The organism is Rahnella inusitata, from assembly GCF_018288855.1.
In the GTDB taxonomy this organism is placed as follows: Bacteria; Pseudomonadota; Gammaproteobacteria; order Enterobacterales; family Enterobacteriaceae; genus Rahnella; species Rahnella inusitata.
Genome location: NZ_CP065024.1, coordinates 1 through 57,671, shown reverse-complemented (window position 1 = coordinate 57,671; position 57,671 = coordinate 1). Strand labels below are relative to the sequence as shown.

The 57,671-nt window shown below is 53.7% G+C and carries 45 protein-coding genes, 1 tRNA gene, 3 rRNA genes and 1 riboswitch (1 of these 50 running past the window's edge); of the genes, 36 read left to right on the top strand and 13 right to left on the bottom strand.

Annotation, left to right across the window (positions count from 1 at the left end; all coding sequences use genetic code 11):
• Positions 1 to 554 carry the start of a bifunctional phosphoribosylaminoimidazolecarboxamide formyltransferase/IMP cyclohydrolase gene (gene purH / locus I2123_RS00245; protein ID WP_213051550.1) on the bottom strand. The gene continues 1,036 nt to the left of window position 1, outside the view, so 554 of the gene's 1,590 nt are visible here — the first part of the coding sequence; its start codon is at positions 552 to 554; its stop codon lies off the left edge, out of view.
• Positions 555 to 1,233: 679 nt separating this feature from the next.
• Between purH and I2123_RS00240 the strand changes: the two genes are divergently transcribed.
• From I2123_RS00240 to aceK, 8 genes are all read left to right on the top strand, one after another.
• Positions 1,234 to 2,776: ribosomal RNA gene (locus I2123_RS00240) — 16S ribosomal RNA — on the top strand.
• Between the two features lie 143 nt (positions 2,777 to 2,919).
• A tRNA-Glu gene (locus I2123_RS00235) sits at positions 2,920 to 2,995 on the top strand.
• Between the two features lie 224 nt (positions 2,996 to 3,219).
• A 23S ribosomal RNA gene (locus I2123_RS00230) occupies positions 3,220 to 6,129 on the top strand.
• A 146-nt stretch (positions 6,130 to 6,275) separates the two neighbouring features.
• Positions 6,276 to 6,391, top strand: a 5S ribosomal RNA gene (gene rrf, locus I2123_RS00225).
• The 16S, 23S and 5S rRNA genes sit together here with 1 tRNA gene alongside, the layout of an rRNA operon.
• Positions 6,392 to 6,705: 314 nt before the next feature.
• Positions 6,706 to 7,635 (top strand): homoserine O-acetyltransferase MetA, encoded by a 930-nt coding sequence (metA, locus tag I2123_RS00220; protein WP_213051549.1) that lies wholly within the window; start codon positions 6,706 to 6,708, stop codon positions 7,633 to 7,635.
• A 372-nt stretch (positions 7,636 to 8,007) separates the two neighbouring features.
• Positions 8,008 to 9,606: a malate synthase A gene (gene aceB, locus I2123_RS00215; protein WP_213051548.1), complete on the top strand. Its 1,599-nt coding sequence runs from the start codon at positions 8,008 to 8,010 to the stop codon at positions 9,604 to 9,606.
• A gap of 42 nt (positions 9,607 to 9,648) precedes the next feature.
• Positions 9,649 to 10,971, top strand: coding sequence for an isocitrate lyase (gene aceA / locus I2123_RS00210; RefSeq protein ID WP_213051547.1), 1,323 nt, complete (start codon positions 9,649 to 9,651; stop codon positions 10,969 to 10,971).
• A gap of 51 nt (positions 10,972 to 11,022) precedes the next feature.
• The gene (gene aceK, locus I2123_RS00205) at positions 11,023 to 12,753 is read left to right on the top strand and encodes a bifunctional isocitrate dehydrogenase kinase/phosphatase (RefSeq protein WP_213051546.1); all 1,731 of its coding nucleotides are present in this window, start codon (positions 11,023 to 11,025) and stop codon (positions 12,751 to 12,753) included.
• A 75-nt stretch (positions 12,754 to 12,828) separates the two neighbouring features.
• Here aceK and iclR read toward each other — a convergent pair whose 3' ends face one another.
• A complete protein-coding gene (iclR, locus tag I2123_RS00200; protein ID WP_213051545.1) occupies positions 12,829 to 13,671 on the bottom strand; it encodes a glyoxylate bypass operon transcriptional repressor IclR in 843 nt (280 codons plus the stop codon).
• Between the two features lie 247 nt (positions 13,672 to 13,918).
• Between iclR and metH the strand changes: the two genes are divergently transcribed.
• Positions 13,919 to 17,620: a methionine synthase gene (gene metH / locus I2123_RS00195; protein WP_213051544.1), complete on the top strand. Its 3,702-nt coding sequence runs from the start codon at positions 13,919 to 13,921 to the stop codon at positions 17,618 to 17,620.
• A 50-nt stretch (positions 17,621 to 17,670) separates the two neighbouring features.
• Here metH and I2123_RS00190 read toward each other — a convergent pair whose 3' ends face one another.
• A complete protein-coding gene (locus I2123_RS00190) occupies positions 17,671 to 18,381 on the bottom strand; it encodes a UTRA domain-containing protein (RefSeq protein ID WP_112168470.1) in 711 nt (236 codons plus the stop codon).
• Positions 18,382 to 18,583: 202 nt separating this feature from the next.
• Between I2123_RS00190 and I2123_RS00185 the strand changes: the two genes are divergently transcribed.
• From I2123_RS00185 to I2123_RS00155, 7 genes are all read left to right on the top strand, one after another.
• Positions 18,584 to 19,642 carry an ABC transporter substrate-binding protein gene (locus I2123_RS00185; RefSeq protein ID WP_213051543.1) on the top strand — a complete coding sequence of 353 codons (1,059 nt, stop codon included), beginning with the start codon at positions 18,584 to 18,586 and terminating at the stop codon, positions 19,640 to 19,642.
• Between the two features lie 92 nt (positions 19,643 to 19,734).
• Positions 19,735 to 20,532 carry an alkaline phosphatase family protein gene (locus I2123_RS00180; protein ID WP_213051542.1) on the top strand — a complete coding sequence of 266 codons (798 nt, stop codon included), beginning with the start codon at positions 19,735 to 19,737 and terminating at the stop codon, positions 20,530 to 20,532.
• A gap of 26 nt (positions 20,533 to 20,558) precedes the next feature.
• Positions 20,559 to 21,401: an ABC transporter permease gene (locus I2123_RS00175; protein ID WP_112168467.1), complete on the top strand. Its 843-nt coding sequence runs from the start codon at positions 20,559 to 20,561 to the stop codon at positions 21,399 to 21,401.
• Positions 21,402 to 21,424: 23 nt separating this feature from the next.
• Positions 21,425 to 22,210 (top strand): ABC transporter permease, encoded by a 786-nt coding sequence (locus I2123_RS00170; protein ID WP_112168466.1) that lies wholly within the window; start codon positions 21,425 to 21,427, stop codon positions 22,208 to 22,210.
• Position 22,211: 1 nt separating this feature from the next.
• A complete protein-coding gene (locus tag I2123_RS00165) occupies positions 22,212 to 23,204 on the top strand; it encodes an ABC transporter ATP-binding protein (protein WP_213051541.1) in 993 nt (330 codons plus the stop codon).
• Positions 23,201 to 23,857 carry an HAD family hydrolase gene (locus tag I2123_RS00160; RefSeq protein ID WP_112168464.1) on the top strand — a complete coding sequence of 219 codons (657 nt, stop codon included), beginning with the start codon at positions 23,201 to 23,203 and terminating at the stop codon, positions 23,855 to 23,857. Before I2123_RS00165 ends, I2123_RS00160 begins: the two co-directional genes overlap by 4 nt.
• A gap of 15 nt (positions 23,858 to 23,872) precedes the next feature.
• Entirely contained in the window at positions 23,873 to 25,525 is a 1,653-nt protein-coding gene (locus I2123_RS00155; protein ID WP_213051540.1) for a Na/Pi cotransporter family protein, read from the top strand.
• A 56-nt stretch (positions 25,526 to 25,581) separates the two neighbouring features.
• Here I2123_RS00155 and panS read toward each other — a convergent pair whose 3' ends face one another.
• A complete protein-coding gene (gene panS / locus I2123_RS00150) occupies positions 25,582 to 26,499 on the bottom strand; it encodes a ketopantoate/pantoate/pantothenate transporter PanS (protein WP_112168462.1) in 918 nt (305 codons plus the stop codon).
• Between the two features lie 90 nt (positions 26,500 to 26,589).
• Entirely contained in the window at positions 26,590 to 27,981 is a 1,392-nt protein-coding gene (gene lysC / locus I2123_RS00145; RefSeq protein ID WP_213051539.1) for a lysine-sensitive aspartokinase 3, read from the bottom strand.
• 106 nt (positions 27,982 to 28,087) lie between these two features.
• Positions 28,088 to 28,279, bottom strand: a riboswitch (Lysine riboswitch).
• A 240-nt stretch (positions 28,280 to 28,519) separates the two neighbouring features.
• Between lysC and pgi the strand changes: the two genes are divergently transcribed.
• The 4 genes from pgi to ubiA all read left to right on the top strand — a co-directional run bounded on the left by pgi (position 28,520) and on the right by ubiA (position 32,293).
• A complete protein-coding gene (gene pgi / locus I2123_RS00140; protein WP_112168460.1) occupies positions 28,520 to 30,166 on the top strand; it encodes a glucose-6-phosphate isomerase in 1,647 nt (548 codons plus the stop codon).
• A gap of 181 nt (positions 30,167 to 30,347) precedes the next feature.
• A complete protein-coding gene (gene psiE / locus I2123_RS00135) occupies positions 30,348 to 30,755 on the top strand; it encodes a phosphate-starvation-inducible protein PsiE (RefSeq protein WP_112168459.1) in 408 nt (135 codons plus the stop codon).
• 90 nt (positions 30,756 to 30,845) lie between these two features.
• Positions 30,846 to 31,385 (top strand): chorismate lyase, encoded by a 540-nt coding sequence (gene ubiC, locus I2123_RS00130; protein ID WP_213051538.1) that lies wholly within the window; start codon positions 30,846 to 30,848, stop codon positions 31,383 to 31,385.
• Positions 31,386 to 31,426: 41 nt separating this feature from the next.
• Complete coding sequence (gene ubiA, locus I2123_RS00125; protein WP_213052446.1) at positions 31,427 to 32,293, top strand: 4-hydroxybenzoate octaprenyltransferase; 867 nt, start codon at positions 31,427 to 31,429, stop codon at positions 32,291 to 32,293.
• Between the two features lie 98 nt (positions 32,294 to 32,391).
• On the opposite strand, the gene plsB is transcribed toward ubiA, so the two are convergent.
• Positions 32,392 to 34,872 (bottom strand): glycerol-3-phosphate 1-O-acyltransferase PlsB, encoded by a 2,481-nt coding sequence (plsB, locus tag I2123_RS00120; RefSeq protein WP_213051537.1) that lies wholly within the window; start codon positions 34,870 to 34,872, stop codon positions 32,392 to 32,394.
• A gap of 140 nt (positions 34,873 to 35,012) precedes the next feature.
• Here plsB and I2123_RS00115 point away from each other — a divergent pair, with 140 nt between their 5' ends.
• From I2123_RS00115 to I2123_RS00100, 4 genes are all read left to right on the top strand, one after another.
• Positions 35,013 to 35,381, top strand: coding sequence for a diacylglycerol kinase (locus I2123_RS00115; protein WP_112168455.1), 369 nt, complete (start codon positions 35,013 to 35,015; stop codon positions 35,379 to 35,381).
• 119 nt (positions 35,382 to 35,500) lie between these two features.
• The gene (gene lexA / locus I2123_RS00110; protein ID WP_112168454.1) at positions 35,501 to 36,109 is read left to right on the top strand and encodes a transcriptional repressor LexA; all 609 of its coding nucleotides are present in this window, start codon (positions 35,501 to 35,503) and stop codon (positions 36,107 to 36,109) included.
• Positions 36,110 to 36,373: 264 nt separating this feature from the next.
• Positions 36,374 to 37,738 (top strand): MATE family efflux transporter DinF, encoded by a 1,365-nt coding sequence (gene dinF, locus I2123_RS00105; protein WP_213051536.1) that lies wholly within the window; start codon positions 36,374 to 36,376, stop codon positions 37,736 to 37,738.
• A 192-nt stretch (positions 37,739 to 37,930) separates the two neighbouring features.
• Positions 37,931 to 38,140, top strand: a complete 210-nt coding sequence (locus I2123_RS00100; protein ID WP_056776037.1) for a CsbD family protein — start codon at positions 37,931 to 37,933, stop codon at positions 38,138 to 38,140.
• A 178-nt stretch (positions 38,141 to 38,318) separates the two neighbouring features.
• Here the strand turns inward: I2123_RS00100 and zur are convergent, their stop codons facing one another.
• Positions 38,319 to 38,828, bottom strand: a complete 510-nt coding sequence (zur, locus tag I2123_RS00095) for a zinc uptake transcriptional repressor Zur (RefSeq protein ID WP_112168478.1) — start codon at positions 38,826 to 38,828, stop codon at positions 38,319 to 38,321.
• Positions 38,829 to 39,086: 258 nt separating this feature from the next.
• Between zur and dusA the strand changes: the two genes are divergently transcribed.
• Positions 39,087 to 40,094: a tRNA dihydrouridine(20/20a) synthase DusA gene (gene dusA / locus I2123_RS00090; protein WP_213051535.1), complete on the top strand. Its 1,008-nt coding sequence runs from the start codon at positions 39,087 to 39,089 to the stop codon at positions 40,092 to 40,094.
• A gap of 188 nt (positions 40,095 to 40,282) precedes the next feature.
• Complete coding sequence (gene pspG, locus I2123_RS00085; RefSeq protein WP_112168451.1) at positions 40,283 to 40,519, top strand: envelope stress response protein PspG; 237 nt, start codon at positions 40,283 to 40,285, stop codon at positions 40,517 to 40,519.
• Positions 40,520 to 40,923: 404 nt separating this feature from the next.
• On the opposite strand, the gene I2123_RS00080 is transcribed toward pspG, so the two are convergent.
• Positions 40,924 to 41,913: a quinone oxidoreductase gene (locus I2123_RS00080; protein WP_112168450.1), complete on the bottom strand. Its 990-nt coding sequence runs from the start codon at positions 41,911 to 41,913 to the stop codon at positions 40,924 to 40,926.
• Between the two features lie 193 nt (positions 41,914 to 42,106).
• On the opposite strand from I2123_RS00080, the gene dnaB reads away from it, so the two are divergent.
• Both dnaB and alr read left to right on the top strand, forming a co-directional pair.
• Positions 42,107 to 43,513: a replicative DNA helicase gene (gene dnaB, locus I2123_RS00075; RefSeq protein WP_112168449.1), complete on the top strand. Its 1,407-nt coding sequence runs from the start codon at positions 42,107 to 42,109 to the stop codon at positions 43,511 to 43,513.
• Positions 43,514 to 43,712: 199 nt separating this feature from the next.
• Positions 43,713 to 44,792, top strand: a complete 1,080-nt coding sequence (alr, locus tag I2123_RS00070; protein WP_213051534.1) for an alanine racemase — start codon at positions 43,713 to 43,715, stop codon at positions 44,790 to 44,792.
• Positions 44,793 to 44,797: 5 nt separating this feature from the next.
• Here the strand turns inward: alr and I2123_RS00065 are convergent, their stop codons facing one another.
• Positions 44,798 to 45,577: a transporter substrate-binding domain-containing protein gene (locus I2123_RS00065; protein ID WP_213051533.1), complete on the bottom strand. Its 780-nt coding sequence runs from the start codon at positions 45,575 to 45,577 to the stop codon at positions 44,798 to 44,800.
• Positions 45,578 to 45,736: 159 nt separating this feature from the next.
• Here I2123_RS00065 and I2123_RS00060 point away from each other — a divergent pair, with 159 nt between their 5' ends.
• Positions 45,737 to 46,201 carry an Lrp/AsnC family transcriptional regulator gene (locus I2123_RS00060; protein ID WP_112168446.1) on the top strand — a complete coding sequence of 155 codons (465 nt, stop codon included), beginning with the start codon at positions 45,737 to 45,739 and terminating at the stop codon, positions 46,199 to 46,201.
• Between the two features lie 245 nt (positions 46,202 to 46,446).
• The gene (locus I2123_RS00055; protein WP_213051532.1) at positions 46,447 to 47,079 is read left to right on the top strand and encodes a YitT family protein; all 633 of its coding nucleotides are present in this window, start codon (positions 46,447 to 46,449) and stop codon (positions 47,077 to 47,079) included.
• A 57-nt stretch (positions 47,080 to 47,136) separates the two neighbouring features.
• On the opposite strand, the gene I2123_RS00050 is transcribed toward I2123_RS00055, so the two are convergent.
• Positions 47,137 to 47,886: a 3-oxoacyl-ACP reductase family protein gene (locus I2123_RS00050; protein ID WP_213051531.1), complete on the bottom strand. Its 750-nt coding sequence runs from the start codon at positions 47,884 to 47,886 to the stop codon at positions 47,137 to 47,139.
• Between the two features lie 225 nt (positions 47,887 to 48,111).
• Here I2123_RS00050 and I2123_RS00045 point away from each other — a divergent pair, with 225 nt between their 5' ends.
• From I2123_RS00045 to I2123_RS00035, 3 genes are all read left to right on the top strand, one after another.
• Positions 48,112 to 49,305 carry an amino acid aminotransferase gene (locus tag I2123_RS00045; protein ID WP_213051530.1) on the top strand — a complete coding sequence of 398 codons (1,194 nt, stop codon included), beginning with the start codon at positions 48,112 to 48,114 and terminating at the stop codon, positions 49,303 to 49,305.
• A gap of 152 nt (positions 49,306 to 49,457) precedes the next feature.
• On the top strand, positions 49,458 to 49,883 hold the full coding sequence (locus I2123_RS00040; RefSeq protein ID WP_112168443.1) for a secondary thiamine-phosphate synthase enzyme YjbQ: 426 nt from the start codon (positions 49,458 to 49,460) through the stop codon (positions 49,881 to 49,883).
• A complete protein-coding gene (locus tag I2123_RS00035; RefSeq protein ID WP_112168442.1) occupies positions 49,880 to 50,233 on the top strand; it encodes an MmcQ/YjbR family DNA-binding protein in 354 nt (117 codons plus the stop codon). Before I2123_RS00040 ends, I2123_RS00035 begins: the two co-directional genes overlap by 4 nt.
• On the opposite strand, the gene I2123_RS00030 is transcribed toward I2123_RS00035, so the two are convergent.
• Together I2123_RS00030 and I2123_RS00025 are read right to left on the bottom strand one after the other, a co-directional pair.
• Positions 50,222 to 51,136 carry a pyridoxamine 5'-phosphate oxidase family protein gene (locus tag I2123_RS00030; RefSeq protein ID WP_213051529.1) on the bottom strand — a complete coding sequence of 305 codons (915 nt, stop codon included), beginning with the start codon at positions 51,134 to 51,136 and terminating at the stop codon, positions 50,222 to 50,224. The genes I2123_RS00035 and I2123_RS00030 overlap by 12 nt on opposite strands.
• Before the next feature lie 5 nt (positions 51,137 to 51,141).
• The gene (locus tag I2123_RS00025) at positions 51,142 to 51,762 is read right to left on the bottom strand and encodes a glutathione S-transferase family protein (protein ID WP_213051528.1); all 621 of its coding nucleotides are present in this window, start codon (positions 51,760 to 51,762) and stop codon (positions 51,142 to 51,144) included.
• Between the two features lie 100 nt (positions 51,763 to 51,862).
• Here I2123_RS00025 and I2123_RS00020 point away from each other — a divergent pair, with 100 nt between their 5' ends.
• Positions 51,863 to 52,780 carry a LysR family transcriptional regulator gene (locus I2123_RS00020; protein WP_213051527.1) on the top strand — a complete coding sequence of 306 codons (918 nt, stop codon included), beginning with the start codon at positions 51,863 to 51,865 and terminating at the stop codon, positions 52,778 to 52,780.
• 115 nt (positions 52,781 to 52,895) lie between these two features.
• A complete protein-coding gene (locus tag I2123_RS00015) occupies positions 52,896 to 54,077 on the top strand; it encodes an esterase (RefSeq protein ID WP_213052445.1) in 1,182 nt (393 codons plus the stop codon).
• 57 nt (positions 54,078 to 54,134) lie between these two features.
• Here I2123_RS00015 and uvrA read toward each other — a convergent pair whose 3' ends face one another.
• The gene (uvrA, locus tag I2123_RS00010) at positions 54,135 to 56,990 is read right to left on the bottom strand and encodes an excinuclease ABC subunit UvrA (RefSeq protein WP_213051526.1); all 2,856 of its coding nucleotides are present in this window, start codon (positions 56,988 to 56,990) and stop codon (positions 54,135 to 54,137) included.
• 323 nt (positions 56,991 to 57,313) lie between these two features.
• Between uvrA and ssb the strand changes: the two genes are divergently transcribed.
• Positions 57,314 to 57,671: single-stranded DNA-binding protein (gene ssb, locus I2123_RS00005; RefSeq protein WP_213051525.1), on the top strand; the 358-nt coding region annotated here is incomplete at its 3' end.

Here is a 57,671-nt window from a genome sequence, read left to right as displayed (position 1 = left end):
GAAGCGGTGTGCTCGAAGGCTTTAATTGCCAGATTAAAACGGGTTGCAAGCGTCAGCGAGCTGCCGTTGGCATCCATCTCTTCAATCACAGCGGCGTAGTCACTGCTCTTAACGACAATCGCCACGTCTTTGTGGTTCTTCGCGGCTGAGCGAACCATGGTTGGCCCGCCGATATCAATGTTTTCTACAGCATCTTCCAGCGAACAGTCCGTGCGTGCGACGGTTTGTGCGAACGGATAAAGATTAACGACCACCATGTCGATTGGCGCAATAGCATGCTGCGCCATAATTTCATCATCTTTCCCGCGGCGACCGAGGATGCCACCGTGAACTTTCGGGTGCAGGGTTTTGACGCGTCCATCCATCATTTCCGGGAAACCGGTGTAGTCAGACACTTCGGTGACTGGCAGACCGGCTTTAGCCAACAGGCTGGCGGTTCCGCCAGTGGAAAGTAACTCGACGCCACGCTGTGAGAGTGCCTGGGCGAATTCTACGATACCGGCTTTGTCAGAAACACTGAGCAGGGCGCGGCGGATTGGACGAGATTGTTGCATGGTGGTTGTATCCTTGGCTTTGGAGTCGCAATAAAGAGCGTTATCTGAATTCAATGACGCTTTTCTTCTCTCTATATAGAGCAATTTGCAGAAAAACGTGGGATCGCGCTCAGATAACTTCCCTTCGACGACTGACTTTTCATTTATAACGCATTAAGGGCGGCGAAAACTGACGCGCGAAATTGTAGCGAAAACGATTGCGCGACGCTCGCAAAATTTGAGATTCCTGTCCCTTTGTGGATAAATCTGTGCAAAACACGGTATAAGCTGTGGGGTTGCTGTGTAATGCAGCAAACAGTGATTTTTCTTAAAATTACCCCTTGCGGCCTGCTCAGAACTCCCTATAATGCCGCTCCATCGACAGGGAACAACGTGAACAACATCACGAAGTAACCGGGTCGGGAAAGATTAAAAACAGCGGCATCCGGCGAAATAAACGGTTGACACTGAATGAGGAAAGCGTAATATACGCCACCTCGAGTTAGCAAGCGAAAGCGCGTAACTCACTGCTCTTTAACAATTTATCAGACAATCTGTGTGGGCACTCACAAGACGATATCAGCCACCTCGGTGGCAAAAAATATCAAGTCTTAGAGTGACCAAGCAGTAATTCATTTAGTTGAATTATTACGAAGTAATCTTTGAGCACCGCTTAACTTGTTTAAGCAAATCGAACTTTTAATTGAAGAGTTTGATCATGGCTCAGATTGAACGCTGGCGGCAGGCCTAACACATGCAAGTCGAGCGGTAGCACAGGAGAGCTTGCTCTCTGGGTGACGAGCGGCGGACGGGTGAGTAATGTCTGGGAAACTGCCTGATGGAGGGGGATAACTACTGGAAACGGTAGCTAATACCGCATGACCTCGCAAGAGCAAAGTGGGGGACCTTCGGGCCTCACGCCATCGGATGTGCCCAGATGGGATTAGCTAGTAGGTGGGGTAATGGCTCACCTAGGCGACGATCCCTAGCTGGTCTGAGAGGATGACCAGCCACACTGGAACTGAGACACGGTCCAGACTCCTACGGGAGGCAGCAGTGGGGAATATTGCACAATGGGCGCAAGCCTGATGCAGCCATGCCGCGTGTGTGAAGAAGGCCTTAGGGTTGTAAAGCACTTTCAGCGAGGAGGAAGGCGTTGCAGTTAATAGCTGCAGCGATTGACGTTACTCGCAGAAGAAGCACCGGCTAACTCCGTGCCAGCAGCCGCGGTAATACGGAGGGTGCAAGCGTTAATCGGAATTACTGGGCGTAAAGCGCACGCAGGCGGTTTGTTAAGTCAGATGTGAAATCCCCGAGCTTAACTTGGGAACTGCATTTGAAACTGGCAAGCTAGAGTCTTGTAGAGGGGGGTAGAATTCCAGGTGTAGCGGTGAAATGCGTAGAGATCTGGAGGAATACCGGTGGCGAAGGCGGCCCCCTGGACAAAGACTGACGCTCAGGTGCGAAAGCGTGGGGAGCAAACAGGATTAGATACCCTGGTAGTCCACGCTGTAAACGATGTCGACTTGGAGGTTGTGCCCTTGAGGCGTGGCTTCCGGAGCTAACGCGTTAAGTCGACCGCCTGGGGAGTACGGCCGCAAGGTTAAAACTCAAATGAATTGACGGGGGCCCGCACAAGCGGTGGAGCATGTGGTTTAATTCGATGCAACGCGAAGAACCTTACCTACTCTTGACATCCACGGAATTCGCTAGAGATAGCTTAGTGCCTTCGGGAACCGTGAGACAGGTGCTGCATGGCTGTCGTCAGCTCGTGTTGTGAAATGTTGGGTTAAGTCCCGCAACGAGCGCAACCCTTATCCTTTGTTGCCAGCACGTAATGGTGGGAACTCAAAGGAGACTGCCGGTGATAAACCGGAGGAAGGTGGGGATGACGTCAAGTCATCATGGCCCTTACGAGTAGGGCTACACACGTGCTACAATGGCATATACAAAGAGAAGCAAACTCGCGAGAGCAAGCGGACCTCATAAAGTATGTCGTAGTCCGGATTGGAGTCTGCAACTCGACTCCATGAAGTCGGAATCGCTAGTAATCGTAGATCAGAATGCTACGGTGAATACGTTCCCGGGCCTTGTACACACCGCCCGTCACACCATGGGAGTGGGTTGCAAAAGAAGTAGGTAGCTTAACCTTCGGGAGGGCGCTTACCACTTTGTGATTCATGACTGGGGTGAAGTCGTAACAAGGTAACCGTAGGGGAACCTGCGGTTGGATCACCTCCTTACCTAAAGATACGCATTGTGCAGTGTCCACACAGATTGTCTGATGAAATTAATGAGCAAGAGCACCTGTTGATGCGGTAAGGGAGACCTTACGCTGATGCGAAAAGTGCCAAGCCCTTTTGGGGGTCTGGTGCGGATTTTTCGTGTCCCCATCGTCTAGAGGCCTAGGACACTGCCCTTTCACGGCTGTAACAGGGGTTCGAATCCCCTTGGGGACGCCACTCCGATAATGTGTGAAAGACATTATCACCGAATATCTTAAAGATGACTTTAACGAGTCGTGTTTAAGATATTGCTCTTTAACAATCTGGAACAAGCTGAAAATTGAAACATTACAGCTGAACATCACTCTCCGTAGAAGTACTGAGTGATGATTTTGTCTGTAATAGAGTCTCTCAAATAATCGCAATGCGACGATGTCTTTTAAGACACCTTCGGGTTGTGAGGTTAAGCGACTAAGCGTACACGGTGGATGCCTAGGCAGTCAGAGGCGATGAAGGGCGTGCTAATCTGCGAAAAGCGTCGGTAAGGTGATATGAACCGTTATAACCGACGATACCCGAATGGGGAAACCCAGTGTGTTTCGACACACTATTGCATGGTGAATACATAGCCATGCAAGGCGAACCGGGGGAACTGAAACATCTAAGTACCCCGAGGAAAAGAAATCAACCGAGATTCCCCCAGTAGCGGCGAGCGAACGGGGAAGAGCCCAGAACCTGAATCAGTTTGTGCATTAGTGGAAGCGTCTGGAAAGTCGCACAGTATAGGGTGATAGTCCCGTACACAAAAATGCACTTATTGTGAGTTCGATGAGTAGGGCGGGACACGTGACATCCTGTCTGAATATGGGGGGACCATCCTCCAAGGCTAAATACTCCTGACTGACCGATAGTGAACCAGTACCGTGAGGGAAAGGCGAAAAGAACCCCGGCGAGGGGAGTGAAATAGAACCTGAAACCGTGTACGTACAAGCAGTGGGAGCCTACTTTGTTGGGTGACTGCGTACCTTTTGTATAATGGGTCAGCGACTTATATTTTGTAGCAAGGTTAACCGAATAGGGGAGCCGTAGGGAAACCGAGTCTTAACTGGGCGTCAAGTTGCAAGGTATAGACCCGAAACCCGGTGATCTAGCCATGGGCAGGTTGAAGGTTGGGTAACACTAACTGGAGGACCGAACCGACTAATGTTGAAAAATTAGCGGATGACTTGTGGCTGGGGGTGAAAGGCCAATCAAACCGGGAGATAGCTGGTTCTCCCCGAAAGCTATTTAGGTAGCGCCTCGTGAACTCATCTTCGGGGGTAGAGCACTGTTTCGACTAGGGGGCCATCCCGGCTTACCAACTCGATGCAAACTCCGAATACCGAAGAATGTTATCACGGGAGACACACGGCGGGTGCTAACGTCCGTCGTGAAGAGGGAAACAACCCAGACCGCCAGCTAAGGTCCCAAAGTCATGGTTAAGTGGGAAACGATGTGGGAAGGCATAGACAGCCAGGATGTTGGCTTAGAAGCAGCCATCATTTAAAGAAAGCGTAATAGCTCACTGGTCGAGTCGGCCTGCGCGGAAGATGTAACGGGGCTAAACCATGCACCGAAGCTGCGGCAGCGACGCTTAGGCGTTGTTGGGTAGGGGAGCGTTCTGTAAGCCGTCGAAGGTGTCCTGTGAGGGGTGCTGGAGGTATCAGAAGTGCGAATGCTGACATAAGTAACGATAATGCGGGTGAAAAACCCGCACGCCGGAAGACCAAGGGTTCCTGTCCAACGTTAATCGGGGCAGGGTGAGTCGACCCCTAAGGCGAGGCTGAAAAGCGTAGTCGATGGGAAGCTGGTTAATATTCCAGCACTTGGTGTTACTGCGAAGGGGGGACGGAGAAGGCTAGGCTAGCCGGGCGACGGTTGTCCCGGTTCAAGCGTGTAGGGGGTGTGACTTGGTAAATCCGGTTACATATTCAACCCTGAGGCGTGATAACGAGCCACTACGGTGGTGAAGTAGTTGATGCCATGCTTCCAGGAAAAGCCTCTAAGCTCCAGGTAACACGAAATCGTACCCCAAACCGACACAGGTGGTCAGGTAGAGAATACTCAGGCGCTTGAGAGAACTCGGGTGAAGGAACTAGGCAAAATGGTGCCGTAACTTCGGGAGAAGGCACGCTGGCGCGTAGGTGAAGAGACTTGCTCTCGGAGCCGAAGCCAGTCGCAGATACCAGCTGGCTGCAACTGTTTAATAAAAACACAGCACTGTGCAAACACGAAAGTGGACGTATACGGTGTGACGCCTGCCCGGTGCCGGAAGGTTAATTGATGGGGTTAGCAGCAATGCGAAGCTCTTGATCGAAGCCCCGGTAAACGGCGGCCGTAACTATAACGGTCCTAAGGTAGCGAAATTCCTTGTCGGGTAAGTTCCGACCTGCACGAATGGCGTAATGATGGCCAGGCTGTCTCCACCCGAGACTCAGTGAAATTGAACTCGCTGTGAAGATGCAGTGTACCCGCGGCAAGACGGAAAGACCCCGTGAACCTTTACTATAGCTTGACACTGAACATTGAGCCTTGATGTGTAGGATAGGTGGGAGGCTTTGAAGCGTGGACGCCAGTCTGCGTGGAGCCAACCTTGAAATACCACCCTTTAATGTTTGATGTTCTAACTCGGCCCCGTGATCCGGGGTGAGGACAGTGTCTGGTGGGTAGTTTGACTGGGGCGGTCTCCTCCTAAAGAGTAACGGAGGAGCACGAAGGTTAGCTAATCACGGTCGGACATCGTGAGGTTAGTGCAATGGCATAAGCTAGCTTGACTGCGAGAGTGACGGCTCGAGCAGGTACGAAAGTAGGTCATAGTGATCCGGTGGTTCTGAATGGAAGGGCCATCGCTCAACGGATAAAAGGTACTCCGGGGATAACAGGCTGATACCGCCCAAGAGTTCATATCGACGGCGGTGTTTGGCACCTCGATGTCGGCTCATCACATCCTGGGGCTGAAGTAGGTCCCAAGGGTACGGCTGTTCGCCGTTTAAAGTGGTACGCGAGCTGGGTTTAGAACGTCGTGAGACAGTTCGGTCCCTATCTGCCGTGGGCGTTGGAAGATTGAGAGGGGCTGCTCCTAGTACGAGAGGACCGGAGTGGACGCATCACTGGTGTTCGGGTTGTCATGCCAATGGCATTGCCCGGTAGCTAAATGCGGAAAAGATAAGCGCTGAAAGCATCTAAGCGCGAAACTTGCCTCGAGATGAGTCTTCCCTGTGGCTTTAAGCCACCTGAAGGGACGTTTAAGACTAAGACGTTGATAGGCTGGGTGTGTAAGTGCAGCGATGCATTGAGCTAACCAGTACTAATGACCCGAGAGGCTTAACCTTACAACACCAAAGGTGTTTTGATTAGAGTGACTCTGCTGCGCGCGAGCGTGGAGAAGTAGATTTTCAGCGACGTTCCGAGATTGGTTCGTATGGCGAGGCGTTGTGAGAAATCACGGTGCGTGGCGGTACGGATGAAACAGAATTTGCCTGGCGGCACTAGCGCGGTGGTCCCACCTGACCCCATGCCGAACTCAGAAGTGAAACGCCGTAGCGCCGATGGTAGTGTGGGGTCTCCCCATGCGAGAGTAGGGAACTGCCAGGCATCAAATAAGTGGAAAGCCCTGTACTGACGTACAGGGCTTTTTGCTGTCTGGGATTTGGGACAACGGCGGAGAGAATAGGTGGTTCTGTTTACCTTCCGGAACGTTTTCTGTTCAAATTCACGGCTTATGTGCCCAAAGCTTTATCGCTTAATTCCCTTAATATCTCTCTCTATATATCCCGAACGTCTAAATAAATAACCGAAGCTGAAACATTTTCACTTACTGCTTGCAGGCTCGACATTACTGCTAAAGTCCGCTATCTTCGGCTGTCTAGAAGTCTAAACGTATAAATGGATGCAGTGAGGAAGTTGCTATGCCGATCCGGGTTCCAGATGAGTTACCAGCCGTGAATTTCCTGCGCAATGAAAATGTCTTTGTGATGACCTCGTCGCGCGCAAAAACTCAGGAAATCAGACCTTTGAAAGTGCTGGTACTCAACCTGATGCCAAAGAAAATTGAGACCGAAAATCAGTTTTTGCGGCTGCTTTCTAACTCTCCTCTGCAAATTGATGTACAGCTTCTCCGAATCGATAACCGCGAATCAAAAAATACGCCAGCTGAGCATCTCGATAACTTCTACTGTGATTTCGAAGATATCCAGCATGACAACTATGACGGTCTGATTGTCACCGGAGCACCTCTCGGGCTTGTCGATTTCTGCGATGTCGCCTACTGGCCTGAGATAGAGCGTGTTATCCACTGGGCAAAGGAGCACGTTACTTCGACGCTGTTTGTATGCTGGGCGGTTCAGGCGGCTTTAAACGTGTTGTATGACATTCCAAAAATGACGCGTGAAACCAAGCTGTCAGGCGTTTATCCACATCAGACGCTGCAATCCGTTGCATTGCTAACCCGCGGATTTGATGAAACTTTCCTGGCACCGCACTCCCGCTATGCAGATTTCCCGGCGGATGTCCTGCGTCAGTACACGGATCTGGATATTTTTGCTGAATCGGAAGAAGCGGGGGCTTATCTTTTTGCGACTAAAGATAAGCGAATGGCCTTCGTCACCGGGCATCCAGAGTATGATGCAGGTACCCTGGCCGGTGAGTATCTCCGAGATGTCGCCGCAGGGCTATCTCCCGACATGCCTTACAACTATTTTCCCCAAGATAATGCCGAGTTATCACCAAAGGCAACCTGGCGTAGCCACGGCCATTTGCTCTTTACGAACTGGCTGAACTACTACGTCTATCAGATCACACCATTTGATCTTCGCCAGATGAATCCAACCCTGGAATAACAGACTTAAAGATCCGGCAGACGATCACACATGATCGTCTGCCGGATTCACTCCTTCCCCGCTATCACCCACATTTTTCGATACACCCTCTCAACATTTTCTCCAATTTTCGAAATTAATTCTCATTTCAGAATAATTATTTTCATCTCTATCTTTTTGATTAAGAAGAAGAGATTTAAAAAGTAAAAATAAAATGGAAATCGTTTTTGATTTTATGTGATTCCTGATTACGCTTAAGTCTATCGGGTGATAAATAACCAGAAAGAAATCGTCACAGAGATTGGCTGACGAGACTGGTTTATTTCCTACCGTAATAGCATCTGCTCAGTGAGGTGGTCTGGCAGATTAAGCAGATAAATCAGGAGAATAGCGATGTCAGAGCAAATTACCCGCAGTCAGCTTGGCTTTTTACGCCATTTTGGTGAGCATGAAACCCTTATTCTGACGGAAGAAGCCGTCGATTTTTTGTCAGAACTGGTTGTGCATTTCACGCCATCGCGTAACCGGTTGTTGGCAGACCGCATCGCCGTACAGCAGAAAGTTGACCAGGGAGAATTTCCTGATTTTATTTCGGAAACAGATTCCATTAAAAAATCAGAGTGGAAAATACGTAACATCCCAACGGATTTATTAGATCGTCGTGTTGAAATTACCGGACCTGTTGAGCGAAAAATGGTGATTAACGCGCTCAATGCCAATGTGAAAGTTTTTATGGCTGACTTCGAAGATTCGCTGGCTCCTGACTGGCAGAAGGTCATTGAAGGGCAGATCAATTTGCGGGATGCGGTAAATGGCACCATCAGTTACACCAATGAATCCGGTAAAATTTATCAGCTCAAGCCCGATCCAGCGGTGCTGATTTGCCGCGTTCGCGGTCTGCATCTGCCAGAGAAGCATGTGACATGGCAGGGCGAAGCGATCCCCGGTTCATTGTTCGATTTCGCTTTGTACTTTTTCCACAACTATCGCGCCTTGCTCGCCAAAGACAGCGGCCCCTATTTTTATCTGCCAAAAATGCAGTCTTATCATGAAGCTGACTGGTGGAGCCAGGTCTTCAGCTTTGCCGAGGACTACGCAGATTTACCGCGCGGCACAATCAAAGCCACTGTATTAATTGAGACGTTGCCCGCTGTTTTCCAGATGGACGAAATCCTGTACCACCTGCGAGATCATATTGTCGGGCTTAATTGTGGCCGTTGGGATTACATCTTCAGCTATATTAAAACGCTCAAAAATCATAGTGATCGCGTTTTACCCGATCGTCAGTCGGTCACCATGACCCAGCCTTTCCTCAGCGCCTACTCACGGCTGCTGATCAAGACCTGCCACCGTCGCGGTGCCTTTGCAATGGGCGGTATGGCGGCATTTATCCCCAGCAAAGATGTCCAGCGTAATGAACTAGTGCTCAATAAAGTCAGAACCGATAAAGAGCTTGAGGCGAAAAACGGCCATGACGGCACGTGGATCGCGCATCCTGGGCTGGCCGACACAGTATTGGAAGTCTTCGATAAAGCACTCGGTTCGCGTACTCATCAGCTTGATGTCATGCGCGAAGAGGATGAGGAAACCACCGCTCAGCAGTTACTTGAACCCTGCTCCGGCGAGCGTACCGAAGAGGGCATGCGCGCCAATATCCGAGTGGCGATTCAGTACATCGAAGCCTGGATTTCCGGCAACGGTTGCGTACCGATTTACGGGCTGATGGAAGACGCGGCGACCGCAGAAATCTCCCGCACCTCCATCTGGCAGTGGATCCATCATGGCAAAACGCTCAGCGATGGCCAGCTGGTGACCAAGCCCTTGTTCCGCCGCATGCTAAATGAAGAAATGCTGGTGATCCAGCATGAGCTGGGAGAACAACGTTTCAGCGCTGGCCGCTTCACGCAGGCTGCCACTTTGATGGAAAAAATCACTACACAGGATGAGCTTATCGACTTCCTGACCCTGCCGGGCTATCAGCTGCTGGCCTGATCATTCTTACCCTACCTATAAAAAAAGACCGGAGCATTTGCCATGAAAACAACACGTACTCAGCAAATCCAGCAGCTAGAAGAAACCTGGAACCAGCCACGCTGGAAAGGCATTACCCGTCCGTATACCGCCGCTGAAGTGATCAGTCTGCGTGGCTCCGTTAACCCCGAGTGCACGCTGGCACAGCATGGTGCAGCCCGCTTATGGAGGTTATTGCACGGATCATCACGCAAAGGGTATGTGAACTGTCTGGGCGCGCTGACCGGCGGTCAGGCATTGCAGCAGGCAAAAGCCGGTATCGAAGCCATCTATCTCTCCGGCTGGCAGGTCGCTGCGGATGCCAATACTGCATCCAGCATGTACCCCGATCAGTCATTGTATCCGGTGAATTCCGTCCCGGAAGTCGTGGCCCGCATTAACAATACCTTCCGCCGCGCCGATCAGATTCAGTGGTCGAATAACATTGAACCGGGGCAGCCAGGTTACACAGATTACTTCCTGCCGATTGTCGCTGATGCTGAAGCCGGGTTTGGCGGTGTATTGAATGCCTTTGAACTGATGAAATCCATGATCGAAGCAGGCGCAGCGGCGGTGCACTTCGAAGACCAACTTGCAGCGGTGAAAAAATGCGGACACATGGGCGGCAAGGTGCTGGTACCGACTCAGGAAGCGGTGCAAAAGCTGGTTTCCGCGCGTCTTGCGGCAGACGTGCTCGGCGTTCCGACGTTACTGGTCGCACGAACAGATGCCGATGCGGCGGACTTACTGACATCCGATTGTGACCCGTATGACAGCCAGTTTATTACTGGCGAAAGGACGCACGAAGGTTTTTACCGTACGAACGCGGGAATCGAACAGGCCATCAGCCGCGGGCTGGCTTATGCCCCTTATGCTGATATTGTCTGGTGCGAAACCTCGACACCGGATTTGGCGCTTGCCCAGCGATTTGCTGAGGCCATCCACGCTAAATATCCCGGCAAACTGTTAGCGTACAACTGCTCACCCTCGTTTAACTGGAAGAAAAATCTCGACGATAAGACCATCGCCAGCTTTCAGGATCAGCTTGCCGCTATGGGCTACCAGTATCAGTTCATCACGCTGGCAGGTATCCACAGTATGTGGTTCAACATGTTCGATCTGGCCCACGCTTACGCGCAGGGAGAGGGCATGAAACATTACGTTGAAAAAGTGCAGGAGCCAGAGTTTGCCGCCATCGGTCGCGGTTATACCTTTGCTTCTCATCAGCAGGAAGTGGGCACCGGCTATTTCGATAAGGTCACTAACATTATTCAGGGTGGGCACTCCTCGGTGACTGCTTTAACGGGTTCGACGGAAGAGCAGCAATTCTCATCGACACCTCACTGATTTTTCCTTTGCCCGGCGAAAGTCGGGTATTTCTCCTTCAGGAGCCAGACGATGCGCATAGAGCTGCTAATTGCTCAGACGATTTTACAAGGGTTCGATGCGCAGTATGGCCGTTTTCTGGAGGTGACCGCCGGTGCTCAGCAGAGATTCGAGCAGGCAGACTGGCCCGCAGTACAGGCGGCGATGAAGCAACGTATCCATCTTTACGATCATCACGTCGGGCTGGTGGTCGCCCAGCTTAAATGCATCACTGGCCCTCATTTTTATGATGCGGCTTTTCTGATTCGGGTCAAAAATTGTTATTCAGAACTGTTGCCAGACTATCCACGGGCAGAAATTGCTGAAAGCTTCTTTAATTCAGTCTATTGCCGGATTTTCAAACACCGCGATCTGACCGCAGATAAACTCTATATCTTCAGTGAACAGCCCTCTCATCCGCAGAGAAATTGCCCGCGTCCGTTAGCGCGCCAATACCCGGTTCAGGGTGATCTCATGACCACGCTTGAAAAGGTGCTTGGCGATCTCCCAATGCGCTTACCCTGGGAAAACGCGCCGCGTGATGTCGATTATATCGCCACAGCGTTGCAACAACGTTTTTCTGCGGCACAACTCTCTGACGCTGTGATTGAGATGGCGACGGAGATTTTTTACCGCAACAAAGCCGCGTGGATCATTGGTAAAATCAGGATCGGGCATCAGGTTTTTCCGTTATTGCTGCCCGTGCATCTGGGTCAAAAGAGCGCGTTATTCGTCGATGCCTGTCTTACCGACAGCAACGATGCCAGTATTGTCTTCGGCTTTGCCCGTTCGTATTTCATGGTGTATGCCCCTCAGCCTGGTGCGCTGGTGGAATGGCTGCGTGAGATTTTACCGGCCAAAACCACCGCCGAGCTCTACAGCGCCATCGGCTGTCAGAAGCACGCAAAAACGGAGGGTTATCGTGAGCATTTACGTTTTATGGCGCAGACCGATGAATCTTTCATTGTGGCACCGGGCGTAAAAGGCATGGTGATGCTGGTGTTTACCCTGCCGGGCAGCGACCGTGTTTTTAAGGTGATAAAAGATCGTTTCGCGCCGCAAAAAGAGGTCACCGAAGCGCAGGTTATGGCGTGCTATCAGTTGGTCAAAGAACATGACCGCGTTGGACGCATGGCGGATACCCAGGAGTTTGAGCACTTTATTCTGCCGAAGAAAAACATCAGCCCGGAACTGATGGCGGAGTTACAGCGGGAGGTACCGGCAAAAATGGAACATCTGGGAAGTAGTATTGTTCTGCGGCATTTGTACATCGAACGACGCATGACACCGCTGAATCTTTATCTGGAGCAGGCCAGCGATCAGCAGCTGTATGACGTGATCGAAGAATACGGGAACGCAATAAAACAGCTGGCAGCAGCCAATATTTTCCCCGGCGATATGCTGTTCAAAAACTTTGGTGTGACCCGCCACGGTCGCGTGGTGTTTTATGATTACGATGAAATCTGTTATATGACTGAAGTGAATTTCCGTAATATCCCTTCGCCGCGTTTTCCAGAAGATGAACTGGCCAGCGAACCCTGGTACAGCATTGCGGAGAATGATGTTTTTCCTGAGGAATTTAGATATTTCCTGTGTACAGACCCCCGAATTCGCTCAGTCCTTGAAAACCTGCATGGTGATATATTTATTCCAGATTACTGGCAGGGGCTTCAGCAAAGGATCCTAAAGGGATATGTAGAAGATGTATATGCGTACAAACAAAGTCAGCGGTTTCAAAATATATCAGGGGATGATGCTCCCTGATATATGAGTGAATGTAGTTGGCTGTTGCCAGAACCGAAAGATGTGAATTCTGAAAAAATCGATCAAACTTCGCTTTTAATGCTTACCACCGCCATATGCCTGCGTAATTTCTTTTGCTGCGTGGATCACCAGCGCACCCAGTTCGGTGACACGGTCATCGGTGATGCGTGAGACCGGGCCTGAAATCGAAATCGCAGCATAGGCATCGTTATGCTCATCGTAAATGCAGGTCGCGACACAGCGCAGTCCCAGCGCATGCTCTTCGTCATCAAAGGCATACCCGCGCTTTCGCGTTTCCGTCAGTTCCAGCTTCAGATTCACCGGCGAGGTTTTGGTCAGCGGCGTATAGCTATGCAACCCGATTTTATGCAGCAGTTTCACCAGCCGCTCTTCCGGTAATGTGGACAAAAACGCTTTCCCCGCGCCCGAGGCGTGCATCGGCAGTTTTCCTCCGATCGGCGCAGACATTCGCATTAGCGCATTACATTGCACCTGATCGATGATGATCGCCTGATAATCACTGTGATCCAGCACCGCCAGATTCACGGTCTCGCCGGATTCTTCCATCAGCCGGCGAAGCATCGGGTGCACCATCGCCAGCAAGTTACGGCTTTGCAGAAAGCTGCTGCCCACCACAAATGCGTGCGAGCCGATGGTCCACAGACCTAAATCACCGACCTGACGCACAAACCCCTGCTGCTGCATGGTGGTCAGCAAACGGTGGGTAGTTGAATTCGGTAAACCGGCCTGTTGAGCCAGATCGGTGAGCGCTACGCTGCCCTGTGCCTGAGCAATATATTCCAACAATTTAAGGCCACGGGTCAGGGACTGAACCTGTCCGGTGGCGGCGCTGCCTGATGCGGCTGCGGCTTTAGGTTTTTTAGCGCGTTTGGCCGGGGTCGATGCGGACGTTGCCATAAGCCTGTTCCTTGTAAGATGCGCCAAAGGTTGGCGAAGAAAAATCATTTTTGGAATTAGTTTTCGTTTTTACAGTATGGATCGCAACCTGCCTTTGCGCTCATCCGATGTGTTGCATTGCATTTGCGGGATGTCTTCCCGAATTGAAAAAGTCTCACGTCGGCGCGGCCTTTTGGTTCGGGAAGGTATGCTAGGATGTTGACCATAATTTCCGGCGTATGAATGAACAATTTACCGGGTGTGCGTGATGGGTGATGAGGTGAAAGTGACTAATCGAGTAGAAGCGCTACATAAGCAGCTGGCACAGCGCATAATGGTTCTGGACGGCGGCATGGGCACCATGATCCAAAGCTATCGTCTGGAAGAAGAGGATTACCGCGGCGAGCGTTTTGCCGACTGGGAAAGCGATCTTAAAGGCAATAATGATCTTCTGGTGCTGAGCAAACCGGAAGTGATCGTCGAGATCCACAACGGCTACCTGGCCGCTGGCGCAGATATCCTTGAAACCAACACTTTCAACTCCACCACTATCGCGATGGCTGACTACCACATGGAGTCGTTGTCGGCTGAAATTAACTATGAAGCCGCCCGTCTGGCGCGTCTATGCGCTGATGAATGGACCGCCCGCACACCGGAGAAGCCGCGTTACGTTGCGGGTGTTTTAGGGCCGACCAACCGTACCGCCTCGATCTCTCCGGATGTGAACGATCCGGCATTCCGTAACGTCTCTTTCGATCAACTGGTGGAAGCCTACCGCGAATCCACCCGCGCGCTGATCAAAGGTGGCGCTGATCTGATCATGATCGAAACCGTGTTTGACACGCTCAACGCCAAAGCCGCCACGTTTGCAGTAGAAACAGAATTTGAAGCATTGGGCATCGTGCTGCCGGTCATGGTCTCCGGCACAATTACCGATGCCTCTGGCCGCACCTTGTCAGGCCAGACGACTGAAGCCTTTTACAATTCCCTGCGTCATGTCAAACCGCTGACCTTTGGCCTGAACTGCGCACTGGGGCCGGAAGAATTACGTGAATATGTGGCCGAATTATCCCGGATCGCAGAATGCTACGTTACGGCGCACCCAAACGCCGGGCTGCCGAATGCCTTCGGTGAATACGATCTTGAAGCCAAAGAAATGGCCGAGCACATTGGCGAATGGGCGCGCTCGGGCTTCCTGAACATCGTTGGCGGCTGCTGTGGCACAACGCCTGCGCATATTGCGGCAATGGTTAAAGCCGTTGAAGGCGTGCCGCCACGCGTCATACCAGAGATCCCGGTAGCCTGTCGTCTGGCCGGGCTTGAACCGCTGACCATCGATCCGAAAACACTGTTCGTGAACGTCGGTGAGCGTACCAATGTCACCGGCTCGGCGCGGTTTAAACGCCTGATCAAAGAAGAGAAATATGCCGAAGCGTTAGCCGTTGCCCGCCAGCAGGTGGAAAGCGGAGCACAAATCATCGATATAAACATGGATGAAGGAATGCTGGACGCCGAAGCGGCGATGGTGCGCTTCCTCAACCTGATTGCCGGTGAACCGGATATCGCCCGTGTACCGATCATGATCGACTCCTCCAAGTGGAACGTTATCGAGCAGGGGCTAAAGTGCATTCAGGGCAAAGGCATTGTTAACTCGATATCGATGAAAGAAGGTGAGGAAGCTTTCTTGCATCATGCACGTATCGTTCGCCGCTATGGTGCCGCCGTGGTGGTCATGGCGTTTGATGAAACCGGGCAGGCGGATACCCGCTCGCGCAAAATTGAAATCTGTCGTCGCGCCTACAAATTACTGACCGAAAAAGTGGGCTTCCCGCCGGAAGACATCATTTTTGACCCGAACATCTTTGCCGTCGCAACCGGCATTGAAGAACACAACAACTACGCGGTGGATTTCATCGAGGCCTGCGCTGACATCAAAGCGCAGCTGCCGCACGCCTTAATTTCCGGTGGTGTTTCCAACGTTTCGTTCTCGTTCCGCGGCAATGATCACGTCCGCGAAGCTATTCACGCTGTGTTCCTCTATCACGCCATCCAGAACGGTATGGACATGGGGATCGTCAACGCCGGTCAGTTAGCGATTTATGATGATTTACCGGCTGAACTGCGCGATGCCGTGGAAGACGTGATTTTAAACCGTCGCGATGACGGCACTGAGCGGTTGCTCGATCTGGCGGAAAAATATCGTGGTAACAAAGACGACGGCGAAGCCAATAAACAACAGGCTGAATGGCGCGGCTGGGACGTCAAAAAACGTCTCGAATATTCCCTGATTAAAGGCATTACTGAGTTTATCGAACTGGATACGGAAGAGTGTCGCCAGCAGGCCGCCCGCCCGATTGAAGTGATCGAAGGACCATTGATGGACGGCATGAACGTGGTCGGGGACTTGTTTGGTGCCGGTAAGATGTTCCTGCCACAGGTGGTAAAATCTGCGCGCGTGATGAAACAGGCGGTGGCTTACCTCGAGCCATACATCGAAGCCAGCAAAGAGAAAGGCAAAACCAACGGCAAAATCTTGCTGGCCACGGTGAAAGGCGATGTGCATGACATCGGCAAAAACATCGTTGGCGTGGTGCTGCAGTGTAATAACTACGAGATTATTGATCTCGGCGTCATGGTTGCTACTGACAAAATTCTGAAAACCGCCATTGAAGAAAAGGTCGATATTATTGGTCTTTCCGGGCTGATTACGCCTTCGCTGGATGAAATGGTGAACGTGGCAAAAGAGATGGAGCGCCGCGGGTTTACCATGCCGCTGCTGATTGGCGGGGCGACGACCTCCAAAGCGCACACCGCGGTGAAAATTGAGCAAAACTACAGCGGGCCAACGGTGTATGTGCAAAATGCTTCACGCTCCGTTGGTGTGGTGTCTGCGTTACTGTCGGATGAACAGCGCGGCCCATTTATTGAACGCACGCGCAAAGAGTATGACACCGTGCGTATCCAGCATGGCCGTAAAAAACCGCGTACACCTCCGGTCAGTCTGGAAGTCGCGCGTGATAACGCCACGACTATCGACTGGGAAAGTTATACGCCGCCGGTTGCGCACCGTCTGGGTGTGCAGAAAGTGGAAGCCAGTATCGAAACGCTGCGCAATTATATCGACTGGACGCCGTTCTTCATGACCTGGTCTCTGGCCGGTAAATATCCCCGCATTCTGGAAGATGAAGTGGTCGGCGAAGAAGCCAGGCGCCTCTTCAAAGATGCCAACGATCTGCTGGATAAACTTTCGGTGGAAAAACTGCTTAATCCGCGTGGCGTCGTGGGTTTATTTCCGGCCAACCGCAAAGGCGACGATATCGAGATTTACAGCGATGAACGCCGTCAGGACGTGCTGGTAGTCAGCCATCATCTGCGTCAGCAGACGGAAAAAACTGATTTCGCCAACTACTGTCTGGCTGACTTTGTCGCCCCGAAATCCAGTGGTAAGAAAGATTATATGGGCGCGTTTGCGGTCACCGGCGGGCTGGAAGAAGACGCGCTGGCCGAGGCGTACGACAAACAGCATGATGACTACAACAAAATCATGATCAAGGCGCTGGCAGACCGTTTGGCCGAAGCCTTTGCGGAATATCTGCATGAGAAAGTGCGGAAAGTGTACTGGGGCTTTGCGGCCAATGAGAATCTCAGTAACGAAGAATTGATCCGCGAAAACTATCAGGGCATTCGCCCTGCGCCAGGCTATCCGGCTTGTCCTGAACATACGGAAAAGGGCCAGATCTGGAAATTACTGGATGTGGAAACCAACACCGGTATGCAACTGACGGAATCTTTCGCCATGTGGCCGGGCGCGGCGGTATCGGGCTGGTACTTCAGTCATCCGGACAGCAAATACTTCGCCGTGGCACAAATCCAGCGCGATCAGGTGGAAGATTATGCGGCGCGTAAAAATATGCCGATCGCCGAAGTGGAGCGCTGGCTGGCGCCGAATCTTGGCTACGACGCCGACTGAGAGTAAAAATGCCCGTTAATTAACGGGCATTTTTTTATCTGTTTTCCCGCTCAATTCACTTCCACATCAATGTGCAACGCATCATAGCGCCAGTACTCGAGATCGCAGTCGATTACCCGGTCATGCTGATCGCGGTTGGTGCGCGTAATAAATAATGCCGGACTACCGGAGGCCACTCTCAGCGCGCGTGAGGCTTCTTCGGTCAGCAGCGTCGGCACCATCTCGAAACGAACCCGCCCGTAGTGGATGTCATAACGCGAGGCATACAGATCGGTCAGCGAGGAAGTGAGATCTGCGTCGAGGATGCCCTGAAAATACAGCGCATTGAGATAATGTTCGACGTATAAGACAGGGCGACCGTCGATGTAACGCAGCCGCCGGATACATATCACTTCGCTGTCGGGCGGCAGCTGCAATTTCTGACATACGGCTGCGCTTGCGGCGCACTGTCTGGCATCGATCACTTCAGTTTGCGCACTGCGACCCTGGTCTTTCGCCATGGCATGAAAATGGCTGCGCTGCAGCGGGTTGTAGATAATCCGTGGCGGTGAGACAAACCAGCCGCGCCGGACTTCACGGTAAATCAGCCCCTCTGCTTCCAGCTGACTTAATGCTTCCCGCAGCGTGATACGGGTGGTTGAAAAATGTTCGCTCAGCGCGCGCTCAGATGGCAGCCTTCCCTTGGCCGAAAATTCCCCCGTCGCGATACTTTCACTCAGCGCCTTACAGATCACGGCCAACGTCGTTTGCGGATCTCTCATTGGTCAGCAAGCCTCATTTCAGTGCGTTTATGCACCAATCCGACCCTTTTTTGTGTAAATAATGTGCGTCGGCTAACAGCTGGAAGCTTAAAACTGCTGCTTTTTCATGCTGACATATAATTATCACAATTGATCGTTAGATTGGCTTGGTTATTGCTGGACTAGACCAGCACCTCACACCCTACCATCTGGAGCTTCCGTTATGAAACAGTTGTTCGCTTCTGTGTTAACCAGCGCGCTCGTATTATCCACCTCAACGGCTTTTGCCGCTGAGCCTCCTGCTGAACTTATCAAAGCAGCGCAAGCTGAAGGAACGGTAAACAGTGTCGGTATGCCTGATGACTGGGCTAACTGGAAAGGGACCTGGAGTGATCTGAGCACCAAATACGGTCTCAAACACAGCGATACTGACATGAGTTCGGCGCAGGAAATTGCCAAATTCCTCGCTGAAAAAGATAACGCCAGTGCCGACATCGGTGACGTGGGTGCCGCGTTCGGGCCGGTCGCCGTTCAGAAGGGCGTCACTCAGCCTTATAAGCCAACGACGTGGGATCAGGTGCCTGACTGGGCGAAAGATAAAGACGGTATGTGGGCACTTGCTTACACCGGAACCATTGCGTTCATTATCGACAAGTCTCAGGTGAAGGATGAACCGCACAGCTGGGCTGAACTGCTGAAGGGTAAATACAAAGTCACTATCGGGGATGTCAGCACCGCGGCGCAGGCTGCTAACGGTGTGCTCGCCGCCACATACGCCATGGGCGGTAACGAAACTAACCTGAAACCGGGTCTGGAGTACTTCGGCAAGCTGGCGAAAGCAGGGCGTCTGAGTCTGAGTAACCCGGTGATCGCTTCTCTGGAAAAAGGTGAGGTGCAGGTGGGGGTGGTGTGGGACTTCAACGGCCTGAGCTATCGCGACAAAATCGATAAAACCCGTTTTGATGTCGTCATTCCGTCCGATGGCTCTATCACCTCCGGTTACACCACTATCATCAACAAATTCGCTAAAAACCCGAACGCCGCCAAACTGGCGCGCGAATATATCTTCTCTGATGCCGGTCAGATCAATCTGGCGCAGGGTTATGCCCGCCCAATCCGTGCCGATCACATCACCTTGCCTGACGACGTAAAAGCCAAACTTCTGCCGTCCAGCGAATACAAAAATGCCCATCCGATTGCTGACCCGGCCGCCTGGGATAAGAGCGCCAAAACGCTGCCTCGTCTGTGGCAGGAAAACGTCATGATCAATATGCAGCAGTAATGACCTGAAAAAATAATAAAAGTATCCCCAAACTCATTCGGGTTGCCCGAGCGACGGCGGGGATTTCACACCTGCAAGAAAGGCAAAGTGTCATGAAAAGCATTCTGGTAGTACTGGACGGCCTGAATTATCAGGTCGCCCGCGACGCAATGGGGTATTTACAGGCGCAGTGTGCCGAAGGGCGAGGCCGCTTGTATCAGCTGGAATGTGCCTTGCCTTCGCTGTCCCGGCCGCTGTATGAGTGCATCCTCACCGGAATTACGCCGGTAGTGAGCGGCATTGTGAACAACCAGGTCGATCGTTTATCCACACAGCGCAGTATTTTTCACTATGCGCGTGATGCCGGTCTGACGACGGCGGCCGCGGCCTATCATTGGGTCAGCGAATTATACAACCGCACGCCGTTCGATCCGCCGCGTGACCGTCATACCAGCGATGAAATGCTGGCAATCCAGCACGGTCATTTTTATTACGATGATGCTTATCCGGATTCGCATTTGTTTGACGATGCCGAAAGCCTGCGCCGCCGTCATGACCCCGATTTTCTGCTGATTCACCCGATGAACATTGACGATGCGGGCCACAAGTTTGGCCTCTCGACGCCGCAGTACCGCAACAAAGCGCGGACAGCGGATGGCATTTTATCGCGCTTTTTAGGCGACTGGCTGGAAGCGGGCTATCAGGTCATTGTTACTGCAGATCACGGCATGAACGACGATCGCAGCCACGGCGGCATTTTGCCGGAGGAGCGTCAGGTGCCGTTATTTGTTTTCGGCAGTGCGTTCACATTAGGAGACGCTGCGCCTCGGCAAACCGAGCTGTGCGGCACCGTCTGTCAGATCCTCAATATCGCCCACGATAAGCCACACTGCGCGGCATTACTGGCCTGAATCCCGTCACTTTTAGAGGATACCCGATGAAAGCTAAGTGGATTGCGGCGCTGTTTATGCTGCCGTTTCTGGTGTTTTTCATTGCCTTCCAGCTCGCGCCGCTGGCATGGATTGCGGTCAGTAGCTTCTACAGCGAAACCTATACAGCCTGGGGGCTGGGAAATTACACCGATATCCTCACGTCGCCGTTCTATTTGCAGGCGATGCGCTTCTCGCTGGATATCTCAATCTGGTCGAGTTTCTATGGTTTGCTGATTGCGTTAGTGGGCAGTTACTCACTCCGCCAGCTAGGCCCGACAAAGCTTCATGACTTCGTCATGTCGTTTACCAACATGACAAGCAACTTTGCAGGTGTGCCGCTGGCCTTCGCGTTTGTCATTCTGCTCGGTCTCAACGGCTGTCTGACCTTACTGCTGCAAAAATACGGGCTGATGGAAAACTTCAATCTGTACTCGAAAAGCGGGCTGATTGTCCTTTACACCTACTTCCAGATCCCGCTCGGCGTCTTGCTGATGTACCCGGCTTTTGACGCGCTGCGCGAAGACTGGCGCGAATCCGCCGCGTTGCTCGGCGCGGGGCGCTGGAGTTACTGGCGTTATATCGGCATGCCGGTGCTGTTCCCGGCACTGATGGGAACGTTCGTGATTTTGCTCGCCAATGCGCTGGGTGCGTACGCCACGGTGTATGCCCTGACTACCGGCAACTTCAACGTCGTGCCAGTGCGGATCGCCGCGCTGGTCTCGGGTGATATTTCCCTCGATCCGAACATGGGCAGCGCACTGGCAATGTTACTGGTGGTGCTGATGGCCTTTATCACACTGATACATCAGTGGTTATTGCGTAAGAGCTATCTCAGCCAACGTCAGTGATTGCTGTTAAAGAGGAATGTGAGATGTCGCGATCTGAAGCGATTTACCACCGTGCGGTGATCTGGATTTTACTGATTATATTGATGTTGCCGCTTCTGGCGACGCTGGTTTATGCGCTGGTGCTGGAATGGGGAGCAACGATTTTACCGAGCGGTTTTACACTCAAATGGCTGGTGGCGTTATGGAGCGATCCGAGATTTCTTATCGCGCTCTGGCATTCGCTGGTGGTGTGTTTCGGCACGCTTTTCCTCTCGCTGGTGCTGATCCTGCCGCTGATGTTTGTGATTGCTTACTATTTTCCGAAGCTCGACGCGCTGATGAATATACTCATTCTGCTGCCGTTTGCGGTGCCGCCGGTGGTGTCATCGGTCGGCCTGATGCAGCTCTATTCCGGCGAACCGTTTTCGCTGACCGGCACGCCGTGGATCCTGATTGGCTGTTACTTCACTATCGCGTTGCCGTTTATCTACCGCGCGATCTCCAACAACATGCAGGCCATTAACCTGCGTGATCTGATGGATGCCGCACATCTGCTGGGTGCAAGCACCTGGAAAGCTGCACTGCTGGTGGTATTACCGAACCTGCGCAAAGGCGGAATGATTGCCGTGCTGCTCTCTTTCTCCTTCCTAATCGGGGAATTCGTGTTCGCCAACCTGCTGGCGGGCAGCCGCTATGAAACGGTGCAGGTCTATCTCTATAACATGCGCAATGGCAGCGGCCATTTCACCAGTGCGCTGGTCATCTCCTATTTTATGGTCGTCCTGATTTTCACCTGGGTGGCGAACATGCTGAACAAAGGAAAGAGCTGATATGTCTTATTTACAGGTCACTCAACTCAACAAATCTTATGGCCCGACGCAGATTTTCAACAATATTGATTTCTCTGCCAGAGAGGGCGAATTCGTCACGCTGCTAGGCCCGAGCGGCTGCGGCAAGTCCACGTTGCTGCGCTGTCTGGCTGGCCTGACGTCCGTCGACAGCGGAAAAATCGTGCTGCAGGGGCAGGACATCGTGCCGCTGCCACCACAACAGCGCGGGATCGGCATGGTCTTTCAGAGCTACGCGCTGTTTCCCAATATGACGGTGGAAGCCAATGTATCGTTCGGCCTGAAAATGCAAAAATTGCCCGCCGGTGACGTGCATCGCCGCGTCGGTGAAGTGCTGGAACTGGTGGAAATGAACGATTATGCCAAACGTTATCCACATCAGCTTTCCGGCGGACAGTGTCAGCGCGTGGCGCTCGCCCGTTCGCTGGTGACTCAGCCGCGCCTGTTGTTGCTCGATGAACCCTTGTCTGCGCTCGATGCCCGTATCCGCAAACATCTGCGCGAACAAATCCGCCGTATTCAGCGTGAAATGAACCTGACCGCCATTTTTGTCACACACGACCAGGAAGAAGCGCTGACGATGTCAGATCGCATTGTGCTTATGAACAAAGGGCAAATCGTCCAAAATGCCGATGCCGAAACCTTGTATACTGAACCCGTGAATGCTTTCGCCGCCGGGTTTATCGGCAGTTACAACCTGTTGAGTGCCGAACAGGCGATGGCGCTGACCGGCATCACCTACACGGGGCGCGTCGCTATCCGCCCGGAGTCAGTCACTGTGTGTGAAGTGATTGAAGGCATTCCGGCCAAAATTCTCAGCCACAGCCTGCTTGGCAACGTGGTGCGTTACCGCGTGTTAGCGCATGGCGTCGAGCTTTCTGTGGATGTCTTAAACCGGTCTGTGGCCTCACTTCGCGCCGATGGCAGCGATATTGGTCTACAGTTAGATCTTGTTACGTTACGGGAAGTTGCATGAAACTGGCGCTGTTTGATCTCGATGAAACCCTGATTAGCGGCGACTGTTCCAGTTTGTGGTCCGCTTATATGGTGGCGCAGGGCTGGGTGGCCGATGAACAGGCTTTTCTGCAACAAGATGCTGCGCTGATGCAGCAATATGCCGTCGGTCAGATGGATATGCGCGAATACATGCGGTGTACGCTGGCACCGCTGACCGGCAGAACTCAAGGCGACGTCGCGGCGATGGTCGCGCGTTACATCGAAGATGTTATTGCACCGCGTATTTATACGCAGGCGCGTGAGTGTCTGGCCACTCACCGCGCACAGGGCGACCGGACGGTGATTATTTCCGCCTCCGGTGAGCATCTGGTGCAGCCGATTGCCCGTTTCCTTGGTGTCAATGAAACGCTGGCGATCGGTGTAGAAATTCAGAATGGCCGCTTTACCGGGGCCACGCAGGGGACGATGACCTATCGCGAAGGCAAAGTCTCGCGGTTGCTGGATCTCATCAATCAGGACGAAACCCTGCTGCAACAAGCCAGTTTTTATTCGGATTCCCATAACGATCTGCCGTTGCTTACCAAAGTGGGTCAGCCTTATGCAGTGAATCCGGACGCCATCCTGCTCCAGCACGCCCGGCAGGCAGGATGGCCGGTCTATGCCTGGCGTTAATGGAGCTGTTTTTTCGTGTTAACCCTTCTTCATCTGTTATCTGCTGTTTCCCTGCTGGTGTGGGGAACACATATCGTACGTACTGGCATCATGCGTGTTTTCGGCGCCAATTTGCGCCGGGTGCTGAGCAGTAGCGTAGAAAAAAAACCGCTGGCCTTCGTGGCCGGTATCGGTGTGACCGCGCTGGTGCAAAGCAGTAATGCCACTGCGCTGCTGGTGACTTCCTTCGTTTCACAGGGGCTGGTGGCGCTGGCGCCCGCGCTGGTGATCATCCTCGGCGCTGACGTCGGTACTGCCGTCATGGCGCGTATCCTGACGTTCGATTTGTCGTGGCTTTCCCCGCTGTTTATCTTCGTCGGTGTCGCCTTCTTCCTCAGCCGCAAGCAAACCCGCGCGGGCCAGATGGGGCGCGTCGGGATCGGCCTTGGCCTGATATTGCTGGCGCTGGAACTGATTGTTTCGGCGGCGACGCCGATCATGCAGGCGTCCGGCGTCAAAGTGCTGTTCTCTTCGCTGACCGGGGACGTGCTGCTCGATGCCCTTACCGGTGCGGTCTTTGCCATCATCAGTTATTCCAGTCTCGCCGCCGTGTTGCTGACCGCCACGCTGACGGCCACCGGTGTGATTTCACTGAAAGTGTCGCTGTGTCTGGTGATCGGTGCCAACCTCGGTAGCGGTTTACTGGCGATGATTAACGCCAGCAAAATGAATGCCGCAGGTCGCCGCGTGGCGCTGGGTAGCACGCTGTTTAAGCTGATTGGTCTGGTGATTGTACTGCCGTTTGTCGGCCCGCTTTCGACGCAGCTGGCGCGGCTCGGTATTCCGGACGAAGAGCTGGTGATCTATTTCCATATGTTCTACAACCTGATCCGCTGTCTGGCGATGGTGCCGCTTACCGCCCCGATGGCGAGAGTGTGCGAGATGATGATTGCCGATGTGCCGGAAGACGATCCGCGTCTTCGTCCGCGCCATCTGGACGTCAGCGCCATTGATACGCCGACGCTGGCGCTGGCCAATGCGGCCCGCGAAACCCTGCGCATGGGCGATGTGGTGGAACATATGCTAATCCTCAACCGCGAAGTCATGCACGGGAAACTGGCGCAGGATCGCGAAGTGCGCCGCCTCGACGACGACGTGGACGTGTTGTACACCGCCATCAAACTCTATCTGGCGCAAATCAACAAAGAGGGGCTGGGCGAAGAGGATTCACGTCGGTGGGCGGAAATCATCGAAATGGCGCTAAACCTGGAACAGGCGGGCGACATCATCGAACGCATGACCGGCGATATTACCGCCAAATCCCACGCTACGCGCCGCGCATTTTCGCCGGAAGGGCTGGTGGAGCTTGAAGCCTTGCATGAAAAACTGCTGGATAACCTGCGTCTGAGCCTCGGGGTGTTCCTGTCGAATGACCTGACCAGCGCGCGTCGTCTGCGCCGTTCCAAACACCGCTTCCGCATTCTCGACCGCCGTTATGCACATGCGCACGTTGACCGTCTGCATCAGCACAACGTCCAGAGTATCGAAACCAGTTCGTTGCATCTCGGCCTGTTGGGCGACATGAAGCGTTTGAATTCGTTGTTCTGTGCGGTGGCGTATAACGTGCTGGATCAGGATGAGCAGGAAGATGAAATGCGTGAACCCAATGATGACATGAAAGTGGTTTAACGTAAGGTATTCATTAAAAGCGAAACGGGCGCTGTCAAAAGCGCCCGTTTCTTTTTTTAGTCTTTCTTCACCGGTTTACCTGACCAGTAACCGGCCAGCAAAGAACCTGACAGATTGTGCCAGACTGAGAACAGCGCGCCCGGCAAGGCTGCCAGCGGGGAGAAGTAAATCTTCCCGAGCGTCGCGGCTAAACCGGAGTTTTGCATCCCCACTTCCATCGCCAGCGTGCGGCAGGTGGTTTCGTCAAAGCCAAACAGTTTTCCGCCCCAGTAGCCGCTCAGCAGGCCGATCGCGTTGTGCAGGATCACCGCCACAATCACCACTAAACCGACTGAACCGATAAAGCCCTGACTGCCCGCCACCACGGCGCTGATGATAGCGACAATGCAGACCATGGAAAACAGCGGCAGCAGCGGTTCGATGCGTTTCACCGTTTTAGTGAACAGATGATGAATAATCAGACCGGCTAAAATCGGGATCACGACAATCTGCAAAATGCTCAGCAGCATGCCTTCCACATCGACTTTAATGTGCGTATCGACATACAACCGAGTCAGCAGCGGAGTCGCCACCACGCCCACCAGCGTTGATACGGCTGAAATCGTGACCGACAGTGCCACATCACCTTTCGCCAGATAAATCATCACGTTGGATGCTGTTCCGCTGGCGACGCTGCCCACCAAAATCATCCCGGCAGACAAATCCGCCGGCATGTGGAACAGTTTTGCCAGCACCCACGCCGCCAGCGGCATGATCAGATAATGCAGAAACGTCGCCGCTGCCACCGGACCGGGGCGCGAGAGCACGCGTTTGAAATCACCGAATTCGAGGGTGACGCCCATCGCGAACATAATCAGCATCAGCAGGGTGGAAACGTGCGGGCCGATGGGGGTAAACGTCGTTGGCGAATAGTACGCGGCGACCGATAACAGCACGGCCCACAGCGGGAACAGACGGGTGATGATGGCTAACATTGAGGATGATCCTTGTCTTTGTTGTTTTACAAAAGTACAGGCAAAAAAAAGACCGGGCACAAGGCCCGGTCTTCACAGATACCGCGCCCGTTATTGTTCGAATAGGTTGCGGTGTAGTGTTTTAACGACCTGATCGGCATCGCTGCCCGGCACCAGGAAGCACAGGTTGTAGCTGCTTGCGCCGTAACAAATCATGCGGATGTTGAACGGATCCAGCACGCCGAAGACTTCTTTGCCAACGCCACACGCCTGCGACAGCTTGTTGCCGATGATGGCGATCAGCGCCAGATTCTCTTCGACTTCCACGCGGCACAGCGACGACAGTTCGGTCAGCAGTGACGTGGTCAGCAGGCTGGCGTCAGACGAGGTGGAGCCTGTGGTGTCCAGCGTCAGCGCTACGCTGACTTCGGAGGTGGTGATCAAATCCACAGAAATATTGTGGCGCGCCAGAATACCAAACACGTCGGCGAGGAAACCGCGTGAATGCAGCATGCTCAGGCTGTGCAGCGTGACCAGCGTTTGTCTGCGACGCAGGGCAATCGCGCGGAATAACGGCGGATTATCGCTGGTATCGCACACTAACGTGCCGCCGCCCGACGGATCTTTGCTGGAGCCGACAAATACCGGAATACCGCGACGCACCGCAGGCAGCAGCGTGGCGGGATGCAGAACTTTGGCACCGAAAGTGGCCATTTCAGCGGCTTCTTCAAACGCGATGCGGTCAATACGTTTCGCAGCCGGTACCAGACGCGGGTCGGTGGTGTAAATGCCCGGTACATCCGTCCAGATATCCACGCGCACCGCGCCGAGCGCTTCGCCCAGCAATGCTGCGGTGTAGTCGCTGCCGCCACGGCCAAGCGTGGTGGTGCGGCCTTTACCTTCTGAACCAATAAAGCCCTGGGTGATCACCAGCGCGTCCTGCAAACGCGGTTGCAGTTGTGAAAGTGTCAGGTCGGTCAGCGCCTGCGTATCCGGTTCTGCGCGACCAAAGTGATCGTTGGTGCGCATGACTTTACGGACGTCGAACCATTCCACAGGCACGTTGCGCTGGCGGATGACTTCAACAAACAGCAGGGTGGACATGAGCTCGCCGTGGCTGACCAGTTCGTCGGTCAATGCGGTGGAGGTCGCGAGGCTTGCGGCTTCCGACAGCATGGCGATATTTTCCAGCATGCGACCCACTTCTTCGCGGATCACCGTCGGATTATCGAGGCGGTCAATAATGGCATTCTGGATGCGGCGGATTTCATCAAGCAGGAAGACGCGGCGTTCGGTTTCTTTGCCCGTGGCCAGCTCGACTAATAAATTGGTGACGCCCGCAGAGGCGGAGAGAACAACGAGACGAACTTCCGGGCGCGCAAGAACGATGTCTGCACTGCGGTTCATCGCGTCGAAATCTGCCACGCTGGTACCGCCGAATTTGGCGACGATAACCTTGCCCAAAGGCTGCACAGTGGCGTTGCGGGATGCTGCGTGATTCATGTAAAACCTCATGTCCGGGACGTCATTTCAATGACGGCCACCTAATCCATAAGAATTGGCACAAGGGGAGAGCGGGAAACGGGAGCAGGCGTAGAAATGCTACGATACACCCAGAAGCGCCCCACCATGCCAATACCCTTTTTCGGGTATGTCGGTGACAACCCAGAGGATTCAGCCCCTGTGGTCGATCATCTGCCTGCCGTCAGCATTTGACCTCGGCGCCGCTCCCCCTGATGCACCTTCGTAGGATTTCGGCTCCTCCGGTACACTGCCTGGGCGACGCGCCTCTTCTGGCTCACAACAGCGTGCGTGAGCACGCGTGCGAGTTAGGTGCTTAGGAATAACGGGTTATGGCGCGTCTGTCAACGGTCTCACGGCCGGTCGAGCCACATTTTGAGCGATTGTCATCTAATATTGTTCTTTGTCATTGTGGATCCACAGATCTGGCCTATCGCAAGAAAAGGCATCTCATCTCGGGAAGTTCAGGATACAATCGGGACAGTTACCTCATATTTATTCTCAGCCTAAGAGCATTGCTATGAAAAATATCAATCCAACTCAGACCGCTGCCTGGCAAGCGCTGCAGCAGCATTTCGACACGATGAAAGATGTGCAGATTAGCCATCTGTTTGCTGAAGATGGTGATCGTTTCTCCAAGTTCTCTGCCACGTTTGAAGACCAGATGCTGGTCGATTTCTCCAAAAACCGCATCACATCAGAAACGCTGGATAAGCTGCAGGCTCTGGCAAAAGAGACTGATCTTCAGGGTGCAATCAAATCGATGTTCTCTGGTGAGAAGATCAACCGTACCGAAGACCGCGCCGTTCTGCACGTTGCCCTGCGTAACCGCAGTAACACGCCGATTGTGGTCGATGGCAAAGATGTGATGCCGGAAGTCAACGCGGTTCTGGCGAAGATTAAAGGCTTCACCGAGCGCGTTATCGGTGGTGACTGGAAGGGTTATACCGGCAAAGCGATCACTGACATCGTCAACATCGGTATCGGCGGTTCAGACCTCGGCCCGTTCATGGTGACCGAAGCGCTGCGTCCGTACAAAAACCACCTGAATATGCATTTCGTCTCCAACGTTGATGGCACCCATATCGCCGAAACGCTGAAAGACCTGTCCCCGGAAACGACGCTGTTCCTGGTGGCATCAAAAACTTTCACTACGCAAGAAACCATGACCAACGCCCACAGCGCGCGCGACTGGTTCCTGAAAACTGCGGGCGATGACAAACACGTGGCGAAACACTTCGCTGCGTTGTCTACCAACGGTAAAGCGGTCGGCGAGTTTGGCATCGACACGGACAACATGTTCGAGTTCTGGGACTGGGTCGGTGGCCGTTACTCTCTATGGTCCGCAATTGGCCTGTCAATCGCTCTGTCCGTCGGCTTCGAGAACTTCGAGCAACTGCTGAGCGGCGCACACGCGATGGATAACCACTTCGCCAATACCCCTGCTGAGAAAAACCTGCCGGTTCTGCTGGCGCTGATCGGTATCTGGTACAACGATTTCTACGGCACTGAAACCGAAGCGATCCTGCCATACGATCAGTACATGCACCGTTTTGCTGCGTACTTCCAGCAAGGCAATATGGAATCTAACGGTAAATTCGTTGACCGTAACGGCAATCCGGTGGATTACCAGACTGGGCCGATCATCTGGGGCGAGCCGGGTACCAACGGCCAGCATGCGTTCTATCAGCTGATTCACCAGGGGACTAAAATCATCCCTTGTGACTTCATCGCGCCGGCCATCAGCCATAACCCGCTGAGTGATCACCACGCGAAACTGCTGTCTAACTTCTTCGCACAGACGGAAGCGCTGGCGTTTGGTAAATCTCTGGACGTGGTCGAGAAAGAATTCGCCGACCAGGGTAAAAAACCGGAAGACGTGAAACACGTTGCACCGTTCAAAGTGTTTGAAGGTAACCGTCCGACCAACTCCATCCTGCTGCGTGAAATCACGCCGTACAGCCTGGGTGCGTTGATCGCGATGTATGAGCACAAAATCTTCACGCAGGGCGCTATCCTGAACATCTACACCTTCGACCAATGGGGCGTGGAATTAGGTAAGCAACTGGCGAACCGTATCCTGCCAGAGCTCGAAGGCAGCGAAGATGTGAAAGGTCACGACAGTTCGACGAATGGTCTAATCAACCGCTTTAAAAACTGGCGCTAAAACCTGTCATCCTTCGAGCCGCCTTGATGCAACTCGAATGATTTAGGGTAAACGAGTGTGAGTAACACACCGAAACAAAAGGGTTAGCCTTCACAGGCTGGCCCTTTTTTAATGCCGCTTTTCCTGTGCGGACTCTGTGGTATTCTGCGGGTATTAATAACAAAAGTGGGATGTAGGTCACATGGCAGGATCAAAACGTGCAACGCTGATTTCGGTCATCATGCAGCGAATTTTGAACGTATTTTTATTGGGGCTGGCCGCGATACTGATGATTTTCATCGGCCGCGAAACCTACCATTTAGCAATGGTACTTTTCGTGAACAACGATCAATCTTCATCGTATCTTCTGATAGAGGGAATTGTGATTTACTTCCTCTATTTCGAATTTATCGCGCTGATCATTAAGTATTTTTCATCGGGATATCACTTCCCATTACGCTATTTTATTTATATCGGTATCACGGCGATTATTCGACTGATTATCGTCGACCACAAAAGCCCTTATGACACACTGGTGTACGCCTGTGCGATCCTCGTCCTGGTCGTGACGCTCTTCCTGGCGAACAGCGAACGTCTGCGCCGCGAGTAAAATGATGCGATTACTGCCTCGCATTCATGCGTTAGAATACGAGGCAGATAATTCATTGGAGGTATACCTGCCTCCATTACGGAGCCGTTGATGTCTGATTCCCATTCCCCTGCACAACCCCCGATTCATTGGTTTAACGATCCGACTGACGTTCCTGCGGACGTGGCCGACTGGCTGATGGAAATGGGATCCATGACCCGTCGCTTTGAAAAACAGGGTGTTACTGTCACCGTTAAACCTCAAAACGAATGCTTTGTCAGCCGCGCTGAGCTGGGAGAAAGTGAAGCTCAGCAGTTGCCGGAAAGCGCCCGTTACTGGGTGCGCGAAATCGTACTGTTTGGCGACGCCGAGCCGTGGTTGCTTGGACGTACTATCATTCCCGAAGAGACACTGACCGGGCCTGACATGGCGCTGGTGGATCTGGGTACCTTACCGCTGGGTCGCTACCTGTTTAGCGGTAATAACCTGACTCGCGATTACATTCATCTCGGGCAACTGCAAAGTGAGCAGGGCGACTTATGGGCGCGCCGGTCGCGTCTGCGTCTGTCTGATAAGCCGCTGCTGTTGACGGAAATTTTCCTGCCAGATTCACCGGTTCACCGCCCTGAAGGCAAAGTGAGCGGGATATGAGCCAGACCAACCCACAAGGAGAACAGAGAGTGTCGGGAAGTATGACGCAGGGCACCTGGCGGGATTATTGCCGCCTGATGCGCATTGATAAACCCATCGGCTCGCTGTTGCTGCTGTGGCCGACGCTGTGGGCGCTTTGGCTGGCCGGTGGCGGCATGCCTTCTGCTAAAATTTTGGTGGTGTTCGTGCTGGGCGTCTTCTTTATGCGCGCCGCCGGTTGCGTGGTGAATGATTACGCTGACCGCAAAATAGACGGGCACGTTAAGCGCACTGCCAACCGCCCGTTGCCGAGCGGGGCGGTCAGCGGTAAGCAGGCCAAAATCCTGTTTGCCGGGCTGGTGCTGGTGTCGTTCCTGTTGGTACTGACCCTCAATCGCATGACGATTTTCCTCTCGCTTGCCGCGCTGGCGCTGGCATGGATTTACCCGTTCATGAAACGCGTCAGCCATCTGCCGCAGTTTGTGCTGGGCGCGGCGTTTGGCTGGTCAATCCCGATGGCTTACGCTGCCGTCAGTGAAACCGTTCCGCTAAGTTGCTGGTTATTGTTCGTGGCAAATATCTGCTGGACGGTGGCCTACGACACGCAATATGCGATGGTCGATCGTGATGACGATTTAAAGATTGGCGTAAAATCGACGGCCATTTTGTTTGGCCGTTTTGACACGCTGATCATTGGCATGTTGCAGCTGGCAACGCTGGTTCTGATGGCGATTGTCGGGCATCTTTCGCAGCTGGGCGCACCGTTCTACTGGTCGCTGTTGCTGGCTGCTGCGCTGTTTGTGCATCAGCAAAAACTGATCGCGAAGCGCGAACGTGACGCCTGTTTCCTGGCTTTCCGTCAGAATAACTATGTCGGTCTGGTGCTGTTCCTGGGGATTCTGATGAGCCTGACGGCGTTCAGTTTCTAATCTCTTCAGGCAATCTCTTCAGACAATAAAAAATGCCCGGACTTTTTGCAAAGTCCGGGCGTTTTGTTTCCTGCCATTTACCGCGTCACAACGGGCGATTAATGATCGGTATCGCGCACATCCAGCTTAGGCTCAGCCGGTGGTTCGGTCGGCTGCGGCAGCTCGGAAGGCATACCGGCACTTTCGATAGTGAGTTTGATGTCTGGCGTCATCAGGTCGCTGAGCATGTTGTAAATCTCACGCGTTTGTTCCTGAATCGCATCACCGATATCGTTGATATAACCCTCTGCGCGCAGTGTGCCGACCAGCGTTGAAAACACCGCTTTATCGAAGAACTCAGGGGCATTGATACCGTGCAGCACCGACAAACGCTGCGCCATAATCCGGCTCTCTTTTTCCAGCGCACCGCGATTGATGCTTGGATTGGTGGTGAGCAAGGAGAAGGTGATCGCGTAGCGTTGCAGTGTTTCACGTACCCCGGCAGCCAGCAGTTGCAGCGTGCGGATACGTGCCGGATTCAGCGATAACTCATCATCTTCCAGATGAATAATCTGCTGACGCGCCAGCTCCAGCGTCAGAACATTCAGCACATGTGGCAGATCGGCTTTATCGAAATGCATGAACAGTTCGGCTTTCAGCATCGGATAAATTAGCTCAACCTGACGCAGCAATTCATCGCGAGTGACCAGACGGTGGTGCATCACGATGCTTGAAATCAGCGACGGCAACACCAGCATATGATGAATGTTGTTGCGGTAGTAGGTCATTAGCACGGCTTGTTCGCGCGGCAGAACGATAATGTCACCGATATTATCTTTTTCGACCTGGAACTTATTCATGTTCAACGCGTGATCAAGTAACTGATTGGCGGTCAGATCGGGCACGGTGGAATCGGCGTTGTACGGCACGTTGCGCAGCAGCTGCAGGTAGCAATCAATCTGCTCAGTCAACTGTTCGCGGGTCAGTGATCGCTGACGGGACGCCAGCAGCGCGGTACAACACAGGTTCATGGCGTTGGCCGCCGCTGAATTGTTGATGCGCACCATAATCTGCTCAGCCAGATCCTGCACCGTCGGCGTCAGCCAGCTCGGACGCTGGGCTTCGATAGGGTCGATCGCCTCACGCCATGTCGGCACGTTTTGGTTCAGATAGGTGGTCAGATGCAGAGGTTCACCAAAGTTCACATAGCCCTGACCGAGGTTGCGCAGCTTACGCAAGCCGTTGAGCATCTGAGTCAGACTCTCTTTCTCTTTGGTCGCGCCGCGTAACTCTTTTGCGTAAGTTCCCACTTCCATCACGTGTTCGTAACCGATGTAAATCGGCACCAGCGTAATAGGGCGGGAACCGCCGCGCAGCATGGCCTGAATCGTCATCGCCAGCGTGCCGGTTTTCGGCTCCAGCAGACGTCCGGTTCGCGAGCGGCCACCTTCGACAAAGTATTCCACCGAATAACCCCGGCTGAACAGCTCGCCCAGATATTCGCGGAACACGGTCGAATAAAGTTTGTTGCCTTTAAAGGTACGACGGATAAAGAACGCACCCAGACGGCGGAAAATCGGGCCGGCTGGCCAGAAATTCAGATTGATACCGGCAGCAATGTGAGGCGGCACCAACCCCTGATGATAGAGCACGTAAGACAGCAGCAGATAATCCATGTGGCTGCGGTGGCAGGGCACATACACGATTTCCTGCCCGTCTTGCGCTAACTGGCGCACGCGCTCGGCGTTATTCACGTTGATGCCTTTATACAGGCGGTTCCACGTCCAGCTCAGCACGCGGTCGGAAAGGCGCACGGCTTCATAAGAGAAGTTCGCGGCGATCTCTTCCATCAGCGCGATAGCGTTTTGCTGGGCTTTTTCGTGGGAAATCTTTTTGCTGCGCGCTTCATCTTCAATGGCTTTTTCGATGGCTTTCGAGGCCAGCAGCTTATTGAATAAATCCTGGCGGGCAGGCAGACGCGGGCCGACTGCTGCCAGACGCAGGCGTGAGAAATGCATTCGCGCCACACGGGCGAGCTTTTGCGCGATAGTTTTATCCGTACCGTGCTCGGTCGCCATATAACGCAGCGATACCGTATTGGAGAAGCGAACAAAACTGTCGCGGCCAAGCCACAACACGGCGAAGAATTTCTGAATGCCGTTCAGCACGCGCAGGTGCGGTGTATCCTGACCTTCGCGGCCCGGTGCACGTCCGAACATTACCGAGACCGGCAACATCTGAATATCTAAATCCGGATTATTGCGATGCAGATCCAGATAGTCGTGGAACAGCTTTACGGATTCCTGCTTCGGCGTGTAATACGAAAACACGCGCGGGCCTTCAGCGATAAACACATGGCTTGGCAGCAGCGTGCCGTCGATATCCAGCGGAATCAGAGGGTCGGGCAAATTTTGGGCAAGACACTGCGCACGCAGGGTCAGCAAATCTGCTTTGGAGTTATAAGGTAATACGTACAGGATCGGGCGCGTCGGGTCTAAGTGCAACTCGGTCACCGGATCTGTAGGTATGACTTTGCTCTTTACCAGCAATGAAAGCGGTAAATTCAATAATGTGTAATAAAGTCTACGCCAACCTGACATAAAAACGTGAAGCCTCTTGTTAGCCATTTCGCCGCAAGGATACCAGAAAGCTCAAATGAGATCTGTGGTGATGAGAGACCATTAAACCGCTAAAATGCATCAAACACCCGAAGGACTACCCCTCAAGGATCAGTAACAGAATGGCGAACCAAGTCACTGGATTTACCCGAATTTATAAAGCAGCCGGATACTCATGGAAAGGGCTGAAAGCAGCATGGCAAAATGAAGCGGCCTTCCGACAGGAAGCCAGTGCGGCTATCCCATTAATTTTGCTCTCTTTCTGGTTCGATGTGAGCAGCATCGAACGTATCCTGCTAATCGGTTCCGTGGTCCTGGTGTGCGTGGTGGAACTGCTCAACAGCGCCGTGGAATGCGCTATCGACCGCATCGGCCCTGAGTTTCACGTGCTCTCCGGGCGTGCCAAAGATATCGGCTCTGCTGCCGTGCTGTTGACCATCATATTGGCGATTTTTGTCTGGGTCAGCATCTTTTGGCCGCGATGGTTCTGATTTGGAATCTGTATTCCAGGAATCGCGCTTATGCACTGTTTTTATTCAATCTTAGGTTTTCATTGCTCGTATAGCTGTATATACTCACAGCTAGACTGTATAAACAACCAGGGGGCGGAATGAAAGCTTTAACGACCAGACAACAAGAGGTCTATGACCTGATTCGCGATCATATCTCCACTACGGGTATGCCACCAACCCGCGCGGAGATTGCCGCTCGTCTTGGGTTCCGTTCCCCGAATGCTGCGGAAGAACACCTGAAAGCTCTGGCGCGCAAAGGCGTCATTGAGATTGTCTCCGGAGCTTCGCGCGGTATCCGTCTGCTGATGGAAGAAGAAGAAGGTTTACCGCTTATTGGCCGTGTAGCCGCCGGTGAACCTCTGCTGGCTCAGCAACACATCGAAGGACACTATCAGGTCGATCCCGCGATGTTTAAACCGAGCGCGGATTTCCTGCTGCGTGTCAGCGGTATGTCGATGCGCGATATCGGTATTCTGGATGGCGATCTGCTTGCCGTTCACAAAACGCAGGACGTGCGTAATGGCCAGGTTGTCGTCGCGCGTATCGACGATGAAGTGACGGTAAAACGCCTGAAAAAACAGGGCACCGTTGTGCATTTACTGCCGGAAAACAGCGAGTTCCAGCCTATTGTTGTTGACCTGCGTGAACAGAACTTCAGCATTGAAGGTTTAGCGGTCGGTGTTATCCGTAACGGCGACTGGATTTAATTGACCGTCATACTTCGAGCTGCAGATGCGTTGGCTACGGGCGTACATCCGAATCACTGACCTAAAGTCAGCGATTCGGGATTCGCTTGCTTGCCGCCTTCCTGCAACTCGAATTATTTTGGTCAACCTGAACAGATTTTCTGCGTCTCCCCCCTCTGACGTAGTAAACGGTTCAGGACGTTAATCGAAAGAATTTCGCATCATCGCCCCTGACGGGGCGATGTCATTTTAGGCATATCCTGAACCTCCGGCATGAGATTCTCTATGCAACATCAATCCCTTCTGCAAAAGCTTCAACACACTTTTCTGAGCCCGACCGATAAAGCCCTCTGGATGCTCGCACTGCCGATGATCTTTTCTAATATCACCGTGCCTCTGCTGGGGCTGGTGGATACGGCGGTGATCGGTCATCTCGACAGCCCCGATTATCTGGGCGGCGTCGCGGTTGGTTCGATGATTACTACCTTCCTGTTCATGATGCTGTTGTTCCTGCGCATGAGTACCACCGGTATGACCGCGCAGGCGCTCGGTGCGAAAGATAAAGTCCTGCTGGCGCGTGCTTTTGTGCAGCCTTTTCTTCTGGCTGTACTGGCGGGCGTGATGATTTTATTGTTCAGGCATCCGCTGATGGAAGGGGCTTTCCATATTGTCGGCGGTAGCCAGTCGGTGCTGGAACAGGCGCGGCTGTTTATTGAAATCCGCTGGATTAGCGCACCCGCTTCTCTGGCAAATCTGGTGATCCTCGGCTGGCTCCTTGGAATTCAGTACGTGCGCGGGCCGGTGATTTTACTCATTGCCGGTAACCTGCTTAACATCGTGCTGGATCTTTGGCTGGTGATTGGGCTCGGCTGGAACGTGCAGGGCGCAGCGACGGCAACTGCCTGTTCGGAGTATTTCACGCTGTTCATCGGGCTGTATCTTGTCTGGCGTGTGATGAAGCGATGGGGGATCACTTTCCCGCTGCTGACCTCATCGTGGCGCGGTGACCTGCACCGGTTGCTGAGTCTCAACCGCGACATCATGCTGCGTTCGTTGCTACTCCAGCTCTGTTTCGCCTCACTGACTATTCTCGGTGCGCGGCTCGGCAGCCATATTGTTGCGGTGAATGCCGTTCTGATGAACCTTCTGACCTTTACAGCCTTTGCGCTCGACGGCTTTGCTTACGCGATTGAAGCCCATTCAGGGGAGGCGTTTGGTGCCCGTAACCGTGAAAAACTGCTGAAGGTGTGGCGCGCGGCATGTCGGCAGGCGGGTCTGGTGGCACTGGCGTTTGCGCTGTTGTACGCACTGACCGGCGAGCACATCATTAACGCGCTGACGTCTCTGCCAGAGCTGCGTCAGCTGGCTGATAGTTATCTGGGCTGGCAGATTGTCCTGCCGCTGGTTGCGGTCTGGTGTTACCTGCTCGATGGTATGTTTATCGGTGCGACCCGCGGGCGGGATATGCGCAACAGCATGGCGATTGCCGCACTTGGGTATGGCCTGACGCTGCTGTTATTACCGCTCTTGGGCAACCACGCGTTGTGGCTGGCGCTGACCGTTTTCCTCGGGCTGCGGGGCGTTTCCCTCGGCTGGATATGGCACCGGTACTGGCAGCGCGACGCCTGGTTTTCATCGTCATCACACTGAATTGGCGTATTTTTTACAGGGCAGAATATAGCGGTTAGCCGTTATATCCTGCTTTGGAATAATCCTAATAACGCGTTTTATCCCTTCGTTTGCAGGATAAATCCAAATTCTCTACTAACCTTAGAAGTGTTAAGCCCGAGCTGCAGCGGTAACCCGCAGCGCCATAAACCCTAAGGTAACAGGAGATATTTTATGAATAAGGACCAAGCCGACGGTAACTGGAAGCAGTTTAAAGGCAAAGTAAAAGAAAAATGGGGCAAGCTGACTGACGACGATCTGACCGTAGTGGAAGGTAAACGCGATCAGCTGGTAGGTAAGATTCAGGAGCGTTACGGCTATCAGAAAGATCAGGCCGAGAAAGAGCTCAAGGATTGGGAATCAAGCAACAAATATCACTGGTAAAAACGCGACTCCCCCTCGTGTTTCAGTGACGTATCCTGAGTAGTAGCTGCTCCTACCCGGAACGCTTTCAGGATACGGGTACAAGGATGTACCCACTGTTTTATGTCTCATCAGATACCGCCGTTAATCCCTCCCGACAATACCGCCACTCTCGCAATTCAAATCCAGCTGCATAAATTTAGCGTTTCTTCACCACGATGGTGTGGTCGTGATCGCAGTGGTCATGGCTTTCGCATGTCTCAACGACTTTGCATTCCCCACACAGACCATGCGCTTCTACCACGGAATGACGTAATTCGAAGCCAGAATCCAGTGCCAGTTTCGCCAGGCGTTCTTCGATGCCGTCAGTAGTTTTTTCCGTCACCAGACCGCAGCGGTCACAGATAAACAGCGCAGACGTGTGGCTTGGCTCTTCAAAATGATGACACAACACGTAGCTGTTAGCGGATTCCACCCGATGAATAAATCCTTGTTCCAGCAGGAAATCCAGCGCGCGATAGACCGTTGGTGGCTTGGCCTGCGGTTCGCTGACGCGCAGCAAATCCAGCAAGTCATAGGCGCTGATCGCACCGGGCTGTTGCGTCATCAGGCGCAGCACTTCCAGCCGCTGCGGCGTAAGGCGAACATTACGCTGCTGGCAAAGCTCTTCAGCTTGTGAAAGGACTTTTTCCGGATTATTCAGGGTCATAAAAACGTTCTCTGAGCGCAGATTGGGATCGATAAGCCACATCATGCGGCCATGGTTGATTTTATCATGCTTCAGTCAAATCGACGAATTATGCGCCGCCGGGCTGTAAGATATTCGCCTCCGCTAAAACCGCACCGGATGCCGAATCTTTGTTCTGTGGTATAATCAGCGATTATCTTCCTTCTGGCCCGTGCGCCAGAGGGAGCGCCACGAACTCCTTCAGCGAATGTCAGGTCGATGTCAGAAACTCAACACGCAATGCCCCAAAATACCCCGTTTTCCCCTCAGCGTTTTTCCGTTGCGCCGATGCTCGACTGGACCGATCGTCACTGTCGCCATTTCCACCGCCTGATGACTGGCCAGACGCTGCTTTACACTGAAATGGTGACCACCGGCGCCATCATTCATGGTAAAGGCGATTATCTCGGCTTTGGTGAGGAAGAGCATCCGGTATCGCTACAGCTCGGCGGCAGTAATCCGGCCGATTTGGCGCATTGCGCGAAACTGGCCGAAGCGCGCGGGTATGACGAAATTAACCTTAACGTCGGTTGCCCGTCGGATCGTGTGCAGAACGGTATGTTCGGTGCCTGTCTGATGGGGCAGGCGTCGCTGGTAGCGGACTGCATCAAAGCAATGCGCGACGTAGTGTCGATTCCTGTCACCGTCAAAACCCGCATCGGCATCGACGATCAGGACAGCTATGAATTCCTGTGTGATTTTATCCATCAGGTATCTGAAAACGGCGGCTGCGATACCTTTATCATTCATGCGCGCAAAGCGTGGCTTTCTGGTCTGAGCCCGAAAGAAAACCGTGAAATTCCGCCGCTGGATTACCCGCGGGTGTATCAGCTCAAGCGTGATTTCCCGCATCTGACGATGGCGATTAATGGTGGGATTAAGACGCTGGAAGAGGCCAAAACGCATCTGCAATTTATGGATGGCGTTATGGTGGGCCGCGAAGCCTATCAGAATCCGGGCATGTTATTGAACGTGGATCGCGAATTGTTCGGCTCAGAAGCGCCGTTAAAAACCGGCCCGGACATTATCCGCGCGCTATATCCGTACATTGAAGCGGAACTGAGCAAAGGCACCTATCTCGGCCATATTTCCCGCCATATTCTCGGCCTGTTCCAGGGCGTTCCGGGTGCGCGTCAGTTCCGTCGGCATCTCAGTGAAAATGCGCATAAAGCGGGCGCGGGCATTGACGTGGTCGAGCAGGCGCTGTCGATGGTCAATCAGCCCCAGGAAGCCGCTACGCAGGCTTAAGTCGTGGGTAAAATCACTATCTGTTAGTCAAATTCGCTATCTCTTCGCAGGCCATTCGTGCCTGCGAATAATTTTCTCCTTGATATTCAATGCAATAATTTCCGCATCCGGTTGGCACGTTTCTTGTAATAGTGAACAGGTGTTATGACATCGCGTCTTAATGCAATTCGCTTATTAAGGAGCACCCGATGCTGGAAATTCTCTTTGTGCTTGGCTTTTTCTTCATGCTGATGCTGACCGGCGTCTCTCTGCTGGGCATGGCGGCTGCACTGATCGTGGCATTTGCTCTGATGATGCTGGGCGGATTTTTGGCGATTGTTATAAAAATGTTGCCATGGTTGGTTTTGGCAGTCATCGCGGTCTGGATTTACCGCACCTGGATCAGGCCGGACGCGCCTAAATACCGTCGCCGCCGTTTACCATGATTTTTGAAGTCAATAAGTGGCTTCTATAACATCATGAAATTACGACGGTTAATAACGCACTGCTGCGCACATAAAAATGTAATCGTTACAAAGATAACTTTTACTTATGTGCTAGCGATCACAAGCTGGATCAGAATGTGCGGTCAGCGGTTATAAATCATATTTTTTAACATGGGTGACTGTTAGGATGAGATTCATGCATGGTCAGCAAGCCATAAACTGAATTCATCAAGTCCGATGAGGCACACAATAGTCGCATAAGTGACACCGCCCTTCGGATTTACCTTGCAGTACCCTACGGCAGTACCCGTCTGAAATCAGAGGTCGTCTGGATCAGACAGTAAGAAAGGCTTCCCTTGTGGAAGCCTTTTTTGCATTCATCATTCATTAGGCTGACCAGGCAGTCATTTACCCGGTATCAGCAGACTTGATCCCTGCGTGACGCGGCTTTCGAGCGTTTCGTGCGCGCGTTTGGCTTCTGAAAGCGGGAATTTCTGTGCGTCGCTGACCTCCACCTGAATAGCGCCACTGGCGATCAGCGAGAACAGTTCGCCGCTGGCTTCTTCCAGCTCTTCACGATTGGTCACATAGCCATTGAGGGAAGGGCGCGTGACGAACAGTGAGCCTTTCTGATTAAGGATCGCCAGATCCACGCCTTTCACCGGTCCGGACGCATTGCCGAAACTCACCAGCAAGCCACGACGCTTCAGGCTGTCCAGCGACTTTTCAAACGTATCTTTGCCGACGGAATCGTAGACCACGCCGACTTTCTCGCCGTTCGTCAGCTCCGCCACGCGGGTCGCGATATCTTCTTTATGATAATTGATCGTCGCCCAGGCACCGGCCTGTTTCGCGCGTTCCGCCTTTTCGTCAGAACCCACGGTGCCGATCAGTTTCACGCCCAGCGCTTTTGCCCACTGGCAGGCAATCAAACCGACTCCACCCGCTGCGGCATGGAACAAAATCGTTTCGCCCGGCTGTACTTTGTGGGTCAGACGCAGCAGATAATACACCGTCAGACCTTTCAGGAAGGACGCCGCCGCCTGCTCGAAACTGATGGCGTCCGGCAGAATGGCGATTTTCTCCTGAGGCACGTTATGAATTTCGCTGTATGCGCCAAGGGCTGACTGGGCATACACCACGCGGTCGCCCGGTTTGATGCCGGTGACGGCGCTGCCGACTTTGGTGACCACGCCTGCCGCTTCGGTGCCTAAACTCGCGGGGAAGCTGGCGGGCGGATACAGGCCGCTGCGCACGTAGGTATCAATGTAATTAATGCCGATAGCTTTGTTTTCGACCTGAACTTCACCGGCCTGAGGATCTTGTGGCTGATAATCAACGTATTGCAGAACGTCAGGTGTACCTGTTTCAGAAAACTGGATGCGCTTGGCCATGCTTTTCCCTCGTGATGGAGTCTGTTTTCAACCCTAGGCTAAATGCCCGCGACAATCCAGATTTTAGGCACAGCCGGTTAATACCCTTTTGAAATGAGACATGACAACCTATACTAACGCGCTAGTCTGGCTTTGGTTTTTCAGAAGCCCGACGCTCACAAAACAGGCGCTTAGAGCAGGAAGTAATCCACAGATGGCAGCAAAAAAACCGACCTTTCAACAGAACGAAACCCGCGATCGCCAGATGGAAGGCCTCAAGCTTCCGCCGCACTCGCTGGAAGCAGAGCAATCCGTTCTGGGCGGGCTGATGCTGGACAACGAACGTTGGGATAACGTCGCCGAGCGCGTGGTCAGCAATGACTTCTTCAGCCGGCCACATCGCCTGATTTTCACCGAAATGCAGCGTTTGCTGGAAATGAGCAAACCGATCGACCTGATTACACTGTCTGAATCTCTGGAACAGAAAGGGGATTTGGATTCGGTCGGCGGTTTCGCCTATCTGGCAGAGCTTTCTAAAAATACGCCAAGTGCGGCGAACATCGGTGCTTATGCTGATATCGTGCGCGAACGTGCCGTGGTGCGCGAAATGATTTCCGTCGCCAATGAAATTGCCGACGCCGGTTATGATCCCCAGGGCCGCAGCAGCGAAGACCTGCTGGATTTAGCCGAATCCCGCGTATTCCAGATTGCCGAAAGCCGCGCCAGTAAAGACGAAGGCCCGAAAAGCATCGACCGCATTCTGGAAAGCACCGTCTCCCGTATCGAAGAGCTGTTCCAGCGTCCGCATGACGGCGTGACGGGCGTCTCGACCGGTTATGCCGATCTGGATAAGAAAACTGCTGGTTTGCAGAAATCCGACTTAATCATTGTGGCGGCGCGTCCGTCGATGGGTAAAACGACCTTTGCGATGAACCTCGCCGAAAACGCGGCGATGATGCAGGACAAACCGGTCTTAATCTTCAGTCTCGAGATGCCCGGTGACCAGATCATGATGCGTATGCTGGCGTCGCTTTCCCGCGTCGATCAGACCAAAATTCGTACCGGTCAGCTCGATGACGAGGACTGGGCGCGCATTTCCAGCACCATGGGAATTCTGCTCGAAAAACGGAACATGTATATCGATGACTCCTCGGGCCTGACGCCGACGGAAGTTCGTTCGCGCGCGCGCCGTATTTTCCGTGAGCACGGCGGCCTGAGCCTCATCATGATCGATTACCTCCAGCTGATGCGCGTTCCGGCGCTGTCCGATAACCGTACGCTGGAAATCGCTGAAATCTCACGCTCGCTGAAAGCGCTGGCGAAAGAATTGCAGGTACCGGTAGTGGCGCTGTCGCAGCTGAACCGAAGCCTGGAGCAACGTGCGGACAAACGCCCGGTCAACTCCGACTTGCGTGAATCCGGCTCCATCGAGCAGGATGCCGACTTGATCATGTTTATCTATCGTGACGAGGTATATCACGATAACAGTGAAGAGAAAGGCATCGCACAAATCATCCTCGGTAAGCAGCGTAACGGCCCGATCGGGACGGTAAGACTGACATTCAACGGCCAGTTCTCGCGTTTCGATAATTATGGCGGCCCTCAGTACGATGAGGACTGATTGTCATCGGGTAAGCGCTGAACCCCACCTGACCTCCCCTCTGAAAGGGGAGGGATAAATTCAAACTCATTTTAATGGAACCGGGTGTGACCGCTTTCCCCTTTAAGACGGTGAAAGCAGGGAGGGGTTTGGTTTCAAGCCCGGCGGCACCCGATCTATGGCATTTAAATCAACATCTAAACGTTCAAAGGACTCAAAAATGAAAGCGGCTACGGCTGTCATTGATCGCCGCGCTCTGCGACACAATCTGCAACGGGTGCGTCATCTGGCGCCACAAAGTCGTCTGGTTGCGGTAGTGAAAGCAAACGCTTATGGGCACGGTTTGTTAGAGACGGTGCACAGCCTGCAAGACGCTGATTTTTACGGCGTCTCCCGGCTCAGCGAGGCGTTATCGCTGCGCAAAGCCGGGATCGTTAAACCGGTTCTTCTGCTTGAAGGGTTCTTCTCCGCCAGCGAGTTACCGCTGCTGGTGGAGCATCAGCTGCATACCGCCGTCCACAGTTTCGAACAGCTCGAGGCGCTGGAAAATGCGCAGCTGGCGCAGCCGTTAAATGTCTGGCTAAAGATTGATACCGGCATGCACCGCCTGGGCGTTCAGCCCGCGCAAGCCGACACGTTTTATCAGCGCCTGAGCGCCTGTCCGAACGTGGTGCAGCCGGTCAATATGATGAGCCATTTCTGCCGCGCCGATGAACCTCAAAGCGATGCGACGCCAAAACAGATGCGTTCTTTCCATGAGGTATCCGAAGGCAAAGCAGGGCTGAAATCCATCGCGGCCTCGGGTGGCATTCTGCTGTGGCCGCAATCGCATCTGGATCTGGTGCGCCCCGGCATCATCCTCTACGGCGTTTCGCCGTTGGAAACCGGTGATGCCAGTGATTTTGGCCTGCAACCCGTGATGACGCTCACTTCAAGCCTGATTGCCGTGCGCGAACACGCCGCCGGCGAGCCGGTGGGTTATGGCAGCACCTGGACCAGCGATCGCGATACGCGCCTCGGCGTGGTGGCGATGGGTTATGGTGACGGATATCCGCGCAGTGCGCCGAACGGCACGCCGGTGCGGGTGAATGGCCGCATTGTCCCGATCGCCGGACGAGTCTCAATGGATATGATCACCGTCGATTTAGGGCCGGATGCGACGGACCGCGTCGGGGATGAAGTGATTTTCTGGGGCAAGGATTTGCCGGCAGAGCGCGTTGCGGCAGCCACCGGCATCAGTGCTTACGAGCTGATCACGCAGTTAAGCGAGCGTGTCAGCCGTAATTATATTGGCGACTGACCGCCTTACTTCTTCACCGCCAGCCATTTACTGACCACCTGCTGATATTCACCGGTGGCTTTACTCAAATGAAGCCACTGGTCGACGTACATCTTCCAGCTCAGATCATCACGCGGCAGCATGTAGGCTTTTTCGCCATATTGCAGCGGCTTCTTCGGGTTCACCGCACACAGTTTTGGATAGCGTTTCTGCTGATACAACGCTTCGGACGCGTCGGTAATCATCACATCTGCCTCCTTATCCGCCAGCTTCTGGAAGATAGTCACGTTGTCGCTCAGCGTCAGCGTGCCTTTTGGCAGATGACTGTGAACGAAGGCTTCATTAGTGCCGCCCGCCGGTTCGATCAGGCGCACGGTGGGTTGGTTCAGCTGTGCAACGGTCTGGTATTTACGTACGTCTTCGCAGCGCACCAGCGGGATCTTGCCGTCCTGATCCAGCACGTTGGCGAACCAGGCTTTTTGCTGGCGTTTGAGCGTGACCGAAATCCCGCCCATCGCGATATCACAATGCCCGGCGGACATCTCATCCATCAGCGATTTCCACGTCACCGGCACCCAGTTGACCTTCACGTCCAGACTTGCCGCCAGCGACTCAGCCATCGCAATATCAATGCCCTCGTACTGGCCCGGCGCCTTCAAAAATGTGTAAGGTTTGTAGTCACCGGTGGTGCAGACATTCAGAGAACCTTTCTGAATAACCCGCTCCAGACGTGAAGAGGTCGTGTCTGCCTGGGCAAGCGCAGGAAACAGGGCGAAGAGAGCGAGAGAGGTGAGGATCTTTTTCATTATTCTTTCCTTGCGGTGAAATCATTCTGTTTTGCTATTACTCTGTTCTTTGCGCAAGTATAAGAAAAAACAGCCGATAAGTATTTAGCCTCTGCAAAAGGAATAGTCCTTGCAGTGTTCATGACGATAAACAAAAAATAAAACGACAGGAAAAGTGCCATGTACAGCATCGATGATTACGACCTGAAGATTTTGACGTTATTACAAGCGAATGGAAGACTGACAAATCAGGAACTTAGCGAGCTGGTAGGATTATCCGCATCACAATGCTCCCGCCGCCGTATCGGGCTGGAACAGGCGCAGTTGATCCTCGGTTATCACGCCCGTCTGGCGCCTGAAGCTGTCGGTCTTGGGATGATTGGTCTGATTGAAGTTCGATTAATCAATCACTTGCCTGCACAGGTGGATTCCTTCCACAGCATGCTCGGTGAAGTGGACGCCATTATCGATGCCTATAAAACCACCGGCGACGCCGATTATTTATTAAAAGTCGCGGTGAAAGATTTAGCCGGTTTAAGCACGTTGATCAGCCAAATCCTTTCAGTACATAAAAGTGTGGCTCATGTAAAAACGTCAGTTGTGCTTAACCGCTTAAAAGAAAATGGGTTATTAACGGTTGCCTGATTTTCAAGGGTTGTTATTTTGAACGCACTATTATGGTGATTTATTTTGGTGCATAGCCACTCTTCTGGTGCATAACTATTAATTAAAATGCGTGATTTGTGCATGTAAAGAATAATTAACGCCACTAAAAATCTTATTTTCGATTTTTAATGCAAATTCCGTGCGTCGATATTGCCTTGAATTCACATCTCATGAATTATCACTAAAACTCTTTTGGTGGTTATTTTTCGGGGAAGTGGGAATTTATGGCAAGTGTGGACAATTTTGAAAAGCCGGTGGAACAATTGCGTACCGCGCATACTGCGCTGGAGGACGTGCTGGCGATTGTTATCGGTACGCTGATGGTCTCTTTTGGCGTGGTCATGCTGCGGCAGGTTGGCGCGCTCACCGGCGGCACGGCTGGCATGGCGTTTCTGGCGCACTATCTGACGCAGGTCTCCTTCGGTACGGCCTTCTTTATTATCAACTTACCGTTCTACTATCTTTCTATCCGCCGCATGGGTTGGCAGTTTACGCTGAAAACCTTCACCGCCGTGGCGCTAGTCTCGGTGTTTTCCGACCTGCATCCGCTTTTCATTCACTTCGACCATCTTCAGCCGTTTTACGCCACGTTGTTTGGCAACGTTATTATGGGCATTGGCTTCATCGTTCTGTTTCGTCATAAGGCCAGCCTCGGCGGCGTAAATATTCTGGCGCTGTTTCTGCAGGATAAATACGGCCTCCGCGCGGGAAAATTACAGATGGGCGTGGACTGCTGCATCGTGCTGGCGTCGCTGTTCGTGGTCAGTTATGAAATGTTGATCGCCTCGATTTTGGGCGCGGTGATTGTGAATCTGATTATCGCGATGAACCACCGTCCGGGGCGTTACAGCGTCTGAACCGACGGATAAGAGATGGCGCAGACATTGCGTCATCGCTTATCAGATTACGCAAAGCTACGCGCCAAAACCGCCGTCAATGGTCAGATTGGCACCGGTGATATAACCCGCTTCCGGACCGGCGAGATAAGAGACAAAACTGGCGATTTCGACATCTTTTCCGTATCGGTTGAGTGCCATAAAGGATCGCATTCCATCCGCCATTTCGCCTTCTGCCGGATTCATATCGGTATCTACCGGGCCGGGTTGGACGTTATTGACGGTGATGCCGCGCGGGCCTAAATCGCGCGCCAGCCCTTTGGTCAGCCCGACGAGCGCAGATTTGCTCATGGCATACACCGCACCGCCCTGGAAGGGCATTCGATCTGCGTTAACGCTACCGATGGTAATAATGCGGCCGCCGTCAGGCATGTGGCGCGCTGCCTGCTGGCTGGCGATGAAAACGCTGCGAACGTTAATGGCGATCGTGCGGTCGAAATCGTCCATGGTGAGGGCGTCGAGTTCTCCGAAGGCCAGAATACCTGCGTTGTTTACCAGAATGTCGAGTTTGCCAAAGGTTTTTGCGGCGTCATCAATGGCTGTGCGGACACTGTTTTCATCGGCACTGTCCGCTTTAATCGCCACAGCTTTGCCGCCGCTGGCCTCGATAGTTTTTACCAGAGCCTGTGCCTTTTCTTCGGAAGAAATGTAAGTGAAGGCCACGCTCGCCCCTTCGTTTGCCAGACGCTGAACGATGGCCGCGCCAATACCGCGTGAACCGCCCTGAACAAAAGCGGCCTTACCTTGCAATGATTGATGAGTGGTCATTTTGAGTGGCTCCGGTTCGGATGAATTAACTATAAGATCTTAGACTAGTCGGACTTTTTAGCTTCTCAGGTAAACGGGGGATTTGATACGCAATGGGTGCCCGAAAAATGACAACATAGTTCTCATCTTTTTTAACGAACTTTGATAGTCTGTGAAACAGTGTCGATCTGCCGCCTGGGCGTTGCGATCGCCGCGCCACTTAACCAAACCAAGGAGATGTATACCGTGTTCCAACATGTCGATGCCTATGCCGGTGACCCGATTTTGTCGCTGATGGAAAGCTTTAAAACCGATCCAAGACAAGACAAAGTGAACCTGAGCATCGGTCTTTATTACGACGAGCAGGGTATTATTCCGCAACTGGCGGCGGTAGAAAGCGCAGAGAACCAGCTGAACGCCGGGCCGCAGGCCGCGTCAGTGTATCTGCCAATGGAAGGGCTGACCGCTTACCGTGCGGGCATCCAGGAGCTGTTGTTTGGCGCTGAACACCCGGCACTGAAGCAGCAGCGTATCGCCACCATTCAGACCGTCGGTGGTTCCGGCGCACTGAAAGTGGGCGCAGACTTCCTGAAATTTTACTTCCCGAATTCAGAAGTTTACGTGAGTGACCCGACCTGGGAAAACCACGTGGCTATCTTTGGTGGCGCGGGCTTTAAAGTTCACACGTATCCGTACTATGACCCTGAAACGCTGGGCGTAAATTTTGCGGCTATGATTGACTGCCTGAAAACGTTGCCAGCGCAAAGCATCGTGTTGCTGCATCCATGCTGTCACAACCCGACCGGCTCTGACCTGATGCCAGCGCAGTGGGATCAGGTGATCGAAGTGACCAAACAGCGCGAGCTGATCCCGTTCCTCGACATCGCCTATCAGGGCTTTGGCGCAGGCATTGAAGAAGATGCCTACGCAATTCGCGCGATGGCCTCTGCCGGCGTGAACTGCTTCGTCAGCAACTCGTTCTCGAAAATTTTCTCCCTGTACGGCGAGCGCGTCGGCGGGTTATCCGTAGTGTGTGAAGACAGCGAAGCGGCGGGCCGCGTGCTCGGTCAGCTGAAAGCGACCGTGCGCCGCAACTACTCCAGCCCGCCGAATTTCGGGGCGAAAGTGGTGGCCAAAGTCCTGAGCGACAGCGTGCTGAACGCCCAATGGAAAGCCGAAGTTGAGAAGATGCGCACCCGTATTCTGGAAATGCGCCACACGCTGGTCGATACCCTGAAAACCGCCTTGCCGGGCCGTAACTTTGACTACCTGTTGCAACAGCGCGGGATGTTCAGCTACACCGGTTTCAGCGAAGCACAGGTGATCCGTCTGCGTGAAGAGTTCGGCGTTTATCTGATAGCCAGTGGCCGCGTCTGCATGGCTGGCCTGAATCATCACAACGTGAAACAGGTGGCTGAAGCCTTCGCCCGAGTGCAGTAAATCCCGCCAAAATATACTTCCAAAGGGCTGACAGCAATGTCGGCCCTTTTTCGGTCTTTACGGCTCTTTACGCCTTCCGCCTTTATTTTTCGTCATGTTGCTGCACACTTACTACAGTTAAATTTTACGCAGGCAAGGCGTTGAGAAATCCTATGTGGCATCAGCAAACTATTACCCTCGGCGCGAAATCGCGGGGCTTTCATCTGGTCACTGACGAAGTGGTCGGCAAAATTTCGCGGCTCGGCGAGGTCCAGACCGGGCTGCTGCATCTGTTCATTCAGCATACGTCGGCCTCGCTGACGCTCAATGAAAACTGTGATCCGACGGTGCGGTTCGATATGGAGCAACACTTCATGCGCAGCGTGCCGGAGAATGCGCCCTACGAGCATGATTACGAAGGCCGCGATGACATGCCGGGTCACATTAAATCATCGTTACTCGGTGCATCATTAGTTCTGCCCGTTTCCAGAGGAAGGTTGCTGCTCGGCACCTGGCAAGGGATCTGGCTGGGCGAACATCGGATCGACGGCGGACAGCGCCGGATCGTAATCACGTTACAAGGAGAAACCCAAACATGACCAGTTCGGAACTGCTGACTTACTGCATGGGAAAACCCGGTGCGGAGCAAAGTGTTGAAAATCAGCGCGGTGCAAATCAGGTAAAAGTGGGCGATGCAATGTTCGCCATGGTGTGTGACGTCGGAGGCCGTGAGGCTATTTCACTGAAAACCAGCCCGGAGCTGGCGGAGCAGCTGCGCGCCAAACACCCTGAAATTGTACCGGGCGATCATCTCAATAAAGCGCACTGGAACACGGTGTATCTCGACGGGGCGCTTTTGGATTCACAGTTTTATTATCTGATTGACGGTTCCTATCAGTTGGTCGTCTCCGGCCTGCCGGAAGCGGTGCGTCACGATTTAGGACTCTGATTCACGCTGCCAGTGACCGGTGCTCAGCGTGGCGGACGAGTATTCCACCGCGTCTGCCCGCCATGGCAGCGCGGAGCGGAAACGCCACAGACGTGTGATGTCCAGCGTCCAGTAGCGTTCAGTGCCCGCCGGAACGGAGATCTCATCCGGCTGCCAGTGGATCTGCGTCGTCCCCTGAATATGCAAAACGTCGCCGTTGTCGAAATCGATAAACAGCAGTGCGGCGCGGGGTTCCGCCAGCAGATTCCCCAGCGTGTTCATGTACTTATTACCGCGATAATCCGGTATCCATAGCCGGTTCCCCACCAGATGCGCAAATCCCGGCTGACCGCCGCGATGCGAGACATCTGCGCCATCGGGCGCGTGGCTGGCGATGAAAAACGTGTCGGCACGCGCAATCAGCGCACGGGCGTCATCATCGGGCATGGTCATATCTTCCCGCGGTGCCAGCGGTCTGCTGACCGGCACGTCGGTCAGTTTGCGGATCTGAATATATTGCGGACAGTTACCAAAACTCTGATCGACGACGATCTCGATCCGATTTTTGTCCATCCGCCCGATCCTGCCGTTGACGCGGTTGCGGCGCCGGTTAGAAAAATCGATCCCCAGCGCGCCTATCTGTTTTCCCGGTTGCAGCACGGCCAGCGCCGGGTCATCCGCCCGTCGGGGTGCGTTCACCCGCAAATGACCGTCGTCGGGCACACGGATAAAACCGGCAGGGCCGCACAGCAATGTCGCCACCGGCCATCCGTCTTCATCCAGCGTTGAGATAAACAGGTATGGCAGTGCGGTGAAAAACAGCTGATGCTGCTCCGGCATCGCCTCGCGGATCCCATGCGCGACGACGTCGAAACCGGCCAGTGCCTGCGCCTGACGTTCACCGGCATGGAACGGATTGTTCATGGCGCTTACTTCTCGTCTTCTGGCAGCGGCAGGGCGGGCAGCGGCGTGAAGCCTGGCAGACTTTCGATGCGCGTCAGCCAGCGTTGAATCGCCGGATAGGTTGCCAGCGAAATACCGCCTTCCGGCGCGGTGGCGATATAGGTGTAGCAGGCCAGATCGGCAATGGTGGCGCGCGCTGTCGCCAGAAACTCATGCGTCTCAAGGTGCTGTTCCAGCTGCGGCAGAAATTTTGCCGTGACCGCCCGCGCGCTTTGCAGCGATTCAGGCGCAGAAAACTGTTTCACCATCCGCGCAGAGGCCGGACCAAAGCGCACTTCACCTGCGGCGCGGGACAACCATTTCTGCACCTCCGCCGCTTGCAGCGGATCTTCCGGCAGCCAGTGGCTGTCCGGTGCGTAACGCTTGACCAGATACACCAAAATCGCATTGCTGTCGGTGATCACATGTTCATCATCGACCAGCACCGGAATTTGCCCCAGCGGGTTGAGGCGCAGAAATTCGGCGGATTTCCGCACGTCGGCCTGCGCTTCTTTTACCTCAAACGGCAAACTGAGCATGTTGAGCAGCAGGGTGACGCGGTGGCAGTGGCCGGAAAACGGCGTGCTGTAGAGCTGAATGGCGGGCATAAATATTCTCCTCTGTGACTGTCCTTGCAGATTACTCTTGCATTAAATGATTGTGATCCACGAAGATTGAAATTGAGTGTTTCAGTTTGTGGAAGAATCTATGGATCGTTTGGACGAAATGGCGATTTTTGTCGCCGTACTTCAGTATGGCAGCCTGGCAGAAGCCGCCCGTAAACTTCATCGTTCCCCTCCGGCGATCACCCGTGCCATTGCCTCGCTGGAACATCGCTTTGGCGCGCGGCTGGTTGAGCGCACTACGCGCAGCCTCGCGCCGACCGAAGCGGGCGCACGGCTGGCCGAAAAAGCGCGCGTTCTGCTCAGCCAGTATCAGGATGCCGTCGAAGACGCCACCGAAACCCAGCTCAGCGGTCTGTTGCGGTTAACCGCGCCGGTGCAGTTTGGCCGTAAACACGTTGCGCCGCTGGTGATGGCGTTTCTGGCGCAGAACCCGGATATGCAGATTGAGATGATGCTCAACGACCGCAATCTGGATTTGATCGACGAAGGGCTGGATCTGGCGGTACGTATCGGGCATCAGGTAGATTCGGGGAAAGTAGCGCGCAAGGTGGCGCAAGTGACCCGCGTGCTGGTCGCCAGCCCGGACTATCTGGCTGAACACGGTGTGCCACAGCACCCGTCTGAGCTGGCCAGGCATCAGACCATTATGGGCACGCTGCGAGCGCAGATCAGCGAATGGCGCTTCGGGCCGCACGAGGATGGGCTGCGCGTGCGTCTCTCGCCACGCTTACTGTCGAATGACGTTGAGTCGCAGCTGCTGGCTGTGCGCAGCGGGCAGGGCATTGCACGGCTGCTGTCATATCAGGTGATGGACGATTTACAGGCAGGTAACATGGTGCGACTGTTAACGGAGTTCGAACCGCTGCCGTTGCCGGTTCAGCTGGTGGCGCAGCAGGTGCAGCAAATGCCGCGCAAAGTCCGCACCTTCTGGGATTTTGCTTTTGAGCGGCTCAGCGCGCTTCCGCAGTTGCATTCCCTGACGCCATCCTCCAAACAGTGATGCCGGTCACACTCATCTGCGGCAAAAATAACCTACTCTGAGAGTTGTGCAAAAACAGTGAGTTACTTCAGGACAGGTTGTCCGCTTGCTCACGCCAACCCAGAAGGAAAGGATGATGACCCGTAACCGGCTGAATCTTGCCACGCTTTTGATTCTGGCGCTCAGCGCGCCGCTCCCCCTGACCGCGTTCGCGCAGAGCCTGCCGCAGGATCCTGACGCATCGTCTCCGGCGAAAACCTACATTACCGCCGTGAATCCTGATCTCACCATCACATACCGCCTTTACGCCCCGACGGCGGAGCATGTGGACGTGGTGACCGGTTCGACGCCGGTGAGCTACATTCCGCATCAGATGGCCAAGGACGACAAAGGCGTCTGGAGCTGGACCTCGGAGGCTCAAAAACCGGATCTCTATGAATATTTCTTTAACGTGGATGGTCTGCGCATCGCCGATCCGGGCAGCGCGATGCCGAAACCGCAGCGTCAGGTGAACACCAGCCTGATTCTGGTGCCGGGCAGCATTCTGGATGTGAAAAACGTCCCGCACGGCGAAGTGCGCATGCTGACCTATCATTCGGCGGCGCTGAACTCAGAACGTCAGGTCGCGGTCTGGACGCCGCCGGGGTATACCGATGCGTCGCAACCGCTGCCGGTGCTCTATTTCTATCACGGCTTTGGCGATACCGGCCGCTCGGCGCTGGATCAGGGGCGTATTCCGCAAATCATGGATAACCTGCTGGCGGAGAAAAAAATCGCGCCAATGTTAGTGGTCATCCCGGATACCGAAACCGACGCCAAAGGCATCGTGCCTGAGGAGTTCGTCACCAAAGATCGCCGTAAAGAGTTCTATCCGCGCAATGCTGCCGCAGCGGATAAAGAGCTGACAGGCGATATTTTTCCGCTGATTTCCAAAACCTTCCGCGCGCGAGATGACGCCGCCGGACGCGCGCTGGCCGGGCTTTCGCAGGGCGGATACCAGACGCTGGTCAGCGGGATGACGCATCTTGACCAGTTTGGCTGGCTGGCGACGTTCAGCGGTGTCAGTACCACGACGGTCCCGAATGAAGACGTGGCGAAACGCTTTGCCGAGCCAGATAAAATCAACGCGCAGCTGAAAAACTTCACCGTGGTCGTCGGGCAGAAAGATGTCGTCACGGGCAAAGATATTGCGGGGCTGAAATCTGAGCTTGAAGAGAAAAAGATTAAATTCGATTACCACGAATACCCGAATCTCGGTCATGAAATGGACGTCTGGCGCCCGGCTTACATTGAGTTTGTGCAGAAGATTTTTAAGTAGACAGTACGGCGTAGCAACAAAAAGGCCTTCCCGGTGGGAAGGCCTTTTGTGTAGCGGTTAAGCCGTTTTCTTCGCCTGCTGGCGGTGGCGTTCCAGCAGCGGTTTCAGGAAGCGGGCGGTGTGCGATTCTTTGCACTCCGCCACGGTTTCCGGCGTACCGGCGACCAGAATTTGCCCGCCGCCCGCACCGCCTTCCGGCCCGAGATCGACAATCCAGTCCGCGGTTTTAATCACGTCCAGATTGTGTTCAATCACCACGATGGTGTTGCCCTGATCGCGCAGCTGATGCAGCACTTCCAGCAATTGCTGAATATCGGCAAAGTGCAGGCCGGTGGTTGGTTCATCGAGAATGTACAGGGTCTGACCGGTGCCGCGTTTGGAAAGCTCACGCGCCAGTTTCACACGCTGCGCTTCACCGCCAGACAGTGTGGTTGCTGACTGGCCGAGGCAAATATAAGTCAGGCCGACATCGATCAGCGTCTGCAATTTACGCGCCAGTGCCGGCACGGCATCAAAGAATTCACGGGCTTCTTCGATGGTCATTTCCAGCACTTCGTGGATGCTCTTGCCTTTGTATTTCACTTCCAGCGTTTCGCGGTTGTAACGTTTGCCACGGCACTGATCGCACGGCACATAAATATCCGGCAGGAAGTGCATTTCCACTTTGATCACGCCATCGCCCTGACAGGCTTCGCAGCGCCCACCTTTGACGTTGAAACTGAAACGCCCAGGCGTATAACCGCGTGAACGGGATTCCGGTACACCGGCAAACAGTTCACGTACCGGCGTGAAAATGCCGGTATAGGTCGCCGGGTTAGAACGCGGCGTACGGCCAATCGGGCTCTGGTCGATATCGATAACTTTATCGAAATGCCCCAGACCTTCGATCTCACGGTACGGCGCGGCTTCAGCGAGCGTTGCACCGTTCAGTTCGCGCTGCGCCAGCGGGAACAGGGTGTCGTTGATCAGCGTCGATTTGCCCGAACCGGACACGCCGGTGATGCAGGTGAACAGACCCACCGGCAGCGTCAGCGTCACGTCTTTCAGGTTGTTGCCCTTGGCACCGGATAGCTTCAGCACTTTGGTGGCATCCGCTGGCACACGCTCGGCGGGCACTGAGATTTCACGTTTGCCGCTGAGGAACTGGCCGGTCAGGGACTCTTCCTGCGCCATAATATCGTCGGCGGTGCCTTCGGCGACCACGCGGCCACCGTGAACCCCCGCACCCGGCCCGATATCAATGATATGGTCAGCGGCGCGGATCGCGTCTTCATCATGTTCCACCACGATTACGGTATTCCCGAGGTCGCGCAGGTGGATCAGGGTTTCCAGCAGGCGTTCGTTGTCGCGCTGATGCAGGCCAATAGACGGCTCATCGAGCACGTACATGACCCCCACCAGTCCGGCACCGATCTGGCTTGCCAGACGGATACGCTGGGCTTCACCGCCGGACAGTGTTTCAGCCGAACGGGACAGAGAAAGATAATTCAGGCCGACGTTCACCAGGAATTTCAGGCGATCGCCGATCTCTTTCAACACTTTCTCGGCGATCTGCGCGCGCTGGCCGCTGAGTTTCATATTGCGGAAGAAATCCATCGCATGTCCGATGCTGAAATCAGAGATTTCCGGCAGCGTGGTTTCTTCAACAAACACGTTACGCGCTTCTTCGCGCAGACGAGTGCCTTTACAGGACGCGCACGAACGGTTGCTGATGTATTTCGACAGTTCTTCACGCACCGCGCTGGATTCCGTTTCTTTATAACGGCGCTCCATGTTGTGCAGCACGCCTTCGAACGGATGACGACGAATCGACGTATCACCGCGGTCGTTAATGTATTTGAATTCAATGGTGGTTTTGCCCGAGCCGTGCAGGATGGCGTTTTTCACGTCGCTGCTCAGTTCGTTGTAAGGCGCTTCCACATCAAAATCATAATGCTCGCCGAGAGAGCGCAGCATCTGAAAATAATAGAAGTTACGGCGATCCCAGCCGCGGATTGCGCCACCGGCCAGGGAAAGCTCCGGATTCTGCACCACACGATCCGGGTCAAAGAACTGCTGCACACCCAGCCCATCACAGGTCTGGCAGGCACCGGCCGGGTTGTTGAATGAGAACATGCGCGGTTCGAGCTCGCTCATGCTGTAGCCACAAATCGGGCAGGCAAAGTTCGCCGAGAAGAGCATTTCCGGTGCTTTCGGGTCATCCATATCGGCGACCACGGCGGTGCCGCCGGAGAGCTCCAGCGCGGTTTCGAAAGATTCCGCCAGACGCTGCTGTAAATCTTCACGCACTTTAAAGCGGTCAACCACGACTTCAATGGTGTGCTTTTTCTGCAGTTCCAGCTTCGGCGGATCTGACAGGTCACAGATTTCGCCGTCGATACGCGCACGGATATAGCCTTGCGAGGCCAGATTTTCCAGCGTCTTTGTGTGCTCGCCTTTACGGTCTTTGATGATCGTGGCAAGCAGCATCAGGCGCTGGCCTTCCGGCTGCGCCAGCACGTTATCCACCATCTGGCTGACGGTCTGGGCTGACAAGGTCACATTGTGATCCGGGCAGCGCGGCTCGCCCACGCGGGCAAACAGCAGACGCAGGTAGTCGTGGATTTCCGTGATGGTCCCGACGGTGGAACGCGGGTTGTGCGATGTCGATTTTTGCTCAATCGAAATCGCCGGAGACAGACCTTCAATATGGTCGACGTCCGGTTTTTCCATTAAGGATAAAAATTGGCGTGCATAGGCAGACAGCGACTCGACGTATCGGCGCTGGCCTTCGGCGTACAGCGTATCGAACGCCAGAGAGGACTTGCCAGATCCCGATAAGCCGGTGACAACAATCAGTTTGTCGCGCGGGATAATCAGGTTGATATTCTTGAGATTATGGGTGCGTGCGCCCCGAACTTCGATCTTATCCATTCATCATTCCCGGATTAACTTGATAGCTCACCGTGCCGGTGACCGTCGGAAAATGTTGCATCGCGCCGGTCAGCGAATCGGGCACAGAGAAGAACGTAACGCGCAATTATGACACAAATCACAGTCTATGCCACCCCGAAACCTGAATGTATATCCAGTACTCGATGTAACAGCGGAACGTTTACTAAGGAATTTGGAAGGAATCTTCCAGCGAATGACATCCATGGTACGAAGGCTGCAATTTGTGGTTATAATGACGCGAAGTGAGACCCTCACCCCAAACTGTGGTTTCAACCACGACATACATCATCAGGAGAATCCACATGGCCAGCAGAGGCGTAAACAAAGTTATTCTCGTCGGTAATCTCGGACAAGATCCGGAAATCCGTTACATGCCAAACGGCGGCGCAGTAGCCAACATGACTCTGGCGACGTCCGAAAGCTGGCGTGACAAAGCCACCGGCGAGCAGAAAGAAAAAACGGAATGGCACCGCGTTGTGTTGTTCGGCAAATTAGCCGAAGTGGCCGGTGAATACCTGAAGAAAGGTTCTCAGGTTTACATCGAAGGTGCACTGCAAACCCGTAAATGGACCGATCAGGCTGGCGTTGAAAAATACACCACTGAAGTCGTTGTTAACGTGGGCGGCACCATGCAGATGCTCGGCGGCCGTACCGGCGGCG

Coding starts and splice junctions, on each gene's coding strand:
- metA (WP_213051549.1), top strand. CDS start 6,706: ATGCCGATCCGGGTTCCAGATGAGTTACCAGCCGTGAATTTCCTGCGC.
- aceB (WP_213051548.1), top strand. CDS start 8,008: ATGTCAGAGCAAATTACCCGCAGTCAGCTTGGCTTTTTACGCCATTTT.
- aceA (WP_213051547.1), top strand. CDS start 9,649: ATGAAAACAACACGTACTCAGCAAATCCAGCAGCTAGAAGAAACCTGG.
- aceK (WP_213051546.1), top strand. CDS start 11,023: ATGCGCATAGAGCTGCTAATTGCTCAGACGATTTTACAAGGGTTCGAT.
- iclR (WP_213051545.1), bottom strand. CDS start 13,671: ATGGCAACGTCCGCATCGACCCCGGCCAAACGCGCTAAAAAACCTAAA.
- metH (WP_213051544.1), top strand. CDS start 13,919: ATGGGTGATGAGGTGAAAGTGACTAATCGAGTAGAAGCGCTACATAAG.
- I2123_RS00190 (WP_112168470.1), bottom strand. CDS start 18,381: ATGAGAGATCCGCAAACGACGTTGGCCGTGATCTGTAAGGCGCTGAGT.
- I2123_RS00185 (WP_213051543.1), top strand. CDS start 18,584: ATGAAACAGTTGTTCGCTTCTGTGTTAACCAGCGCGCTCGTATTATCC.
- I2123_RS00180 (WP_213051542.1), top strand. CDS start 19,735: ATGAAAAGCATTCTGGTAGTACTGGACGGCCTGAATTATCAGGTCGCC.
- I2123_RS00175 (WP_112168467.1), top strand. CDS start 20,559: ATGAAAGCTAAGTGGATTGCGGCGCTGTTTATGCTGCCGTTTCTGGTG.
- I2123_RS00170 (WP_112168466.1), top strand. CDS start 21,425: ATGTCGCGATCTGAAGCGATTTACCACCGTGCGGTGATCTGGATTTTA.
- I2123_RS00165 (WP_213051541.1), top strand. CDS start 22,212: ATGTCTTATTTACAGGTCACTCAACTCAACAAATCTTATGGCCCGACG.
- I2123_RS00160 (WP_112168464.1), top strand. CDS start 23,201: ATGAAACTGGCGCTGTTTGATCTCGATGAAACCCTGATTAGCGGCGAC.
- panS (WP_112168462.1), bottom strand. CDS start 26,499: ATGTTAGCCATCATCACCCGTCTGTTCCCGCTGTGGGCCGTGCTGTTA.
- lysC (WP_213051539.1), bottom strand. CDS start 27,981: ATGAATCACGCAGCATCCCGCAACGCCACTGTGCAGCCTTTGGGCAAG.
- pgi (WP_112168460.1), top strand. CDS start 28,520: ATGAAAAATATCAATCCAACTCAGACCGCTGCCTGGCAAGCGCTGCAG.
- psiE (WP_112168459.1), top strand. CDS start 30,348: ATGGCAGGATCAAAACGTGCAACGCTGATTTCGGTCATCATGCAGCGA.
- ubiC (WP_213051538.1), top strand. CDS start 30,846: ATGTCTGATTCCCATTCCCCTGCACAACCCCCGATTCATTGGTTTAAC.
- ubiA (WP_213052446.1), top strand. CDS start 31,427: ATGACGCAGGGCACCTGGCGGGATTATTGCCGCCTGATGCGCATTGAT.
- plsB (WP_213051537.1), bottom strand. CDS start 34,872: ATGTCAGGTTGGCGTAGACTTTATTACACATTATTGAATTTACCGCTT.
- I2123_RS00115 (WP_112168455.1), top strand. CDS start 35,013: ATGGCGAACCAAGTCACTGGATTTACCCGAATTTATAAAGCAGCCGGA.
- lexA (WP_112168454.1), top strand. CDS start 35,501: ATGAAAGCTTTAACGACCAGACAACAAGAGGTCTATGACCTGATTCGC.
- dinF (WP_213051536.1), top strand. CDS start 36,374: ATGCAACATCAATCCCTTCTGCAAAAGCTTCAACACACTTTTCTGAGC.
- I2123_RS00100 (WP_056776037.1), top strand. CDS start 37,931: ATGAATAAGGACCAAGCCGACGGTAACTGGAAGCAGTTTAAAGGCAAA.
- zur (WP_112168478.1), bottom strand. CDS start 38,828: ATGACCCTGAATAATCCGGAAAAAGTCCTTTCACAAGCTGAAGAGCTT.
- dusA (WP_213051535.1), top strand. CDS start 39,087: ATGCCCCAAAATACCCCGTTTTCCCCTCAGCGTTTTTCCGTTGCGCCG.
- pspG (WP_112168451.1), top strand. CDS start 40,283: ATGCTGGAAATTCTCTTTGTGCTTGGCTTTTTCTTCATGCTGATGCTG.
- I2123_RS00080 (WP_112168450.1), bottom strand. CDS start 41,913: ATGGCCAAGCGCATCCAGTTTTCTGAAACAGGTACACCTGACGTTCTG.
- dnaB (WP_112168449.1), top strand. CDS start 42,107: ATGGCAGCAAAAAAACCGACCTTTCAACAGAACGAAACCCGCGATCGC.
- alr (WP_213051534.1), top strand. CDS start 43,713: ATGAAAGCGGCTACGGCTGTCATTGATCGCCGCGCTCTGCGACACAAT.
- I2123_RS00065 (WP_213051533.1), bottom strand. CDS start 45,577: ATGAAAAAGATCCTCACCTCTCTCGCTCTCTTCGCCCTGTTTCCTGCG.
- I2123_RS00060 (WP_112168446.1), top strand. CDS start 45,737: ATGTACAGCATCGATGATTACGACCTGAAGATTTTGACGTTATTACAA.
- I2123_RS00055 (WP_213051532.1), top strand. CDS start 46,447: ATGGCAAGTGTGGACAATTTTGAAAAGCCGGTGGAACAATTGCGTACC.
- I2123_RS00050 (WP_213051531.1), bottom strand. CDS start 47,886: ATGACCACTCATCAATCATTGCAAGGTAAGGCCGCTTTTGTTCAGGGC.
- I2123_RS00040 (WP_112168443.1), top strand. CDS start 49,458: ATGTGGCATCAGCAAACTATTACCCTCGGCGCGAAATCGCGGGGCTTT.
- I2123_RS00035 (WP_112168442.1), top strand. CDS start 49,880: ATGACCAGTTCGGAACTGCTGACTTACTGCATGGGAAAACCCGGTGCG.
- I2123_RS00030 (WP_213051529.1), bottom strand. CDS start 51,136: ATGAACAATCCGTTCCATGCCGGTGAACGTCAGGCGCAGGCACTGGCC.
- I2123_RS00025 (WP_213051528.1), bottom strand. CDS start 51,762: ATGCCCGCCATTCAGCTCTACAGCACGCCGTTTTCCGGCCACTGCCAC.
- I2123_RS00020 (WP_213051527.1), top strand. CDS start 51,863: ATGGATCGTTTGGACGAAATGGCGATTTTTGTCGCCGTACTTCAGTAT.
- I2123_RS00015 (WP_213052445.1), top strand. CDS start 52,896: ATGACCCGTAACCGGCTGAATCTTGCCACGCTTTTGATTCTGGCGCTC.
- uvrA (WP_213051526.1), bottom strand. CDS start 56,990: ATGGATAAGATCGAAGTTCGGGGCGCACGCACCCATAATCTCAAGAAT.